Annotated in this window: 44 protein-coding genes, 2 rRNA genes and 1 riboswitch (2 of these 47 running past the window's edge); of the genes, 22 read left to right on the top strand and 24 right to left on the bottom strand. The window is 68.7% G+C overall.

Going from position 1 to position 57,321, the window contains the following annotated elements; all coding sequences use genetic code 11:
* Positions 1 to 211: the 3' portion of a DUF779 domain-containing protein gene (locus U5N23_RS07530; protein WP_322592182.1), read on the top strand. Its footprint begins 197 nt before the window's first position; the window shows 211 of its 408 coding nt (coding positions 198–408); its start codon lies off the left edge, out of view; it ends in the stop codon at positions 209 to 211.
* A 68-nt stretch (positions 212 to 279) separates the two neighbouring features.
* Entirely contained in the window at positions 280 to 1,077 is a 798-nt protein-coding gene (locus U5N23_RS07525; RefSeq protein WP_322592181.1) for an isocitrate lyase/phosphoenolpyruvate mutase family protein, read from the top strand.
* A 12-nt stretch (positions 1,078 to 1,089) separates the two neighbouring features.
* On the opposite strand, the gene U5N23_RS07520 is transcribed toward U5N23_RS07525, so the two are convergent.
* The 3 genes from U5N23_RS07520 to sbcB form a co-directional block, all read right to left on the bottom strand.
* Positions 1,090 to 3,024 (bottom strand): sigma-54-dependent Fis family transcriptional regulator, encoded by a 1,935-nt coding sequence (locus tag U5N23_RS07520; RefSeq protein WP_322592180.1) that lies wholly within the window; start codon positions 3,022 to 3,024, stop codon positions 1,090 to 1,092.
* A gap of 108 nt (positions 3,025 to 3,132) precedes the next feature.
* Positions 3,133 to 4,386: a cystathionine gamma-synthase family protein gene (locus U5N23_RS07515; protein WP_322592179.1), complete on the bottom strand. Its 1,254-nt coding sequence runs from the start codon at positions 4,384 to 4,386 to the stop codon at positions 3,133 to 3,135.
* Positions 4,387 to 4,429: 43 nt separating this feature from the next.
* Entirely contained in the window at positions 4,430 to 5,869 is a 1,440-nt protein-coding gene (sbcB, locus tag U5N23_RS07510; protein WP_322592178.1) for an exodeoxyribonuclease I, read from the bottom strand.
* A 66-nt stretch (positions 5,870 to 5,935) separates the two neighbouring features.
* Between sbcB and U5N23_RS07505 the strand changes: the two genes are divergently transcribed.
* The 3 genes from U5N23_RS07505 to U5N23_RS07495 all read left to right on the top strand — a co-directional run bounded on the left by U5N23_RS07505 (position 5,936) and on the right by U5N23_RS07495 (position 11,230).
* A complete protein-coding gene (locus U5N23_RS07505) occupies positions 5,936 to 7,279 on the top strand; it encodes a lytic murein transglycosylase (RefSeq protein WP_322592177.1) in 1,344 nt (447 codons plus the stop codon).
* A gap of 23 nt (positions 7,280 to 7,302) precedes the next feature.
* Positions 7,303 to 7,530: riboswitch (cobalamin riboswitch) on the top strand.
* Positions 7,531 to 7,600: 70 nt separating this feature from the next.
* A complete protein-coding gene (locus tag U5N23_RS07500; protein ID WP_322592176.1) occupies positions 7,601 to 9,757 on the top strand; it encodes a TonB-dependent receptor in 2,157 nt (718 codons plus the stop codon).
* 9 nt (positions 9,758 to 9,766) lie between these two features.
* Entirely contained in the window at positions 9,767 to 11,230 is a 1,464-nt protein-coding gene (locus U5N23_RS07495) for a PepSY domain-containing protein (RefSeq protein ID WP_322592175.1), read from the top strand.
* Here U5N23_RS07495 and U5N23_RS07490 read toward each other — a convergent pair.
* Positions 11,165 to 11,587 (bottom strand): hypothetical protein, encoded by a 423-nt coding sequence (locus tag U5N23_RS07490; protein WP_322592174.1) that lies wholly within the window; start codon positions 11,585 to 11,587, stop codon positions 11,165 to 11,167. The genes U5N23_RS07495 and U5N23_RS07490 overlap by 66 nt on opposite strands.
* 394 nt (positions 11,588 to 11,981) lie before the next feature.
* Here U5N23_RS07490 and U5N23_RS07485 point away from each other — a divergent pair, with 394 nt between their 5' ends.
* On the top strand, positions 11,982 to 12,335 hold the full coding sequence (locus U5N23_RS07485; protein ID WP_322592173.1) for a DOPA 4,5-dioxygenase family protein: 354 nt from the start codon (positions 11,982 to 11,984) through the stop codon (positions 12,333 to 12,335).
* A gap of 59 nt (positions 12,336 to 12,394) precedes the next feature.
* Here U5N23_RS07485 and U5N23_RS07480 read toward each other — a convergent pair whose 3' ends face one another.
* Both U5N23_RS07480 and U5N23_RS07475 read right to left on the bottom strand, forming a co-directional pair.
* Positions 12,395 to 13,573: an acetyl-CoA C-acetyltransferase gene (locus U5N23_RS07480; RefSeq protein WP_322592172.1), complete on the bottom strand. Its 1,179-nt coding sequence runs from the start codon at positions 13,571 to 13,573 to the stop codon at positions 12,395 to 12,397.
* A 59-nt stretch (positions 13,574 to 13,632) separates the two neighbouring features.
* The gene (locus U5N23_RS07475) at positions 13,633 to 15,336 is read right to left on the bottom strand and encodes a class I poly(R)-hydroxyalkanoic acid synthase (protein WP_322592171.1); all 1,704 of its coding nucleotides are present in this window, start codon (positions 15,334 to 15,336) and stop codon (positions 13,633 to 13,635) included.
* Between the two features lie 123 nt (positions 15,337 to 15,459).
* On the opposite strand from U5N23_RS07475, the gene U5N23_RS07470 reads away from it, so the two are divergent.
* Entirely contained in the window at positions 15,460 to 15,786 is a 327-nt protein-coding gene (locus tag U5N23_RS07470; RefSeq protein ID WP_322592170.1) for a hypothetical protein, read from the top strand.
* Here U5N23_RS07470 and pgeF read toward each other — a convergent pair.
* Together pgeF and U5N23_RS07460 are read right to left on the bottom strand one after the other, a co-directional pair.
* On the bottom strand, positions 15,706 to 16,509 hold the full coding sequence (pgeF, locus tag U5N23_RS07465) for a peptidoglycan editing factor PgeF (RefSeq protein WP_322592169.1): 804 nt from the start codon (positions 16,507 to 16,509) through the stop codon (positions 15,706 to 15,708). The two genes, U5N23_RS07470 and pgeF, sit on opposite strands and share 81 nt — an antisense overlap.
* A gap of 9 nt (positions 16,510 to 16,518) precedes the next feature.
* The gene (locus tag U5N23_RS07460; protein ID WP_322592168.1) at positions 16,519 to 16,974 is read right to left on the bottom strand and encodes a MarR family transcriptional regulator; all 456 of its coding nucleotides are present in this window, start codon (positions 16,972 to 16,974) and stop codon (positions 16,519 to 16,521) included.
* 135 nt (positions 16,975 to 17,109) lie between these two features.
* Between U5N23_RS07460 and U5N23_RS07455 the strand changes: the two genes are divergently transcribed.
* The 4 genes from U5N23_RS07455 to U5N23_RS07440 all read left to right on the top strand — a co-directional run bounded on the left by U5N23_RS07455 (position 17,110) and on the right by U5N23_RS07440 (position 19,934).
* Positions 17,110 to 17,805, top strand: a complete 696-nt coding sequence (locus tag U5N23_RS07455) for a fumarylacetoacetate hydrolase family protein (RefSeq protein ID WP_322592167.1) — start codon at positions 17,110 to 17,112, stop codon at positions 17,803 to 17,805.
* Positions 17,806 to 17,952: 147 nt separating this feature from the next.
* Positions 17,953 to 18,720: a VacJ family lipoprotein gene (locus U5N23_RS07450; protein WP_322592166.1), complete on the top strand. Its 768-nt coding sequence runs from the start codon at positions 17,953 to 17,955 to the stop codon at positions 18,718 to 18,720.
* A gap of 102 nt (positions 18,721 to 18,822) precedes the next feature.
* On the top strand, positions 18,823 to 19,515 hold the full coding sequence (locus U5N23_RS07445) for a phosphatase PAP2 family protein (RefSeq protein WP_322592165.1): 693 nt from the start codon (positions 18,823 to 18,825) through the stop codon (positions 19,513 to 19,515).
* A gap of 17 nt (positions 19,516 to 19,532) precedes the next feature.
* Positions 19,533 to 19,934, top strand: a complete 402-nt coding sequence (locus U5N23_RS07440; protein WP_322592164.1) for a GtrA family protein — start codon at positions 19,533 to 19,535, stop codon at positions 19,932 to 19,934.
* On the opposite strand, the gene U5N23_RS07435 is transcribed toward U5N23_RS07440, so the two are convergent.
* From U5N23_RS07435 to U5N23_RS07425, 3 genes are read right to left on the bottom strand one after another with little or no spacing between them, the layout of a single operon-like run.
* Positions 19,919 to 21,322, bottom strand: coding sequence for a sensor histidine kinase (locus U5N23_RS07435; RefSeq protein WP_322592163.1), 1,404 nt, complete (start codon positions 21,320 to 21,322; stop codon positions 19,919 to 19,921). The two genes, U5N23_RS07440 and U5N23_RS07435, sit on opposite strands and share 16 nt — an antisense overlap.
* Positions 21,285 to 21,977 (bottom strand): response regulator transcription factor, encoded by a 693-nt coding sequence (locus U5N23_RS07430; protein WP_322592162.1) that lies wholly within the window; start codon positions 21,975 to 21,977, stop codon positions 21,285 to 21,287. Before U5N23_RS07430 ends, U5N23_RS07435 begins: the two co-directional genes overlap by 38 nt.
* Positions 21,974 to 22,804 (bottom strand): MipA/OmpV family protein, encoded by an 831-nt coding sequence (locus tag U5N23_RS07425; protein ID WP_322592161.1) that lies wholly within the window; start codon positions 22,802 to 22,804, stop codon positions 21,974 to 21,976. The genes U5N23_RS07430 and U5N23_RS07425 overlap by 4 nt, the downstream gene beginning before the upstream one ends.
* Before the next feature lie 186 nt (positions 22,805 to 22,990).
* On the opposite strand from U5N23_RS07425, the gene U5N23_RS07420 reads away from it, so the two are divergent.
* The 5 genes from U5N23_RS07420 to U5N23_RS07400 all read left to right on the top strand — a co-directional run bounded on the left by U5N23_RS07420 (position 22,991) and on the right by U5N23_RS07400 (position 29,685).
* Positions 22,991 to 24,469 (top strand): efflux transporter outer membrane subunit, encoded by a 1,479-nt coding sequence (locus tag U5N23_RS07420; RefSeq protein WP_322592160.1) that lies wholly within the window; start codon positions 22,991 to 22,993, stop codon positions 24,467 to 24,469.
* Positions 24,470 to 24,471: 2 nt separating this feature from the next.
* A complete protein-coding gene (locus tag U5N23_RS07415; protein WP_322592159.1) occupies positions 24,472 to 25,659 on the top strand; it encodes an efflux RND transporter periplasmic adaptor subunit in 1,188 nt (395 codons plus the stop codon).
* Positions 25,660 to 25,674: 15 nt separating this feature from the next.
* Entirely contained in the window at positions 25,675 to 28,779 is a 3,105-nt protein-coding gene (locus U5N23_RS07410; protein ID WP_322592158.1) for an efflux RND transporter permease subunit, read from the top strand.
* 134 nt (positions 28,780 to 28,913) lie between these two features.
* A complete protein-coding gene (locus tag U5N23_RS07405) occupies positions 28,914 to 29,471 on the top strand; it encodes an NUDIX hydrolase (RefSeq protein WP_322592157.1) in 558 nt (185 codons plus the stop codon).
* Positions 29,472 to 29,490: 19 nt separating this feature from the next.
* Positions 29,491 to 29,685: a DUF1737 domain-containing protein gene (locus tag U5N23_RS07400; protein ID WP_322592156.1), complete on the top strand. Its 195-nt coding sequence runs from the start codon at positions 29,491 to 29,493 to the stop codon at positions 29,683 to 29,685.
* Positions 29,686 to 29,861: 176 nt separating this feature from the next.
* On the opposite strand, the gene U5N23_RS07395 is transcribed toward U5N23_RS07400, so the two are convergent.
* From U5N23_RS07395 to U5N23_RS07360, 8 genes are all read right to left on the bottom strand, one after another.
* On the bottom strand, positions 29,862 to 32,261 hold the full coding sequence (locus U5N23_RS07395) for a penicillin-binding protein 1A (RefSeq protein ID WP_322592155.1): 2,400 nt from the start codon (positions 32,259 to 32,261) through the stop codon (positions 29,862 to 29,864).
* Entirely contained in the window at positions 32,261 to 34,369 is a 2,109-nt protein-coding gene (ligA, locus tag U5N23_RS07390; protein WP_322592154.1) for an NAD-dependent DNA ligase LigA, read from the bottom strand. Before ligA ends, U5N23_RS07395 begins: the two co-directional genes overlap by 1 nt.
* Complete coding sequence (locus U5N23_RS07385; protein ID WP_322592153.1) at positions 34,353 to 34,883, bottom strand: hypothetical protein; 531 nt, start codon at positions 34,881 to 34,883, stop codon at positions 34,353 to 34,355. The genes ligA and U5N23_RS07385 overlap by 17 nt, the downstream gene beginning before the upstream one ends.
* A 19-nt stretch (positions 34,884 to 34,902) precedes the next feature.
* Complete coding sequence (locus tag U5N23_RS07380) at positions 34,903 to 36,015, bottom strand: cell division protein FtsZ (protein ID WP_322592152.1); 1,113 nt, start codon at positions 36,013 to 36,015, stop codon at positions 34,903 to 34,905.
* Between the two features lie 55 nt (positions 36,016 to 36,070).
* The gene (gene smc / locus U5N23_RS07375; protein WP_322592151.1) at positions 36,071 to 39,595 is read right to left on the bottom strand and encodes a chromosome segregation protein SMC; all 3,525 of its coding nucleotides are present in this window, start codon (positions 39,593 to 39,595) and stop codon (positions 36,071 to 36,073) included.
* Between the two features lie 230 nt (positions 39,596 to 39,825).
* Complete coding sequence (locus U5N23_RS07370; protein WP_322592150.1) at positions 39,826 to 40,893, bottom strand: GGDEF domain-containing protein; 1,068 nt, start codon at positions 40,891 to 40,893, stop codon at positions 39,826 to 39,828.
* Positions 40,894 to 40,942: 49 nt separating this feature from the next.
* Positions 40,943 to 44,104 carry an EAL domain-containing protein gene (locus U5N23_RS07365; RefSeq protein ID WP_322592149.1) on the bottom strand — a complete coding sequence of 1,054 codons (3,162 nt, stop codon included), beginning with the start codon at positions 44,102 to 44,104 and terminating at the stop codon, positions 40,943 to 40,945.
* Positions 44,105 to 44,256: 152 nt separating this feature from the next.
* The gene (locus U5N23_RS07360) at positions 44,257 to 45,765 is read right to left on the bottom strand and encodes a short-chain fatty acyl-CoA regulator family protein (RefSeq protein WP_322592148.1); all 1,509 of its coding nucleotides are present in this window, start codon (positions 45,763 to 45,765) and stop codon (positions 44,257 to 44,259) included.
* Positions 45,766 to 45,883: 118 nt separating this feature from the next.
* On the opposite strand from U5N23_RS07360, the gene U5N23_RS07355 reads away from it, so the two are divergent.
* Genes U5N23_RS07355 through U5N23_RS07335 form a run of 5 tightly spaced genes read left to right on the top strand, consistent with a single transcriptional unit; the run spans position 45,884 to position 52,212 of the window.
* Positions 45,884 to 46,261, top strand: coding sequence for an acyl-CoA thioesterase (locus U5N23_RS07355; protein ID WP_322592147.1), 378 nt, complete (start codon positions 45,884 to 45,886; stop codon positions 46,259 to 46,261).
* A 52-nt stretch (positions 46,262 to 46,313) separates the two neighbouring features.
* Entirely contained in the window at positions 46,314 to 47,468 is a 1,155-nt protein-coding gene (prpC, locus tag U5N23_RS07350; protein WP_322592146.1) for a 2-methylcitrate synthase, read from the top strand.
* Positions 47,469 to 47,503: 35 nt separating this feature from the next.
* Positions 47,504 to 50,110 carry a Fe/S-dependent 2-methylisocitrate dehydratase AcnD gene (acnD, locus tag U5N23_RS07345; RefSeq protein ID WP_322592145.1) on the top strand — a complete coding sequence of 869 codons (2,607 nt, stop codon included), beginning with the start codon at positions 47,504 to 47,506 and terminating at the stop codon, positions 50,108 to 50,110.
* A 1-nt stretch (position 50,111) separates the two neighbouring features.
* A complete protein-coding gene (prpF, locus tag U5N23_RS07340) occupies positions 50,112 to 51,305 on the top strand; it encodes a 2-methylaconitate cis-trans isomerase PrpF (RefSeq protein WP_322592144.1) in 1,194 nt (397 codons plus the stop codon).
* Positions 51,306 to 51,348: 43 nt separating this feature from the next.
* Positions 51,349 to 52,212, top strand: coding sequence for an isocitrate lyase/PEP mutase family protein (locus U5N23_RS07335; protein ID WP_322592143.1), 864 nt, complete (start codon positions 51,349 to 51,351; stop codon positions 52,210 to 52,212).
* 45 nt (positions 52,213 to 52,257) lie between these two features.
* Here U5N23_RS07335 and U5N23_RS07330 read toward each other — a convergent pair whose 3' ends face one another.
* From U5N23_RS07330 to U5N23_RS07320, 3 genes are read right to left on the bottom strand one after another with little or no spacing between them, the layout of a single operon-like run.
* Complete coding sequence (locus U5N23_RS07330; RefSeq protein WP_322592142.1) at positions 52,258 to 52,665, bottom strand: SgcJ/EcaC family oxidoreductase; 408 nt, start codon at positions 52,663 to 52,665, stop codon at positions 52,258 to 52,260.
* Between the two features lie 38 nt (positions 52,666 to 52,703).
* Positions 52,704 to 53,204, bottom strand: coding sequence for a GNAT family N-acetyltransferase (locus U5N23_RS07325; RefSeq protein ID WP_322592141.1), 501 nt, complete (start codon positions 53,202 to 53,204; stop codon positions 52,704 to 52,706).
* Between the two features lie 47 nt (positions 53,205 to 53,251).
* Entirely contained in the window at positions 53,252 to 53,731 is a 480-nt protein-coding gene (locus tag U5N23_RS07320; protein ID WP_322592140.1) for a helix-turn-helix domain-containing protein, read from the bottom strand.
* A 90-nt stretch (positions 53,732 to 53,821) separates the two neighbouring features.
* On the opposite strand from U5N23_RS07320, the gene U5N23_RS07315 reads away from it, so the two are divergent.
* Entirely contained in the window at positions 53,822 to 54,676 is an 855-nt protein-coding gene (locus U5N23_RS07315; RefSeq protein WP_322592139.1) for an SDR family oxidoreductase, read from the top strand.
* A gap of 123 nt (positions 54,677 to 54,799) precedes the next feature.
* Here the strand turns inward: U5N23_RS07315 and rrf are convergent.
* Together rrf and U5N23_RS07305 are read right to left on the bottom strand one after the other, a co-directional pair.
* Positions 54,800 to 54,912, bottom strand: a 5S ribosomal RNA gene (gene rrf / locus U5N23_RS07310).
* Positions 54,913 to 55,050: 138 nt separating this feature from the next.
* Positions 55,051 to 57,321, bottom strand: a 23S ribosomal RNA gene (locus U5N23_RS07305); it runs 608 nt beyond the window's last position.

Genomic DNA, 57,321 nt, shown 5'->3' with positions numbered 1-57,321 from the left:
CGTGCTGCTCGGGCATGTGGGTGGCGAACCCTTCTACATGAGCCGGCCGCAGTTCGCGGTGTGGGAACACACGCAGCTGACCATCGACGTGGTGCCCGGCGGGGGCGGCATGTTCTCGCTGGAGCGGCCCACGGGCCTGCGCTTTCTGATCCGCTCGCGGCTGTTCAGCGATGAAGGGACGGCGCTGCTGAAGCCAAACCCGGTGGCCTGAACCCTGGCCATGCCTTCGAGGCCTTCCGGCGGTATGCTCGCGCAAAGACCTTACCGAAGGAGACCCCCGTGACCGCACATGCCACCACGTTCCGCGGCCTGCACGCCAGCGCCACCCTGCTGCGCCTGCCCAACGCCTGGGATGCCGCCAGCGCCAGGCTCTTCGAGAGCCTGGGGGCCACGGCCATCGCCACGACCAGTGCGGGCGTGGCATGGTCGCAAGGGTACCCTGACGGCTACGCCATGCCCGTCGAGGTGGTGCTGGCGTTCGCTAAGAACCTGGTGCGGGTGCTGCAGGTGCCCTTGTCCGTGGACATGGAAGACGGCTATTCGGACGACCCGGCACAGGTGGCAGACCTGGCAGCGCGGCTGGCCGAAGTGGGCGTTGCCGGCATCAACCTGGAAGACGGGCGCAAACCTGCGGCGCTGCTCGCCCGCAAGGCCGAGGCGATCCGGGAGCGGCTGGCCAAGGACGGGCTGGACCTGTTCGTCAACGCGCGCACGGACGTTGTCCTCGCGCGTCTGGTCGATGAAGGCAGCCAGGTCGGCGAAGCGATCGCGCGCGGCAACCTGTACCGCAGCGCGGGCGTGGATGGCCTGTTCGTCCCCGGGCTGGCCGATGCCGCGCAGATCCAGGCCGTCGTGGCCGGAGTCGACCTGCCGCTGAACCTGATGGCCTGGGGCGGCCTGGCCAACGCCACGCAGCTGCAGGCCCTGGGGGTGAAGCGGCTCAGCGCGGGCTCCGGCATCCCGCAGGTACTGTGGGGCCATGCGGCGAAGCTGGCGACGGATTTCCTGCAAGGCGGTGAGTCCGACAAGCTGCAGGGGCAGATCCCCTATGGGCAGATGCAGGGCCTGTTCAGCTGAGCTTGGCGGTGATCACGCGGCCTGCGCGCGCAGGTAGCGGTACACGGTATTGCGCGACACGCCCAGCGCACGCGCCACGGCCGACACATTGCCGCCCTGCGCGGCCAGGGCCTGCATGATCGCGGCGGCGGTGATGGCCTGCAGAGGCTGTGCGGCGGGTGCGGGCGCGGCCGACACCGCTGGTGAAACAGCCTCCTCGCATTCCTCCAGAAAATCCTCGGGCAGGTGCTCGCGCCGGATGGCGGTATCGCCCTCGGCCATCAGCGCCGCCGTGCGCAGCACATTGGTCAGCTGGCGCAGGTTGCCGGGCCAGGCGCAGCGTGCGAACAGGTCCATGACCTCGGGGCACACCGGCAGCGGCGGCGCGGCGGACTCGGTGCCCGATTGCACAATGCGCTGCACGATGACGGCCAGGTCGCTGCGCTCGCGCAGTGCGGGCAGGCGTACCACCAGGCCGTTCAAGCGGTAGTACAGGTCCTGGCGAAAACTGCCCTCGGACATCATGGCGCGCAGGTTGCGGTGGGTGGCGCAGACCACCTGGATGTCCACCTCGACCTGGCGCGTGCCGCCCAGGGGCGCCACGCTGCGCTCCTGCAGCACGCGCAGCAGGCGGGCCTGCAGCGCCAGCGGCATATCGCCGATCTCGTCGAGGAACAGCGTGCCGCCATGGGCCTGCACGATCTTGCCGGGGCTGCCCTTGCGCCGTGCGCCGGTGAAGGCGCCTTCCTCGTAGCCGAACAGCTCCGACTCGATCAGCGATTCGGGGATGGACGCGCAGTTGACTGCCACGAACGGCGCCTGTCGGCGCGGCCCGTCGTGGTGGATGGCGCGCGCCAGCAGCTCCTTGCCGGTGCCGGTCTCGCCCAGGATCAAGGTGGCGATGTCGCGGCCCAGCAGCTTGGTGACCCGGTCAATGGCCAGGGCCAGCGCGGGGTCGCCGGTGTTGAGGTAGCGCAGGCCCGAGAGCCCTGTCGAACGGGCAGGCCGCACCTGGATGGGAGCCCTGGCCGGCTCGGTTGCACCGCCGGACCACAGGCGCTCGGCCTGCGGCCGGACCTCGGGCCGGGCCATCACCGCCACGCCGCCGGGCAGGCGCAGTGTGAGTAGCGCGCCAGGTGCCCTGCGGCCATGGTCGAGCACGCCCGCCATGTCCATCCCGAACAGCGAGGCAAAGGTATGGGCCTGCAGCGCGCTGTGCGACAGGCCCAACTGGAACTGCCCGCTGCGGTTGGCCGAGAGAAAGCGCCCGTCGGTGCTGAAGGCTGCGAGCCCCTCCATCAGCGTGCCCAGAAACTCGGGCCGCGCATGGAAGTGCAGGCGCACCGCGTCCGCGTGCACCTGGTTCCAGAGGTGGTTTTCCACCATCTGGGCGGACATGCGCACCAGCGCCATGGTGTGCTTGCTCTGGCTGCGGTGGTCGCCGCTCACGTCGAGTGCGCCCAGCGCCCTGCCCTGCGGGTCCAGGATGGGCACGCACGAGCAGGTGAGGAACTGGTTGGCCCGCAGGTAGTGCTGGCCGGCATGCACCTGCACCCCCTGCCCCAGCGCCAGCGCGGTGCCAATGGCATTGGTGCCCTTGCGCTCCTCGGTCCACACGCCGCCGGGGCGCAGGGCCACGCGGTCGGCCCGGGCCACGAAATCGTCGTCGCCCAGCGCGTGCAGGATCACGCCTTCGGGGTCGGTGAGCAGCACCATGCTGTGGGTGCCGGCGATCTGGTGGTAGAGCGTCTCCATCACCGGCAGCGCATGGTCGGTCAGCACCTTATTGCGCTGCAGCGCGCATTGCAGGTCCGCTCCAGCCAGGGGCATAACGTCCATCACGTCCTGCTCGCGCAGCCCGTAGGCGGCCGAGCGGGCATGGGCGTGCGGTATCAGGTCCTGCGGTGGAATCGCCAGCAAGGGGCTGGCGAGCACTCCTGCAGACGCGGCAGCATGCTCCAGATGCATAGGTTTGTCTCCTTGCGGCCGTGGCAGTTGGCACCGCCCGGCAATTCGGAGAACCTTAGCACGCCTACCTTGGCGCCAGCTTGCACGCGCCAGCCGGCACCAGGGTTTTCAGGCCAATGCCTGTTCGAAGTCCGCCAGCAGGTCTTCGATCTCCTCCAACCCCACGGACAGGCGGACCATGCCGTCGCCAATGCCCATGTTGGCGCGCACGGCAGGGCCCGCCTCCCAGAAGATGGTGTGCGCCACGGGGATGATCAGCGTGCGCGTGTCGGCCAGGCCCGTGGCCTTGATCGGCAGTTGCAAGCGGTTGCAAAAAGACAGGCATTGGTCGGCATCGCGCAGCTCGAAGGCCAGCAGCCAAGAGCCAGCCTTGAAGTGCTTGCGCGCGATCGCATGCTGCGGGTGCGATTCGAGCATCGGGTAATGCACGCGGGCGATGGCGGGGTGCTGCTCCAACCACTGGGCCAGGGCCAGGGCGGTGGCGCTGGTGCGGTCCATGCGCAGGGCCAGGGTCTCGGCGCCCAGCGCCAGTTGGTGCGCGGCCTGGGACGAGAGCATGCCGCCCATGTCGCGCAGGCCCTTCTTGCGGATCTGCTGCAGGCCCCAGCCCTTGGCGTCGCCCTTGCGGTAGGGGGCAAAGATGTTGGGGTAGCTGCTCCAGTCGAACAACCCGGTGTCGGTGACCGCGCCGCCCAGGGCATCACCCAGGCCGCCGATGCTCTTGGTCAGCGAGTTGATCACCAGGCCTGCGCCCACGGTGACGGGGCGAAACAGGTAGGGCGAGGCGACGGTGTTGTCCACCACGTAGAGCAGGCCGCGCTCCTTGCACAAGGTGCCGATGGCTTCGAGGTCGGGGATCTGCGTGCCGGGGTTGGCGATGGTCTCCACGAACACCATGCGCGTGTTGGGGCGCACGGCCGCTGCCACCTGGGCGGCGTCGGTCACGTCCACGGTGGTCACTTCGATGCCCAGGTCGGCCAGGGTGCCGAACACGCTGTTGGTGTTGCCGAAGACGAACTTGCTGGCCAGCAGGTGGTCGCCCGCCTTGAGCAAGGTGAGGAACACCGCGCACACGGCCGCCATGCCGGTCGAGAACACGATGGAGCCCTGCCCGCGCTCCATCTGCGTGACCTTGGCTTCGAGCGCCGCCGTGGTGGGCGTGCCCTGGCGGGCGTAGTTGAAGCCGCCCTTGATCGTGCCCTGGAACACGCCTATCAGGTCCTCCACCTTCTCGTAGCCGTATTGCACCGAGGTGTGGATGGGTTGGTGCACCGCACCGTACTCGGCGCCGGCCAGGCGGTCGGCATGCACGATCTCGGTGGTGAACTGGCGGGTGGGCTTGTCGTTGCTGCTGCTGCTCATGGGAATGCGGGCCTGCTCGGCAGGCCTGAAAAAAGGAAGGTTCTCAGCGCTCAGGCGCGATGTGTTCGGCGTAATCGTACAAGGCGCCCAGGATGTCCTGGGTGCGGTCGTCGTCGGCAGTCTCCGACAGCTTGTCGATCTCGGTGAACAGCTGCTCCACCGTGCGGGCGCCGCCGGCACCGTCGAACAGGCAGGCCGCGCGGTGCGCCTCCCAGCGCTCCTGCTCCTCGGGCGACAGCGTGGCGGGGAAGTTGCGCGCACGGTAGCGCCACAGCAGTTCCTTCAAACGCGGGTCGTCGAACGAGGGGCGCGTGCGCGCCAGCTTCTCGCCGCTCATGGCGCGCATGTCGTTGAGCTGGCGCCGGTCGCCATTGCCCACGAAGCCGCCATACAGGTCCTGGTCCACGTCGGGCGTGGGCTCTTCGGGCCGGGCGAACACCTGGGGCCAGATGCCGCTCATGTCGGGCAGCACGCGCGCGATCTCGGCGTGCTGGGCGGCCTGGGCCAGGTCCATGTTCCAGTGCCGGGCGCGCTCGGCCGTGAGGGTGTTCACGTTGCCCACCACCATGGGCGACTTGTTCAGGTGGATGGTCTTGATGGGCAGGCGCGTAACGCCCTCGGGCAGGTCGGCCGCGCGCGAGAACATGCGCAGGCGGATCTCCTCCACGCCCATGCTGGCCAGCGGCTTGGGGTCGTGTGCCAGGTCCCAGGCGATCAGCTCGTTCTTGTTGGTCGGGTGGCTGGCCAGCGGCCACATCACGGCCAGGCAGCCGCGCTCCACCGGGAACATGCCCGACACATGCAAAAACGGCTTGGCCGTGATGGCCGTGGCCGGCAGGCGCAGCTCGGCCGCCACGCGGTCCTTCTTGTGCAGGCTGAGCGCGAAGTCGAACAGCTTGGTGTTGTGCTGGCGGATGAGCCGCGCCAGGGCGATGGTGGCGCGCACGTCCGACAGGGCATCGTGCGCGGCCTCGTGCAGCAGGCCGTTGGCCTTGGACAGGTGCTCGAGCTTGAAGCTCGGCGCGCCGTCTTCCTTCTTGGGCCAGGTGATGCCGTCGGGGCGCAGGGCGTAGGTCATGCGCACCACGTCCAGCAGGTCCCAGCGGCCGCACTGGTTCTGCCACTCGCGCGCATAGGGGTCGATCAGGTTGCGCCAGAACATGAAGCGCGTGATCTCGTCGTCGAAGCGGATGGTGTTGTAGCCCACGCCGATGGTGCCGGGGCGGGCCAGTTCGGCCTCGATGCGGGCGGCGAAGGCGTGCTCGGGCATGCCCTGCTCCAGGCACTGCTGGGGCGTGATGCCGGTGATGAGGCACGACACCGGGTCGGGCAGGTAGTCGTTGGCCGGCTGGCAGAAGATGTTCAGCGGCTCGCCGATCTCGTTGAGGTCGGCATCGGTGCGGATGGCGGCGAACTGCGCGGGCCGGTCGCGCCGCGTGTTGGCGCCGAAGGTTTCGTAGTCGTGCCAGAGGAAGGTATGCATGGAATGAAATTGCTACGGTCAGAAACACCGGAACCCGCAAGTATGCCGGGCACGGGACAATGGGGCATGCCCATTTCGCTTGCCCCCCATTTTGCCCGCCGCTTCCTGCATGTTGCACCCCACTCCGCCCTGACTGCCTTGGCCCTGGCCTGCGCCCTGTCAGGCTGCGCCACACCACCCGCGCCCACCGCGCCCACCGCGCCAGTCGCGGCGCCGGCACCGCGCCCCACGGCACCACCCGTTGCAGCCCCCGCCCCGGTCACCAGCCCTGCACCCCAGGACGCCGAGCAGGCCGGCTTTGCCGCCTGGATCGCCGGCTTCTCGCGCGAGGCCCTGGCCGCGGGCATTCGGCCGGCCACCGTGCAGCAGGTGCTGGCCCATGCCACGCTGCAGCCGCGCGTGATCGAGCTCGACCGCGCCCAGCCCGAATTCAACCGCACGCCCTGGGCCTACCTGGACAGCGCCGTGTCGGCCCAGCGCATCGCCCAGGGGCAGGCCAAGCGGGCCGAGCACCAGGCGGCCATCGACGCCGCGGCCACGCGCTATGGCGTGCCCTCTTCCATCATCACCGCCATCTGGGGCATGGAGAGCAACTACGGCAGCAACTTCGGCACGTTCCGTGCCGTCGATGCGCTGGCCACGCTCGCTTTCGAGGGCCGCCGCGCCGCCTGGGCGCGCAGCGAGCTGCTGGCGGCCCTGCGCATCCTGGACCAGGGCGACATCAGCGACGAGCGCATGGTGGGCTCCTGGGCCGGCGCCATGGGCAACACACAGTTCCTGCCCTCGGTCTTTCTGGCCTATGCGGTCGATGCCGATGGCGACGGCCACCGCGATATCTGGGGCAGCATCCCGGACGTGGCGGCCTCCACCGCCAACTTCCTCGCGCGCATGGGATGGCAGGCCGGCCAGCCCTGGGGCGTGGAGGTGCGGCTGCCGCCGGGCTTCGACTACGCGCGCGCCGAGCAGACCGTGCGCCAGGCGTCCACGCAGTGGGCGGCCGAGGGCGTACAGACCGTGGATGGGCAACCGCTGCCCGCGCTGGACGCGGCCTCCATCGCCACGCCGGCCGGCGCGCGCGGCCCGGCCTTCCTGGTGGGGCAGAACTTCCGCACCATATTGCGTTACAACAACTCGGTGAGCTATGCGCTCGGCGTGGGTCTGCTGGCACGCCAGATCGACGGCGGCAGCGGCGTGGCCGCCGCCTGGCCGCGCGAGCTCGCGCCGCTGTCGCGCAGCCAGATGCAGCAGATGCAGACCCTGCTCAACCAGCGCGGCTTCAACGCCGGCACGCCCGACGGCGTGATGGGCCCGGCCACGCGCGCCGGGCTGCGCCAGTACCAGCAGAGCCTGGGTGCGGTGGCCGATGGCTACCCGACCACCGAGTTGCTGCAGCGGCTTGCCGCGCCCTGACCGCAGCGATGTTTAACAAACACATACAATCGCGCCCTGTTGGTGCTCGCAGTCCTTTTCTGGAGTGCAGTTCAACGGGAAGCAGGAGGGCTTGGCAACAAGCCTGACCTGCGCTGCCCCCGCAACGGTCGGTGGAAGAGCCTTACGGCTCGGCATCCTTCATCAAGCCACTGGGCGCCAACGGCGCCTGGGAAGGCAAGGGACGCTTTTTCCACCCAGCCCGGATACCGGCCAACGAAGTGGCTTGCAGGCCTGCCTGCAAACCGTTCAGTCCAGACCCGGCGGGGATGCCGGGGAGGACGCCCCTGTATCCGTTGCCCCATGAATCCCCACTTTTGCCGCCCCTCGGCCGGGCATGCGCCCGCGCGCTTCCATGTCTCGTGCCTGTATGGCGCCGTTCTCACGTTGGCAGCCGCCACGGGCGCACAGGCCCAGACGGCCACCCTGGCACCGGTCACCGTGCAGTCCGGCGCCTTCATCGACACACCCCAGGCGCTGACCACGCCCACCAGCACCGGCAGCCGCCTGGGCCTCACGGCGCTGGAGACCCCGGCCTCGATCGAGGTGCTCGAGGGCGAGACCATCCGCCAGCGCGGTGACCAGTCGATTGCCGACGCCGCCTCGCGCGCCACCGGCATCACGCAGACGGCCTCGGCCGCCGGTGGTGCCCTGGTGGCGCGCGGCTTTGCCGGCAATACCTCGGTCATGCGCCTGTACGACGGCACGCGCCAGTACGTCTCGGGCGGCACCGTCACCTTCCCCTTCGACCCCTGGCAGGCCGAACGCGTGGAGGTGCTGCGCGGCCCCGCGTCCATCATGTTTGGCGAAGGTGCCATCGGCGGCGCCATCAACACCGTGCCCAAGAAGCCCACGCGCGGCCCTATCTCCAACGAAGTGCACCTGGCCTACGGCTCGCAGGACACGGTGCGCACGGCTTTCGGCAGCGGCGGCGCCATCAACGAGCAGTGGTCGTACCGCGTGGACCTGTCGCACAACCGCTCGGACGGCCATGTGGAGCGCGGCGGCTCCAGGTCGCTGGTGGCCGCCGGCGCCCTGCGCTTCGATGTCACGCCCGACCTGCGCTTGACGCTGTCGCACGACTACGGCCACCAGGAGCCGGCGCCCTACTTCGGCATCCCCCTCGTCAACGGCCGCATCGACCCGGCATTGCGCAAGGCCAACTTCAACGTGGCCGATGCGTACCTGAAATTCCGCGACCAGTGGACGCGCCTGGACACGGAGTGGAGGCCATCGTCTGCACTCACCCTGCGCAACTCGCTGTACCGCATCGCTTCGGACCGCCACTGGAACAATGCCGAGGGCTATGCCTACGTGCCCGCCACGCGGCGCATCACGCGCTCGGGCTTCATCGGCATCGACTACACGCTGGACCAGGTGGGCAACCGCTTCGACGCCACGCTCAAGCAGCCCATTGCCGGCCTGCCCAACACGCTGACCGTGGGCTTCGACGTGAACCGGCTGGAGTACGCCAAGACGCGGGGCGACGGCGCGGCCGCGCAGTCGCTCGACCCCTACCAGTTCGTGCCCGGTAACTTCCCGACCACGGGCGTGACCGTGGGCGAGCTGTTCAAGGCGCAGACCGACACGCGCTCGCTGTTCGTGGAAGACCAGTTGCAGCTCACGCAGCAGCTCTCGCTGGTCACGGGCCTGCGCTGGGATTCGATCTCCTACGGCAAGCAGGACTCCAAACGCATCGACCCCGATGTGAACAAGGGCTTCAACCACCTGTCGGGCCGCATTGGCGCGGTCTATGCCGTCACGCCGGTCACGTCCGTCTACGCGCAGTATTCGACGGCGGCCGACCCGCTGGGCGGCGTGGTCAACACCTCGGCGCAGCAGAGCCAGTTCGACCTGGCCACCGGCAAGCAGGCGGAGGTGGGCTGGAAACAGCTGTTCGACGAGCGCAAGGGCGAGTTCACGCTGGCCGCCTACTGGATCGAAAAGAAGAAGCTCCTGATCCGCGACGCGGTGGATCCCAACCTCTTCCAGCAGGTGGGGGCCCAGTCCTCGCGCGGCATCGAGGCATCGGTGAGCTATGCGCCGGTGTCCACCGTGCGGCTGGACCTCAATGCCGCGGTGCTGGATGCGAAGTTCGACGACTTCAACGAGGTCGTCAGCGGCCGCGTGGTCTCGCGCAACGGCAACACCCCGCCGGGCGTGCCCGAGCGCACGGCCAATGCCTGGGTGACCTGGGCCTTCCAGCCCGCCTGGGAAGCCGGCCTGGGCCTGCGCTACGTGGGCGCACGCAAGGTGGACAACGCCAACAGCAGCAGCGCGGCCTCGTTCACCGTGGCCGACGCCAGCCTGCGCTGGGCCGTGCGCCCGGGCACGGTGCTGGCGCTGCATGTCTACAACCTCACGGACCGCATCTACGCGCAGACGCTGTACAGCGGCAACAACCAGTGGATCCTGGGCCGCCCGCGCTCGGCAGAGCTGTCGGCCCATGTGCGCTTCTGATTGCGCAGCGTGAGCCCCGCGCTGCACGCCCTGTGGCGCCGGCTGCGGCGGGCGCTGTACTTCACCCACCGCTGGCTGGGCATTGCCGGCTGCATCCTGTTCGTGCTGTGGTTTGTGTCGGGGCTGGTGATGCTGCATGTGCGCTTTCCGGCGCTCACGCCGCAGGAGCGGATTGATGGTCTCTCGCCCCTGGAATTGGCGCAGGTGCAGGTGGCACCGGCTGAGGCCCTGGCCAAGATCGGGGTGAACGCTCCCCGCAAGCTGGTGCTGGAGCAGAGCCTGGATGTGCCGGTCTGGCGCGCCATCGACGCCAAGGGCAACCACCATGTGGTGTCTGCATCGGCCACGCGGCAGGGCGCAATCACGCCCGAGCGCGCCGAGGCCATCGCACGCGGATTCGCCCATGCGGCGACTGCGCGTTATCTGGAAACCGGCATGGACGACCAGTGGACCCTGCCCAACGCCAACAGCTTCGACAAGGCGCGGCCGCTGCACCGCGTCGCCATCGATGACGACGCCGGCACCGAGCTCTACGTGTCGCAGAAAACCGGCGAAGTGGTGCGCGACACCAGCGCCTTCGAGCGCCGCTGGACATTGTTCGGTACGCTGCTGCACTACTACACCTATGCGCCCATCCGCCGGCATGCAGGCTTCTGGCGGCAACTGGTGCTCTGGACCTCGGGCCTGGCCATGGTGTCGGCCGGCACCGGGCTCATCGTGGGCGTGCTTCGCGTGCGCCTGCGCCGCCGCTACCGCGGCGACTCGCCCACGCCCTACCGCGGCTTTCTGGCCTGGCACCACGTGCTGGGCCTCATCGGCGGCATCGCCATCCTGACCTGGGTTTTCAGCGGCTGGTTCTCGATGGGTCCCAACCGCTGGCTGTCGCACAGTACGCCGGGCAACGCGGCGGCGAAGTTCGGACAGGCCGGGTCGGAGTTCACGCACGGGCTGCCAAGCCTGCGCACGCTGGCCAGCAGCCCATCGCCCGCCAAGGCGGTAGAGGCCGCCTGGTATGCCGGCCGCCCGGTGTGGGTGGTGTCGGACGCCACCGGCGCACGCCGCAGCGTGGATGCAGCCACCGGCCTGGCCGTGGCGGTCCTGTCCGAGGACCTGGCGAGGGCCTCTGCGGCGAACCACCCCGGTATCGCCGCGGATGCCCCGGTGCTGCTCACCGAGCCCGACCGCTACTGGTATGCGCGCCATGTGCCGCCCGTGCTGCCGGTGTGGCGCATCGTGCTGCACGACGAGGCTGCCACCTGGCTGCATGTGGACGCTGCCACGGGGCAGTTGCTGTCCACCAGCACTTCGGACAGCCGGTTGCGCCGCTGGCTCTTCAACGGGCTGCACAGCCTCGATTTTCCGCTGTTCCTCAAGACGCCGGCGTGGTACCTGGCGATCTGGGTGCTGTCACTGGTGGGCTTGGCCGTGTCGGTTACTGGCGTGGTGATCGGCTGGCGCCGGCTGGCGAAATGACCGCCCGCCGGGTGTTCTGCGCGCCTTGGCCTGTGTGGCCTGTATGAGCCCCACTTCGCGGGCCACATAGGCGTACTGGCGGCCGTGGATGTCGGCCACGTCCCAGGCGCTGGCCTTCACCTGCCTGGCGGCGGTGCATTTGGAGACCCGAGGATCTGGGCCGGAGCTTGCCGTCACGGCCTGCATGAGTGTGGACACATGCGGCTGCTTGGACTTCTCAAGCTCCCAGTAGCCCTCGGAGCTGTAGGCCTTGCGCAGCATCTCGGCCTGCTGCTCCTGCGACCAGCCGCGCGTGGCCCCGCTGGCCTTGAGCTGGGATTCGAGGCGTGCCCGGTTGCGCAGGGGCCCGTCGCCCACGGTCTTGAGCGCGCATCGATCTCGGCCTGTGCGGCGGTGAACCGGACACCCGAAGTGCATTCGGTCGGGCTCGCCTGCGCGGCCCATGCCAGGGTGGATCCCAGCAGCAGCAACGATGCGGTGAATCGGGTCAGTGCCATGGTATCGGTGCCTCGGCGAAAGCAGGGGCCGCGCGGGAGCGGCCGAATCGCCCAATGCAGCGCGCACTTCACGCCGCGCCAAGGCCCAGCAGGCCTCAGGGGTCGCATGCCGCGCTGGGGTGATGCGCAAACCAGACACTCCCGCCGGCCAGCCCGGTCAGAACGGTCAGACCGGTAGTGGGGCTTGCGCTGGCCCGCCCTGCGAGGTAGCCCGCCAGGCCGTAACATGCCGCCTTTGCCCTGCGCTGCTACCCATGCCCTTGCTCGACCCCGCCCTCATCCGCGACTGGCACGCCCATGTCTATTTCGACGCAGAGAGCCGCGACACCGCCTGGGCGCTGCGCGAAACCATCGCCCGCGAATTGGCTGGGCGTGTGGAGGTGGGCCGCTTCCACGAGCGGCCCGTGGGCCCGCACCCGATGTGGAGCTACCAGCTCGCCTTCGGCAACGCCGATTTTTCGCACGTGCTCGCCTGGCTGGCGCTCAATCATGGCACGCTGGACGTGTTCGCCCACCCCAACACCGGTGACGGCCTGCGCGACCACCGCGACTGCGCCCTCTGGCTCGGGCACTCGCACACGCTGAACCTGGCGGGCTTCACGGGCTGAGCGCAGGGCCATGAAAAAAGCCCACCGGATGGTGGGCTTCGTCGCAATGGGCCCGGTGCTCAGCGTTCCAGCGCCAGGGACACGCCCATGCCGCCGCCGATGCACAGCGCAGCCACGCCCTTCTTGGCGTCGCGGCGCTGCATTTCGTGCAGCAGGGTCACCAGGATGCGGCAGCCCGATGCACCGATGGGGTGGCCGATGGCGATGGCGCCACCGTTGACGTTGACCTTGGCGGGGTCGATCTCCAGCTCCTTGTTCACGGCGCAGGCCTGGGCAGCGAAAGCTTCGTTGAGCTCGAACAGGTCCACGTCGGCGGCGTTCCAGCCGGCGCGCTGCAGGGCCTTGCGCGTGGCCGACACGGGGCCCATGCCCATAGTGGCGGGGTCCAGGCCGGTGGTGCCGAACGAGGCGATGCGTGCCAGGGGCTTGAGGCCCAGGGCGGCGGCCTTCTTGGCGCTCATGACCACCACGGCGGCGGCGCCGTCGTTCAGGCCCGAGGCATTGCCTGCCGTCACGCTGCCGGCCTTGTCGAAGGCGGGGCGCAGGCCGGCCAGGGCCTCGGCATTGGTCTTACGGTTGAGGTACTCGTCGGTGTTGAAGAAGATCGGATCGCCCTTCTTCTGCGCCAGCGCCACATCCACGATCTCATAGGCGAACTTGCCGGCGTCCTGCGCGGCGGCGGCTTTCAGCTGGCTGTTCAGGGCCAGGGCGTCCTGCTGCTCGCGCGTGATGCCGTACTGCTTGGCCACGTTCTCGGCCGTGATGCCCATGTGGTACTGGTTGTACACGTCCCACAGGCCGTCGACGATCATGGTGTCCACGAGCTTCCAGTCGCCCATGCGCTGGCCATCGCGCGAACCGGGCAGCACATGGGGTGCCAGGCTCATGCTTTCCTGGCCGCCGGCCACCACGATCTCGCTGTCGCCCCAGGCCACGGCCTGGGCGGCCAGCATCACGGCCTTGAGGCCGGAGCCGCAAACGGCGTTGATAGTCAGCGCAGGCGTCTCCTGTGCCACGCCGGCCTTCATGGAGGCCTGGCGCGCGGGGTTCTGGCCCACGCCGGCCGCCAGCACCTGGCCCATGATGACTTCACCCACCTGGCCGGCAGCAAGCCCTGCGCGCGTGAGGGCTTCGCGGATGACGATGGAGCCCAGCTCGGTCGCCGGCACCTTTGCCAGTGCGCCGCCAAACTTGCCCACCGCAGTGCGGGTGGCCGAAACGATGACGATGTCTTCCATGGAATGTCCTTCTTTTCTGGAGGTGGATGTCTTGGGTTGGATTGTCTCAGGTCAGCCGCTCAGGCCTTTTGCCGAACGTAACGGCCGGGGGCAGGCTCGATGGCCTTGAACTTCGTGCCCTTGCCATAGGCCTTGGGCGCAGCGATCTGCTTGCCCGCATGGCCCTTGAGCCAGCCGGACCAGTCGGTCCACCAGCTGCCAGGGTGTTCGGTGGCGCCGCCCAGCCATTCGTCGAGCGTGCCGGGGAATTTGCCGTCGGCGCGGATCCAGTGGCTGCGCTTGCCCTTGGCGGGCGGGTTGATCACGCCGGCGATGTGGCCCGAGGCCCCCATCACGAAGCGTTTCTTGCCGGGCAGTACCTGGGTCGAGGCATAGGCCGCCGTGGCGGGCACGATATGGTCCTCACGCGAGCCGTAGATGTAGGTGGGCAGCGTGAGCTGGCCCAGGTCCATCTTCTCGCCGCAGACGGTGAGCTTGCCCGGCTTGACGAGGTTGTTCTCGAGGTAGAAGTTGCGCAGGTACCAGGCGTAGAACGGCCCGGGCAGGTTGGTGCTGTCGCTGTTCCAGTAGAGCAGGTCGAACGGCGGCGGCGTTTCGCCCTTGAGGTAGTTGCCCACCACGTAGTTCCACACCAGGTCGTTGGGGCGCAGAAAGCTGAAGGTCGAGGCCAGGTCCTGGCCCTTCATCATGCCGCCGCTGCCCATCTCCATCTCGCGGTACTTGACGAAGGCCTCGTCGATGAAGACATCGAGGATGCCGGTGTCGCTGAAGTCGATCAGCGTGGTCAGGAAGGTGGCGCTGGCCACGGGCTCGTCGCCGCGCGCGGCCAGCACGGCCAGCGCATTGCTGAGGATGGTGCCGCCCACGCAGAAGCCCAGGGCGTTGATCTGCTCGGCGCCGGTGATGTTCTGCACCACGTCGATGGCCGCCATGGCACCGTCTTCGACGTAGTTGTCCCAGGTCTTCCTGGCCAGGGCGTCGTCGGGGTTGCGCCAGCTCACCACGAAGGTGCGGTGGCCCTCGCTCACCGCGTAGCGGATCAGCGAGTTCTCGGGCTGCAGGTCGAGGATGTAGAACTTGTTGATGCACGGCGGCACCAGCAGGAAGGGGCGCTCGTAGACCTTGGCGGTCAGCGGCTTGTACTCGAGCAGCTGGAACAGCTCGTTCTCGAACACCACGGCGCCTTCGGTGGTGGCCACGTTGCGGCCCACCTCGAACAGACTCTCGTCGGTCATCGAGACATGGCCCTGCTTCAGGTCGTGCAGCAGGTTCTGCATGCCCTTGGCAATGCTTTCGCCCTTGGTTTCGATGGCCTTCTTCTGCGCCTCGGCGTTGAAGGCCAGGAAGTTGCTGGGCGCCATGGCCGCCATCCACTGCTCCACGCCGAAGCGGATGCGCGCGCGGGTCTTTTCGTCGGCCTCGACCGCGTCGGCCAGACCCATCAGGGTGCGGGCGTTGAGCAGGTAGGCGGCGGCAGAAAAGGCAGCCACGGGGTTGGCGGCCCAGCCTTCGCCGGCAAAGCGCTTGTCCTTGACTTCGGGCGTGCCCTGCAGGCCCTGGGCCCACAAGGCCTTGGCCTCTTCGAGGTATTGCTGCTGCAGGGCCTGCAGCTTGGCAGGCGACAATTGCACAGGCGCGGGGGTGGCTGCACCTGGCGTGCCCAGGTCCATTTTCTGGAAGGATTGGACGGCCTGTGCCCAACCTTGACCGAAAATCTGCTGGAACTGCTGGGCGCTTTGGTCCCAGATTGATTCTGAACTCATCCCGTCTCCTATCCCTGTCATGGTGTTCCGGCATCTCGGTGACCTGATTGTTGCCCACCCCGCAAGGGCTGGCAACCCGCAATCCTGTGAAGAGCTGTCAACAACTCAGATCGCGCAAAGACAATGTACCTGATCGTCATCGCCTGGCTCTACGTCACCCTCATGATGGCCGTGGCCGAAGCCACCAACACCACTGGCACGGTGCTCGGTGCCATCGTCACCTTCGTGCTGTACGGGCTGCTGCCCATGGGCATCGTGGTCTACATCATGGGCACGCCCTCGCGCAAACGGGCCATCAAGCAGCGCGAGCAGGCAGAGCAGGCTGCCTGGGATGCCGAGCAGGCGGCATTGCGGGCCGCGCAGACTGAATCAGCCGCGCCAGATGCAGGCGGCGAAGCGCCCGCTGCCGCCGAGAACAGCGGTGTCGCGCCGGTGCGAAAAGAACCGTGAGGCATTGCCTACGGTGCACCAGGGTGCCGTGCCATCGTTGCCGTAGACCGCAGTGAGCCCCAGGGCCGCCAGGCGCAGCCGCGCCAGGCCTGCCAGATCGGCGAGGAACTTGCCCCCGGGCTGGGGCACGAAACAGGCCTCGGCGCACGGGTCATGGCCGCAGAACGCCGCGCGCACCTCGGCGCCCACCTCAAAGGCCGTGGGCCCGATGCAGGGCCCGAGCCAGGCAATGACCTCGTTCGCAGGCGCGCCCTCGCCCGCCAGTCGCTGCACCGTGGATTCGAGCACGCCCTGCCCTTGCTCCCCCGCCAGACCGCGCCAACCGGCATGGGCAGCGGCCACCACGCTGCCCGCGCGGTCGGTGAACAGCACGGGCAGGCAGTCGGCCACCATGATGGTGCACACGGCACCGGGCGCTGTGGCCAGGCAGGCATCGGCCGCCGTGGCATCGGGCGCGGTGCGGTCGATCACGGCGACATCGGTGCCATGCACCTGGTTCAGGAAGACGGCACGTGCGCCGGCGGTGCGGGCCTGCAACACCGACTCCAGCACCTGGCGATTAGCCTGCACAGCGGCCACATCGTCCCCGACATGGGCGCCCAGGTTCAGGTGGTTATACGGGGCGGCGCTCACGCCGCCAGCGCGTGTGGTGCACAAGGCATGCACGCCGGGCGGCGCAGGCCAATCGGGTACCAGCCAGTCGGCCGGCAGGGAAGCATCCATGGGGAGCAATCAGGCGCCGGAGGTGCCTGCAGGGTCCTGGTGCTGGTAGACCACCTTGGTCAGCAGGGTCATCAGGACGGCGCGCTCCTCGGCATTGAGGGGGCCCATCAGGCGCTCCTGCACGCGCTGCGCGGCGTCGCGCATCTGCAGCGCAGCGGTCTCGCCCTCGGGGGTGATCCACAGCAGCTTGCGGCGTCGGTCGCGGGTATCGGCCTCGCGGCGCACCCAGCCGCGTTTTTCGAGCCGGCCGATGACCGAGCCCGAGGTGGCGGCATCGAAGGCCACGCGCGAAGCCAGGGTCACCTGGTCCTCGCCCGGCTGGGCCAGCAGCTCGTGCAGAATGGCAAACTGCACCGGGGTCACGTCGAACCCGGCCGTCTCTTCCATGAAAAGCGCCACGGTCCGCTGGTGCGCGCGGCGCACCAGGTGGCCCGGCGTGTTGTGGAAATCGAAGCTCTTTGCCATGGGCGCGAGTGTAGCGCCCCACCCCCGGCAACGGCGGCGCGGGCGTGGCACACTGGCAACAGGCTCGCCTTGCACAGCCATCGCCCATGGGCGCACATGCAGGCGCAGACTCCCCAACATCCTTGAAAGGCAGACATGAGTTATGTGTTTTCCCCCGCGCCGGTGGCCAGCGTGCCCGTGGTGGGCAGCAGCGAGCGCTTTCCCGTGCACCGCATCTACTGCGTGGGCCGCAACTACGAAGAGCATGCCAAGGAAATGGGCTTCACCGGCCGCGAGCCGCCCTTCTTCTTCATGAAGCCGGCCGACGCCATCGTCGTCGTCGATGCCGGCCAGACCGGCGAGTTGCCCTACCCCAGCCTCACCGCCAACCTGCACCACGAGATCGAACTGGTGGTGGCCATCGGCAAGGGCGGCAAGGACATCCAGGCCGCCGACGCCTTCTCGCACATCTACGGCTACGCCACGGGCCTGGACATGACGCGCCGCGACCTGCAGAACGACATGAAGAAGCAGGGCCGCCCCTGGTGCATCGGCAAGGGCTTCGACGCCAGCGCCCCCATCGGCCCGATCACACCCGCGGCCCAGGCCGGCGACGTGGCCCAGGCCGGCATCTGGCTGCAGGTCAATGGCACCGACAAGCAGCGCAGCACGGTGGCCCAGCTGATCTGGAACATCGCCGAGACCATCGAGCATCTGTCGGCCGCCTGGGAGCTGCAGCCCGGCGACCTGATCTACACGGGCACGCCCGCAGGCGTGGGCGCCGTGGTGCGCGGCGACACGCTCGAAGGCGGTGTGGACGGCCTCACCGGACTGAAGCTCAAGGTGGTGTGAGCACCCGCCGGAAAGCCGCAATGGCTGGCCGAACGAAAGATCGCGCGCCGCTAAGTGTCCAGTAAGAGAGGCGAAATTAGGATCGCGTCCCGTGGCAGCCGATGGGCCCGCCACGGAACTTCCGATCCACGCCTCCTGGAGCACGCGATGCCGCACCTGTTGTCCCGCCCCCTGCCGTCGAGCCGCACGTTGCTCGCCCTGCTTGCGCTGACCACCGCAGCCCTCTCGACGGGGTGCGCGAGCACGGCGCACAGCCAGGACCCGATCGAACCCGTCAACCGCGCGGTCTTTTCCCTCAACGATGGTCTGGACCGGGCCGTCTTCCAGCCCACCGCCACGGCCTACCAGAAGGTGGTGCCGCCCGTGGTGCAGACGGGGGTATCGAACTTCTTTTCCAACCTGCAGACCCCGTGGTCGTCGGCCAACCTGCTGATGCAGGGCCGGGCGCGCGAGGGCGCGTCCACCATCGCGCGCTTCGGCATCAATACCACCGTCGGGGTGCTGGGGGTGGTGGACGTGGCCACCGGCTGGGGCATGCCGCCGCGCTCCGAAGACTTCGGCTTCACCCTGGACACCTGGGGCCTGGGCACGGGGCCGTATGTGGTGCTGCCGATCCTCGGCCCCTCCAATGCGCGCGACGCGCTCTCGCTGCCCGTCGACAGCCTGGGCAGCCTGCAGGCCAGCGACGTCGCCGTGCGCAACAGCCTGACCGCCCTGAAGATGGTGAGCAAGCGCGCCGATCTGCTGGAGATGACCCGCCTGCTCGACCAGGCCGCGCTGGACAAGTACGCGATGGTGCGTGACGCCCACCTCAAGCGGCGCAACCGCGCTGCCCCACCGCCCGGCACGCAGGCCGAGACACAAGGCGCGATCCCTACCGAAGGCCCGGCAGAAGGCGAACGCCCAACGCACTGACGCGGCATGGATCGCCGGTCGCCGATTGGCGGCGCACCGGTAACCCAACCCCAACCCCTTCCTCGGAACCCGGAGCGTTGCCGCACCGGGCCCGGCCGCCGCATGCCCACCCATCTGCTCCCATCCACCATGGCGCCCATCCGCAGCCTCCCGACCGCCGGTGCGGCGATGGCTTTCCTGCTGGCCATACGGATCGACGCACCCCTGGTGCGCCTGGTCCACGCCCACAGCACGCCCGCGCTGGACCAGGCCTTCGATGCCCTGAGCCAGTTGGCCAGCGCCGAGCTGGCGGTTGCTGCGGGCCTGGGGCTCTACCTGCATGGGCACCTGTCCCTGGCCCGCAGGCCGGTGCCGTCGGCCAGCGCTGAACGCAGGGTTCGCAGCGCCGTGCTGCTGCTGCTCACACTGCTGAGCGGCGCTACCCTCACCTGGCTGCTCAAGCACCTGGCGGCACGTGCGCGCCCGCAGATGCTGATCGACCACGGGTTCAATGGCTTCGGCCTGCCCTTCGCAGGCCACCCCTTCACCTCATTTCCCTCCAGCCATGCGTTCACGGCGTTTGCCGCCGCAGCCGTGCTGGCAAAGGTCCAGCCCGCCTGGCGCTGGCCTGCGCTGGCGCTCGCTCTGGCCGCCGCAGCCTGCCGGGTGCTCACGCTGGAGCACTACCCCTCGGACGTGCTGTTCTCGGCGTTGATCGCCTGCGGCTGTGCGCAGTTCTGGGCCACCCGTGTCCTGGCCCCCCAGGCGGCCTGGCCGCTGCACCGCCCGTGGCACCGCCGCCCCAGCCGCGCATGACCCCCTTGGAGACCCGCATGCCATTGGCCACGCTGAATACCCCACGCCCGAGCATTCCCGCCCCCGTGCTGGCCCGCGGGCTGGCCGCCGCCGCGCTGCACGGGCTGGCCATGGCGGCCCTGCTGCAGGCCGGCACGCCCCCCTGGCTGGCCAGCGGCCTGGGCTTTGCCGGCGGGCTGGCCGCCAACTATGGGCTGCAAAGGGACTACATCCAGCGCCACCGAGAGCCGCAGGGCCGTGCACTCAGCCGCTACATCGCCGACACCAGCGTGCTCTGGGCCCTGCACCTGTTCCTGTTTGGCCTGCTGAACGGCGTTGTCGGCACGCCGGTTCTCACGGCCCAGGTGGTCAGCAGCGCGCTGGCGGCCGGCCTGGGCCTGTGTTTCGCCTTGCGGCCCTGCCGCTATGCGCCGGTCTGACCCAGCGCAATGCACAGCCGCAGCCCCGGCGTGGCCGGCTCGGCGGTGAGGGACCAGCCGTGGGCGAGCGCAATCTCCTGGCAGATGGCCAGGCCCAGCCCTGCGCCCAGGTCGCGCCGGTGCGGGCCGCGCCAAAAGCGCTCGAACATCAACGGCAGTTGCTCCGCAGCGACCCCGGGGCCCTGGTCGCGCACCGCGATGGAGCGGCCGGTGATCTCCACGTCCACCGTGCTGCCGGCGGGCGCATGCTCGATGGCGTTCTCCAGCAGGTTCTTGAGCAGGGTGAACAGGGCGCCGTGGTCGGCCGTCCAGCGCACATCGGCATCGGCGGCAGACACGGCCAGGTGCACCCCGGCCCCCTCGGCCCGGCGCTGCAGGTAGACCACGGCCTCCTGGGCCACGTCGCCCACCCGCGTCTCGCCGAACTGGTAGTTGTGCGCCTCGCTGGCCTCGGCCAGCAGCAGCAGTTGCTGCACCTGGCGCGACATGTAGGCCACGTCGCCCAGCAGCGCATCGCGGCTGCCGCCCTCGCCAGGCTCCAGCTCGATCTGGGCGCGTATCAGCGCCAGCGGCGTCTTGAGTTCGTGCGCGGCATTCGCCAGAAACTCCTGCTGCACGCGGTAGCCCTGCTCCACGCGCTCGAGCACGCGGTTGAAGCTCTCCACCAGCGGCCCGATCTCCATGGGCACGGACCCGGTGGCCAGGCGCGCATGCAGCGAGCGCGGCGAGATCGCCGCCGCCGACTCCGACACCACGCGCAGTGGCCGCAGGGTGTAGCGCAGCGTGACGAAAGCGCACAGCCCGAACGCGGCCAGCAGCACCAGGCCGAAGGCCAGCATGCCCATGGCCACCAGCGGCAGGGCCACGCGGTGCATCAATTCCATGAGCCGCGTGCTGGCCGCGGTCTGCACGTACCAGACCCGCCCCTGGCGCTCCAGGCGCTCGGTGGCCACGTGCATGGTGATGCCATTGGCGTCGACGAAGTCGAACAGCCCCTGCTGCTGCGGCCGTACGTTGGCAGCGGCAGACCAGAACTGCGGGCCGGCGGGCGACAGCAGCATCGCCTGGCCCCCACTGTCCAGCACGCGGTAGGCAGTTTCGTGCTGCAACGCATCGAAGACCCAGGCCAGGCCGTCCTCTTCGTCATCATCGTCGTCCTCCTCGCGCTGGAGACCGACGGGCAGGCCTGCGGCGTCAAAGCGGATGCGCTTGGACATCTCCTCGGCCAGCTCGGCCAGGTCCAGCCTGGCCAGCAGGCCGCTGTGCCACACCACACCCACTGCGGCAAACAGCAGCAGCATGCTCAGTCCCATGCCCGCCAGGTAGGCCAGCAGCAGCTTGAAGCCCAGGCTATTGAGCCGCTGCTTCATCGTCTTCGCGAAGCGCATACCCGAGTCCCCTTACGTTCACGATGCGCTGCGCAGAGCCGATGGCCAGCAGCTTGCGGCGAATGCGGTGCAGCGCCACGTCCAGCGCATTCGGCGTCACGGCCTCGCTCACGCCCCAGCCGGCCGCCTCCAGCGCGCCGCGGCGCACGGTGTCGCCGTGGCGGCGCACCAGCAGCACCATCATCTGCATCTCGGCTGGCGCCAGGGTCACGGACTCGCCGGCGCAACCCATCGTGCCCTCGGCGGGGCGCAGGTACAGGTCGCCGGCCTGCGGGTCCAGCGTGCGGTGCTGCACCGGGCGGCGCAGCAGGGCGCGCACCCGGGCCACCACTTCGTCCATGGCAAAGGGCTTGGGCAGGTAGTCATCGGCGCCGGCCTCCAGGCCCTCGACCCGGTCGCGCAGTGCATCGCGCGCGGTGAGCACCAGGCAGGGCACGCCCAGGCCGGCCTTGCGCATGCGCTGCAGCAGGGCCAGGCCATCGCCATCGGGCAGGCCCCGGTCGAGCACCATGGCCTGGTAGGGCACCTGCGCCAGGGCCGCCCAGGCGGCATCGCTGCGGCCCACCACGTCCACAGCCACGCCGCTGGCGGCCAGGCCCTTGCTGATCAGCCCGGCCAGGCGCTCATGGTCTTCCACCAGAAGGATGCGGTTCATCGAAATCGGTACATATAGCCCACAAAGACATTGCTCTCGCTGGAACGGTCGACCAGCGGGCTGTTCTTGATGCCCGCGTGCAGGCGCGTCACGCCCACGTCCACGAACAGCGAGTGCTGGCGATCGAACAGGTACATGCCGCGCAGCGCGAGTTCGGTGTTCACACCCGATTCCCCCTGGTAGGCCGCGCGGCCCGCCCGGGCCTCGCCGGCACGCACGCCATAGTAATAGTCCACGGTCTTGCGGTCCTGCCAGGTGGCCACCAGGCGTGGGCTCAGCATGAACTGCTGGCCCAGGCGAAAGGAGCGCTCCAGCCCCAGGCTGAACTGCTGGCCCTTGCTGTTGCCCGAGGCATCGGCCGTCCAGCGTGCCGACAGGTTGGCCAGGTCATTCTCCCACTTCACCTGGCCGCCGGCCCACAAGCCGCCCTTGCGCTCCTCCATGCCGGCCAGGAACGGGGAGTCCTCGGCCTCGTAGCCCGAGCCATCGTATTTGCCGATGAGCCCGAAGGAGAGGCGCTGGGTATCGCTGATGCGCAGGCCGGGCAGCTTGAGCTCCAGCCCCGGCCCGAAGACCTTGACGTACTGGTTCTCGAACTGGAGCAGCGGCAGCGCCTTGGTGTCCCGGTCCATGCCCCGGTAGGCCTGCTGCTTGACCCCCGCCCCCAGGCCCAGCCCCCATGACGAGCCCTCGGGCTCCCCTGGCTTGCCCTGGGCCAGGGCCTGGATCGGGAAGGCCAGCGCGGCCGCAGCGATGGCGGCGGCGAGGCACGCCGAGTGAGCGGCACCGGCCTGGAAGCGGGAGGCGAAGGTGGGGAATGCATGCATGAACGGGTCCTTGGTGGAAGTTGGAAGGCCGCCATGCTCCCGTGGGTCGTCTTACCGAGGACTTACCGGGCGCCAGCGCCAGCACCGGGGTGGCCGGTAAGTGTGCGGAAAGCCGGGGGGAAACACAGTGCCCCTCCATTGCAGCAATCCCTGGCGGCGTTCACCTTGCCCGCCGCCCACCGACCGATGAACCTCCTGCCTCCCTCACGGCGACCCCTGGTGGCCGCCATCGCCCTGCCCTGGCTGCTGGCCGGCTGCGCCGCCACGGCACCGGCCCCGCCCACTACCCCGCAACCCCTGGCCGCGCAGTGGCATGCCCCCCTGCCCCATGGGGGGCGGCTGCAGGACCTGCAGCAGTGGTGGTCGCACTGGGGCGACCCGCTGCTGCCGCGCCTCATCGAGGCCGCGCAGCACGCCAGCCCCACCCTGGCCCAGGCACGCGCCCGCCTGGCCGATGCCCGGGCCGCACGCACGGCCGGCGGCGCGGCGCTGCTGCCGTCGCTGGACCTCACGGCCAGCGCAAGCCGCGGGCGCTTGGACCTGGGGACGCCAGCGGGTACGGTGTCCTCCGCCAGCCTGCAGGCCGGTTGGGAGCTGGACCTCTTCGGTGCCCTGCGCGCCGGCGCCGACGCGGCCCAGGCGCGGCTCGAATCGAGCCAGGCCGGCTGGCACGACGCCCGCGTCTCCGTTGCAGCCGAGGTGGCCCGCACCTATGCGGAGCTTCGGGCCTGCGAGGCCATTGAGCAGCAGGCCGAGGTGGATGCGCGCTCGCGTGCAGAGACGGCCCGCGTGACCGGCGTGGCGGCCACCGCCGGCCTGCGCGCGCCCGCCACGGCCGAGCTGGCGCGGGCCAGTGCGGCCCAGGGCATGGCCGCCGTGGTGCTGCAGCGGGCGCAGTGCGCGCTGCTCGCCAAGTCGCTGGTGGCCATGACGGCGCTGGACGAGCCCACCCTGCGCACCGAACTGGCCGCAGGCAGCGCCACCCTGCCCGAGCCGCCCGCGCTGGGCCTGGACACCGTGCCGGCCCAGGTGCTCGCCCAGCGCCCCGACATCCATGCCGCCGCGCGCGACGTGGCGGCCGCCAGCGCCGATGCCGCCCAGGCCAGCGCCCAGCGCTGGCCGCGCGTCACCCTGGCCGGCAGCCTGGGCCGCACACGCTCGGCCGGCGCGGGCGCCAGCGCCGACGGCGCCGTGTGGACCGTGGGCCCCGTGGCCGTCAGCTTCCCGCTGTTCGATGGCGGCACGCGCCGTGCCAACGCTCAGGCGGCCCGGGTGCGCTACGAGGCCGCGACCGCCACCTATGCAGGCCGCCTGCGCGAAGCGGTGCGTGAGGTGGAGGCCGCCCTGGTCACGCTGGGCAGCACCGCACAGCGCAGCGACAGCGCCCGGATTGCCGCCGAGGGTTTCGAGCGCTCCCACCGCGCCACGCTGGCGAACTACCAGGCCGGCGGCGCCAGCCTGTTCGAGCTGGAAGACACGCGCCGCAGCCTGGCCACGGCCCGCACCGCCCTGATCGAGCTGCGCCGCGAGCGCCTGCTGGCCTGGATCGGCCTGTACCGCGCACTGGGCGGCGGCTGGTCGGCACCGGACAACGACACCGCCCCCGACGCCCTCCCCCCTGCCTTCGCCAGCGCCACCGTGGCGCCCACCCCTCCAAGGAACTGAGCATGCTGAAAATACCCCGCCACCCCCTCGCCCGCGCCGCACTGTGGCTGGCCGCTGCCGGCCTGGCCGTCACGGTCGCGCTGGCGGCGACCTCTGCACGGCCAACACCTGCGTCGCCACCGGCGCCATCGGCGGGCCAGGCCGCGCTGGCGGTGTCCACCACCGGCCTGCAGCCCGCGACCTTTGCGGTGCGCATCGCGGCCAATGGCAGCATCTCGGCCTGGCAGGAGGCCAGCGTGGGCACCGAGGCCAACGGCCTGCGCCTGACGCAGGTGCTGGTCAACGTGGGCGACACGGTGCGCCGCGGCCAGCCGCTGGCCCGCTTTGCGGCCGAGACCATCGAGGCCGAGCTGGCACAAAGCCGCGCCGCCGTGGCCGAGGCCGAGGCTGCCTTGGCCGAGGCCGGCGCCAACGCGCGGCGCGCACAGGTGCTGCAGGAGAGCGGCGCCCTCTCGGGCCAGCAGATCGAGCAGTACCTGACGGCCGAGCGCACCCTGCAGGCGCGCGTGGACGCCGCCCGTGCCGTGGAGCGCACGCAGCAGTTGCGCCTGGCGCACACCCACATCAGCGCGCCGGACGACGGCGTGATCTCGGCGCGCACGGCCACCGTGGGCGCCGTGCTGCCCGCCGGGCAGGAGCTGTTCCGCCTGATTCGCGGCGGCCGGCTGGAGTGGCGCGCCGAAGTGGCCGCCGCCGACCTGGCGCGCCTGGCGCCCGGCCAGAAGGCCCGCATCACGCTGGCCGGGGCCGACGCCATCGAGGGCCGGCTGCGCATGCTCTCGCCCGTGGTCGATGTGCAGACGCGCAACGGCCTGGCCTATGTCGACCTGCCGCCCGGCGGCAGTGCCCGCGCCGGCATGTTCGCGCGCGGCGAGATCACCCTGGGCACGGCCCCGGTGCAGACCCTGCCGCACGGCGCGGTGCAGCTGCGCGACGGTTTCAACTACGTGATGCGCGTGGAGCCCGACTCGCGCGTCACGCAGGTCCGCGTGGAGGCGGGGCGCCGCCTGGGCAACCAGGTGGAGATCACCGGCGGACTGCAGCCGGCCGACCGCGTGGTGGCTTCGGGCGTGGATTTTCTGGGTGACGGCGATCTGGTGCGCATTGTCGACCACGCGGCCGGGCCCACGCCGGCGCCGCTGGCGCAGGGGATCCGCACCCCTGCTGCCCCCGCCACCCGCATCCAGTAACGAGGCAGCATGCCCATGAACATTTCCACCTGGTCCATCCGCAACCCCCTGCCCGTCCTCATGCTGTTCGTGCTCATGGCCATCGGCGGGCTCATGGCCTTCTCGGCCATGAAGGTGCAGAATTTCCCCGACATCGACCTGCCCAGGGTGACCGTGAGCGCCGCGCTGCCCGGCGCCTCGCCCGCGCAGATGGAAACCGAGGTCGCGCGCCGCATCGAGAATGCGCTCGCGTCCATCCAGGGCATCGCGCACATCGAAACCACGCTGACCGACGGCCAGGCCCAGATCGCCGTGGAGTTTCGCCTCGAAAAGCCCAGCCAGGAGGCGCTGGACGAGGTGCGCGACGCCGTCTCGCGCGTGCGCAGCGACCTGCCCGCTGCGCTGCGCGATCCGGTGATCCAGAAAGCCGAGCTGGCGGGCTCGCCCATCCTCACCTACACCATCGCCTCCGACCGCAGGGATGGCGAGGCCCTGTCCTGGTTCGTGGACAACGAGGTCAGCCGCGCGCTGCTGGCCGTGCCCGGCGTGGGCGCCGTGGCCCGCGTGGGCGGCGCCAGCCGCGAGGTGCGCGTGGACCTGGACCCCGACCGCCTGCTCGCCATGGGTGCCACGGCGGGCGACATCTCGCGCCAGTTGCGCCAGGTGCAACAGGAGGCATCGGGTGGCCGCGTGGCCTGGGGCGGCGCCGAGCGCGCGGTGCGCACCCTGGCTACCGTGCAATCGGCCCGGGAACTGGCCGGCGTGGAGCTGGCGCTGGGCGATGGCCGGCGCATCCGGCTCGACCAGGTGGCGCAGGTGAGCGACACCGTGGCCGAGCCCCGCTCGGCCGCCTTCCTCGATGGCCGGCCGGTGGTGGGCTTCGAGATCGTGCGCGCCAAGGGCCATGGCGAGATCGAAGTGGCCGATGGGGTGCACAAGGCGCTGGCACAGCTCAAGGCGAAACACCCTGACGTGCAGCTCACCGAGGCCTTCAACTTCGTCGACCCGGTGGCCGAGAACTACAGCGGCTCCATGCGGTTGCTCTACGAGGGCGCGGCGCTCGCGGTGCTAGTGGTGTTCCTGTTCCTGCGCGATGCGCGCGCCACCTTCGTCGCGGCCGTGGCGCTGCCGCTGTCGGCCCTGCCGACCTTCGCCGTCATGCACTGGATGGGGTTCACGCTCAACATCGTCACCCTGCTGTCGCTGTCGCTGGTGGTGGGGGTGCTGGTGGACGATGCCATCGTCGAGATCGAGAACATCGAGCGCCACCTGCTCATGGGCAAGACGCCCCTGCAGGCCTCGATGGACGCCGCCACCGAGATCGGCCTGGCCGTGGTGGCCACCACCTTCACGCTGATCGCGGTGTTCCTGCCCACGGCCTTCATGAGCGGCACGGTGGGCAGATTCTTCGTGCAGTTCGGCTGGACGGCGGCCTGCGCGGTGTTCTTCTCGCTGGTGGTGGCGCGCATGCTCACCCCCATGATGGCGGCCTACCTGCTGCACGCGCCCAGGCACGGCCGGGTGCGCGAACCCGCCTGGCTGCGCCACTACCTGGTCTGGGCCGGCTGGTGCCTGCGCCACCGCGCGGCCACTGCCACGGCGGCTGTGGCCCTGTTCATCGGCGGGCTGGGGCTGGCGCTGCTGCTGCCCAGCACCTTCATCCCGCCCGACGACGATGCGCAGACGCAGGTCACGCTCACCCTGCCGCCGGGCAGCGAGCTGCGCGATACGGTGGCCCTGGCCGAACGCGCCCGCGCGGCGCTGGCCCGGCACCCGCATGTGAAGAGGGTCTACACGGCCATCGGCGGCGGCAGCACCGGCGGCGACGCGACCGGGGGCGACGCGTCGCCGGCATCGAACGTGCGCACCGCCGTGCTCACCCTGGGCCTCACCCAGCGCCAGGAGCGCAGCGGCCTGCGCAAGCAGGTGATCGAGGACGAACTGCGCCAGGCGCTGGCCACGCTGCCTGGCGCGCGCGTGAAGGTGGGCATGGGGGGATCGAGCGAGAGCTACGAGCTCGTGCTCTCGGGCCAGGACAGCCGGGTGCTGGAACGCCACGCCCAGCGCGTGGAGCGCGAGCTGCGCGGCATCGCCGGCATAGGCACCGTCATCTCCGGCGCCAGCCTGGTGCGGCCCGAGCTGGTGGTGCAGACCGACTTCGCACGCGCTGCGGACCTGGGCGTGACCTCGGCCGCCATCGCCGAGGCACTGCGCGTGGCCACCGTGGGCGACTATGAGCAGGACCTGGCGAAGCTGAACCTGAGCGAGCGGCAGGTGCCCATCATGGTGCGGCTCTCCGACGCCGCGCGCATGGACATCGAGACCTTGAAGCGCCTGCCCGTGCAGGGCGCGCGCGGCCCCGTGGCGCTGGAGAACGTGGCCACCCTCGGCGTGGGCAGCGGCCCCGCCGAAATCACGCGCCTGGACCGCCTGCGCAACGTGCGCTTCGAGGTCCAGCTGGGCAGCCTGCCCCTGGGCGATGCCGAGCGTGCCATCCAGTCCCTGCCCAGCCTGCAGCAGTTGCCCCCCGGCGTCACGCAGGGCGCCCTGGGCGACGCCGAGGAACTGGGCTCGCTGGCCACCGGCTTCGGCACGGCCATGCTGACCGGCATCGTCTGCATCTACCTGGTGCTGGTGCTGCTGCTCAAGGGCTTCGCCCAGCCCGCGACGGTGCTGGCCGCGCTGGTGCTGTCGGTGCCGGGGGCCTTTCTCGCGCTGTATGTCACGGGCTCGGCCCTGTCCATGCCGTCGATGATCGGGCTCATCATGCTGATGGGCATCGCAACCAAGAACTCCATCCTGCTGGTGGACTACGTCATCATCGCCCAGCGCGACCATGGCCTCGCGCGCACCCAGGCCATCATCGACGCCTGCCGCAAGCGCGCCCGGCCCATCGTCATGACCACCATCGCCATGGGTGCCGGCATGCTGCCCATCGCCCTCGGCTTCGGCAACGACCCGAGCTTTCGCGCACCCATGGCCATCGTGGTGATCGGCGGGCTCATCACCTCCACCGTGCTCAGCCTGCTGGTGATACCGGTGGTTTACAGCGGTGTGGACGACGCCGTGCAGTGGGTGCGGCAGCGCTGGTCAGGCGCGCGGGTGGCGCCCCTTGCTGCGGACCGGGTGGAAGGCACCTGATTCGGGCCACGGAAACCAGGACGCGGGCACGGCCTGCGCCTGCCGCCCGGCCATCAGCCGGGGACGCTACACTCTTCTTTTCATAGCTGAGGATGGCCGCCGGGGCCGCCTGCTCCACGACCCGATCCCACCGCATGACGACCACCTTCCGCAGCCCGATCCGACACTGCCGCGCCTGCGGCACCGCCGTGGTGTACCGCCTGCCCGACGATGGCGACACCAAGCTGCGCGCCGTGTGCCCGGCCTGCCACACGGTGCACTACGAAAACCCGCTCAACGTGGTCGGCACGGTGCCTGTGCTGGCCGATGGGCGGGTGCTACTGTGCAAGCGCAACATCGAGCCGCGATGGGGCAAATGGACCCTGCCTGCCGGCTTCATGGAACTCGACGAGACCACCGCGCAGGGCGCCGCGCGCGAGACCGACGAAGAGGCCGGCGCGCAGATCGAGATGGGCCCGCTGTTCAGCCTGCTCAACGTGCGCCGCGTCGGCCAGGTGCACTTGTTCTACCGCGCCACGCTGCTCAGCGAGGTGTTCGACCCCGGCCACGAGACCATCGAAGCACGCCTGTTCACCGAGGCCGAAATCCCGTGGGAAGAGATCGCCTTCCGCACGGTCAAGGAAACGCTGGAGTGCTATTTCGCCGACCGCAAGGCCGGGGCCTTCGGCCTGCACTGCATCGATATCGAGTGAGCCTTAAGAGATGTCTGCCATGAACAGCACCCCACCCGACAACCTGCCCACCTACCGCCTGCTGACCGGGCCCGATGACGCTGCCTTCTGCCGCCGCGTGAGCGAAGCCCTGGCGCTGGGCTACGAGCTGCATGGCTCGCCTGCCGCGACCTTCAACGGCGAGCGCGTGGTCGTGGCGCAGGCCATCGTCTGGCCCGGCGCCCAGCCCCGATAAGCCCTCTCAGTTATCCATTGCGCTGCGCGCCACCTGCGGCGCATGAAACTGGCGCGGCCAAGGCCAGTGCCCCCGCGCAAGGGCCGCCCCGCCGCGCTGGGGGCGTCCCCCTCCCGACTCGCGCAGCGAGTCGAGAGAGGGGTGAAGGCGCAAAGCGACTCAGGGGGTGTTTCACTTCAGGGCGGCACCTCGGCCCCCGGCACCTGACCGCCAGGTGGCGGCACGCCGACCGGCGGGGGCATGGCAGGCGACAGCGGTGGCAGCACCATCTGCTCGGCCGGCGGCGCAGGTCCGCGCTGCGGCGATGCATCGGGCAGGGGCTGCAGGTCGGGCTCGCGTATCACCGGCGGCAGGGTGCCGGGCGGCAGCGGCGGCGGGTAGCCGCCAGGCTGACCGGGCTGACCCGGCGCATCGCGGCCGAACAGGTCCATCACCCAGTTGCGCATGCCGGCCATGGCGTTGCCCACGGCGCTGGGGTCTTGCTCGTCGATGAAGCGGTCCTTGCCGTCCAGCACCTGCGAGCGGAACGATTGCTGCAGGAAGTCACCTACCATCGGCAGCGCGCTGTGGGCGCCCTGCCCCCAGTAGTCGCTGCGCAGGGTCACGCGCCCGTCGTTGAAGCCCACCCAGGCACCGGCGACCACGCGCGGGTGCATGAGGATGAACCAGCCATCGGTGTTGTCCTGCGTGGTGCCGGTCTTGCCCGCCACGTCGCCCTGGATGCCATAGCGCGTGCGGATGGCGCGACCCGTGCCCTTGTCGATCACGCCGCGCATGGTGGCGCGCAGCGTCTGCGCCACGCCCACGGGCAGCACCTTCTCGGCCGCGGGCGGGGTGAAGGTCTGCAGCACCTTGCCATGGCGGTCCTCGATGCGCGTGATGAGCACTGGCGACACATAGCGCCCGGCATTGGCGATGGTGCCGTAGGCCGAGACCATCTCGCGCAGCGTGACCGGGCTGGTACCCAAGGCCAGCGAGGGCACGAGTTCGAGCTTGCTCTCGCGCACGCCCATGGCGCGCGCCAACTCGGCCACGTGGGCCGGGCCGACCTTGTGCATGAGTTGGGCGGTGATGGTGTTCTTCGACAGCGCCAGGCCATCGGCCAGCGTCATGGGTTCGTCGCTCGGCGGGCCGCCGTCGGTGGGGCGCCAGACCTGCCCGCCGCCCAGGGGGATTTCCACGGCCTCGTCCATCAGCGTGTCGCTGGGCAGCGCGCCCTGCTCGAAGGCCGCACCATAGACGAAGGGTTTGAAGGTGGAGCCCGGCTGGCGCCGCGCCTGCGCCACATGGTCGAACGGGTCCTGCCCGAAATCGCGGCTGCCGACCCAGGCCAGCACCTGGCCGGTGACCGGGTCCATGGCCATGAAGCCGGCCTGCACGCGGGTCTTGTTCTGGCGCAGCGTGCGCATGAAGGCGGTGTCGGCCACCAGGGTCTTGAGCGCCTCGTCGGGCGTGGCGCCCTGCTCCAGCGCCGTGCGGTACTCGCTCGTGTCGCGCACGAAGTCCTGCACCAGGTCGGACTGCGGGTTCCAGGCGCTGCGCTGGGCCCACGCGGTGTCGGCAATGCCCTGCAGCTGCTTGCCCTGGCGCGCCACGGCCTGGTTGGCGAAGGCCTGCAGGCGCGAGTCGATGGTGGTGTGCACCAGCAGGCCATCAGCGTGCAGGCTGTAGCCGTTGGCGTCGGCCCAGGCGATCAGGGTCTTGCGCAGTTGCTGGGCAAAGTGCGGTGCCAGGCCCGTGGCCTCGCTCTGGCGCTCGAAATCCACGCGCAGCGGGCGCTTTCGCAGGGTGTCGAACTGGGCCTTGTCGAGCTTGTCGCGCTTGACCATCTGCGCCAGCACGGTGTTGCGCCGCGCCTGGGCGCGCTCGGGGTTCATCACCGGGTTGTAGTAGGCCGTGCCCTTGAGCATGCCGATCAGCGTGGCGCTCTCCAGCAGGTTGAGCTTGTCGGCCGACTTGTCGAAGTAGGTGCGCGCCGCCATCTCGATGCCGTAGGCGTTGTACAGAAACGGCACGGTGTTGAGGTAGGTCTCCAGGATTTCGTCCTTGGAGTAGGACATCTCGATCTTGATCGCGGTGATGGCCTCCTTGAGCTTGCGCGTCAAGGTGCGCGAGCGCCCGATCTCCTCGGGGAACAGGTTGCGCGCCAGCTGCTGGGTGATGGTCGAGCCGCCCTGCGGGTCCCCCCGCAGCGTGTGCACCACCGACGAGGCGGTGCGCCGCCAGTCCATGCCCCAGTGCTCGTAGAAGCGGTGGTCTTCGGTGGCGATGAGCGCATTGACTGCGTACGGTGCGATGCGGTTCAGGGCCACCCACTCGCGGTTGGCCCAGCGGTATTCGGACAGCACCTTGCCGTCGGCCGAGATCAGCTGCGCGGGCCGCTCGGTCTTGGCCTTGGTGATGTCGCTGATGGACGGTGTGAACGGGATCAGCGCCAGGGTGTAGAGCACCAGGACCGCCGGCAGCGCCAGGATGGCCAGCAGCCATTTGCGGCGCGAAGAGCCCTTTGCATAGGCCGCCACGCGCCGCAGGCCCGCGGCCAGGCGCGTGCCCAGGTTGGTGAGAAGGGGTGGCATCACGCTGCGGGCCCGCCGGCCAGCAGCGCCAGCATGCCTGCCTCGTCGAGCACGGGCACGCCCAGTTCCTCGGCCTTGGCCAGCTTGCTGCCGGCCTCTTCGCCGGCCACCACGTAGCTGGTCTTCTTGCTCACCGAGCCCGAGACCTTGGCACCTGCGGCTTCGAGCATGTCCTTGGCGGCATCGCGGCTCAGGGTGGGCAAGGTGCCGGTGAGCACGATGGTCTTGCCGGCCAGTACCTGGGCACCCTTTTCTGCCGGCGCGCCTTCCGGCCAGGTCACGCCGCAGGCGCGCAGTTGCTCCACGACTTCGCGGTTGTGCGGCTGCTGGAAGAAGGTGTGGAAACTCTGCGCGACGATGGGGCCCACGTCGGGCACTTCGAGCAGTTGCTCCACCGTGGCGGCGGTCTCGGCCGTGGCGCCGATCATGGCGTCCAGCGTGCCGAAGTGCTTGGCCAGGTCTTTGGCGGTGGATTCGCCGACATGGCGGATACCGAGGCCGAACAGGAAGCGCGCCAGCGTGGTCTGCTTGGATTTTTCGAGCGCGGCCAGCACGTTCTGCGCCGATTTTTCGGCCATGCGCTCAAGCGCCACCAGCGAGGTGAGCCCCAGGCGGTACAGGTCGGGTAGCGTGCGGATCACGTTGGCCTCGACCAGTTGGTCCACCAGCTTGTCGCCCAGGCCCTCGATGTCCATGGCGCGGCGCGCGGCGAAGTGCAGGATGGCCTCCTTGCGCTGGGCAGCGCAGAACAGGCCGCCCGTGCAGCGGTGATTCGCCTCACCGGGCTCGCGCACCACGTCGCTGCCGCACACGGGGCACTGGCGTGGCATGCGGAAATTGGGCACATAGGCCGGGCGCTGGCCGGGCATGACGCCCACGACCTCGGGGATCACATCGCCCGCGCGGCGCACGATCACCGTGTCGCCCACGCGCACCTGCTTCTTGCGGATCTCGAACAGGTTGTGCAGCGTGGCATTGGTCACCGTGACGCCGCCGACGAACACCGGCGCCAGGCGCGCCACAGGCGTGAGCTTGCCGGTGCGGCCGACCTGGATGTCGATGCCCTCCACGCGCGTGGCCATCTCCTGCGCAGGGTACTTGTGGGCCACGGCCCAGCGCGGCTCGCGCGTCTTGAAGCCCAGGTCGCGCTGCAGGTCCAGGCGGTTGACCTTGTAGACCACGCCGTCGATGTCGTAGGGCAACTGGTCGCGCGAGGCGCCCACTTGCTGGTGGAAGGCCACGAGCTCAGGCGCGCCCCTGGCGATCTGCACCTGCGCCGCCACCGGAAAGCCCCACTCCTTGAGCGTCTGCAGCATCTCGTAGTGCGTGGTGAAGGCCCGGCCGCCCCCGTTCACGGGCGTGGTGGCGCCCAGGCCGTAGGCAAAGAAGCTCAGCGGCCGCTGGGCCGAGATGCCCGAATCGAGCTGGCGCACCGCGCCCGCAGCGGCGTTGCGCGGGTTCACGAAGGTCTTGCCGCCCTGCTCGCGCTGGCGCTCGTTCAGGGCATCGAAGTCGGCGCGGCGCATGTAGACCTCGCCGCGCACTTCGAGCAAGGGTGGCACACCGGCGGGCAAAGTCAGCGGGATCTGGCGGATGCGGCGGATGTTGTGCGTCACGTCCTCGCCCACCTCGCCATCGCCGCGCGTGGCGGCTTGCACCAGGCGGCCGCCCTCGTAGCGCAGGCTCATGGCCAGGCCGTCGAACTTGGGCTCGGCCACGTATTCGATGGCCGGGTCGGACTCGGCCAGGCCCAGCTCGCGGCGCACGCGCGCATCGAAGGCCTGGGCGCCCGTGGCCTCGGTGTCGGTCTCGGTGTGGATGCTGAGCATGGGCACGGCATGGCGCACCGGCGCCAGGCCATCCGCCACGCCACCGATCACGCGCTGCGTGGGCGAGTCGGGCGTGATGAGGTCGGGGTGGGCCTCCTCCAGCGCCTGCAGTTCGCGGAACACCCGGTCGTACTCGGCATCGGGCACCGTGGGCTCGTCGAGCACGTAGTACTGGTGGGCCCAGCGGTTGAGCTGGTCGCGCAAGGCTTCTATCTGGGTGGCTGGCAACACGTTGGAATCCTGCGCTGGAGCAGAGAAAAGATCAAGATTGTCGGTCATGGCCGGACGGGCCCAAGGCTGCGGACGGCTCCGTCAGGACCAGCCGCACCTTGGGAGGCATCTGCTGGCGCAGGAATGCAACCACCCGCTCGTCATGCACGCCATAGGCGGTGGTGAAGCGCGTGGCCTCGCCATGGCGCCGCTCGAAGACGAAGACGCGCCGGAAGGCATCGCCCTGCAGGGTCAGCGCCTTGACCTCCTGCAGCACCACCTCCACCTGCCGGGGTACGAGGCGCGACGGCAGCGAGAAGAAGGCCACGCCATCGCGCACCCGCACGAGCGGACGGCCGAGCGGACCGAAGCTGCGCCGGTCCTGCCACTGGCGCCAGCCCAGAAAGGCGGCCAGCGCCAGGTACACGGCGCCCATCAGGTACCACTGCCCGAAGGCGATCACCCCGATGCCGGCGGCCACGAGCACGCCGGCCTTGGCCACACCCAGCGCCAGTTGCCCCTGGCGGTACAGCCCCTGGTCGCGCTCGACCAGCGGGGGAAAGAAAAGTGCGCGCCAGTCCAAACCGTTTCGCTCCATGGGTTCAGCTGAACAGGCGCCGCGCCAGCACCGAGCCGGCCGACAGCTCGCGCCCGTCGAGCTGGTCGTACAGCAGCTCCAGGTCGGCCGCGATCGGTTCCATGGCCATGGCGGGCAGCGGGTGGCCGTTCTGGTCGCAGAGCACGCCGTCCATCGCCTCGCACAGCGCAGTGGCCACTTCGCGCAGGCGCATGAACGGCCGCTCGCCGCGGTGCACCTGCGAGACATCCAGGCTCAGCGTCACGTCGCGGATGGCGGACTGGTCCGGGTCATCGGCCAGGGCCGCCTGCGTGTCGTAGCCCAGCGTGAGCAACGGCGGCAGGCCCGGGTTGCCCGTGGGCAGCACCAGGCGGCCCGGCATGGCGCCGGAGACGAAGCCCATGCGCGCGGCATTCTGGTGGATGTAGCCGGGGCTCCAGGCGGCCTGGCGCGCGCGCAGCATGAAGGCCAGTTGCGCATCGTGGTCGCTGGCGAACTGGTCGAGCTCGCGGGCGCGGGCCACTTCCTGCAGCATGTCGGGAAAATCGGGGGCCGCGTTCACCGCATCGGCAAAGGCCTGGGCCTTCATGACGAACTCCGAGAACTCGATCTCGTTGAGCGCGCCCATGCGGTTGGCCAGCTGCACCCCCGCCTGGAAGCTCTGGTAGCGCTGGCCGGGGGATGGCGTCTCCCATTGCTGGGTGGCTTCGTTGTAGCCTTCGATGGCAAAAGGCTTGCTGCCCGCGCGGCGGGTGGGCGGCATGGCGGCCAGCGCGGCATCGCCCGAAACGATGACTTCGGGCTGCAGGGTGGCGATCACGTCGATCAGCGGGTCCAGCCCCGGGCGGCGCTCCAGCGACATCGGTGGCACCGGCATCTGCAGCGCATCGCGCACATCCACCGTGTGCACCGAGGGGTCGGGGCCGCGGTCCAGGCTGGCCAGTTGCTCCGCCGTGAACTGGTGGGCACCGGCGTCAAAGCCGGGCTCCTGGCGCAGCGCCGGGTCGGCCAGGGGCTCGTGCTCCTCGGGCGAGGCACGCCGCGGGGCGTTGCGGTGCGACGTCCAGGCGTTGTAGGCCACGATGAGGGCCAGCACCAGGCCGCCGATGATGGCCAGACTCAGTTGCAATGTGCTCATAGATCTCGGTCCGCTTCGTTCCCGGGGATAAGGCAACGGAAGGTTTTCATCTTCATCATGCGTCCGCCATCGAAAGGGCGGACTCCATGTCGACGGCCACGATGCGCGAGACGCCCTGCTCCTGCATGGTCACGCCGATCAGTTGCTCGGCCATTTCCATGGCGATCTTGTTGTGGCTGATGAACAGGAACTGGGTGCCTTTGCTCATGCTGGAGACCAGCTTGGCATAGCGTTCGGTGTTGGCGTCGTCCAGCGGCGCGTCCACCTCATCGAGCAGACAGAACGGCGCGGGGTTGAGCTGGAAGATGGCGAACACCAGCGCAATCGCCGTGAGCGCCTTCTCGCCACCCGACAGCAGGTGGATGGTCTGGTTCTTCTTGCCCGGGGGCTGGGCCATCACCTGCACGCCAGAATCGAGGATCTCGTCGCCGGTGATGATGAGCTTGGCCTGGCCGCCGCCGAACAATTCGGGGAACATGCGCCCGAAATGGCCGTTGACGGTGTCGAAGGTGCCCGAGAGCAGTTGGCGCGTTTCGCCGTCGATCTTGCGGATCGCGTCTTCCAGCGTGTTCATGGCCTCGGTCAGGTCGGCGGTCTGCGCGTCGAGAAAGATCTTGCGCTCGCTGGCGAGCTTGAGCTCGTCCAGCGCCGCCAGGTTCACCGCGCCCAGGGCGGCGATCTCGCGGTGCAGGCGGTCGATCTCGCCCTGCAGGCCACCTACGCGCACGTTGCCGTCGGCAATCGACTGGGCCACGGCCTCCAGGTCGGCCTGGGCATCGGCCAGCAGGGTGGTGTACTGCTCCAGGCCCAGGCGCGCTGCCTGCTCCTTGAGCTGGAATTCGGTGATGCGCGCACGCAGCGGGTCGAGCGCGCGCTCGAGCTGCATGCGCCGCTCGTCGCTGGCGCGCAGCTTGGCGGTCAGGTCGTCGTACTCGCTGCGCTGGGCGCCCAAGGCCTTCTCGCGCTCCATCTTCACTTCCAGGGCGGCCTGCAGCCCCCCCTGGGCGGCCGCGTCGGACAGGCGGGCCAGCTCGTCGCGCGCGCGCTGCTGCTCGTCGGTGAGCGAGGCGGCCTGCTGGTTGGCCGTTTCGATGGAGCGGTTAAGCTCGCCGCGGCGCGCCTCCAGGCTGCGCTGCGAGAAGGTGGCTTCCTGCGCCTGGCGCTCGAGCGTGCGCTGCTGCTCGCGGCAAGCGGCCAGCTTGCGCTCGGCCTCGATCACGCGGTCGCCCAACTGCGCCTCGCGCTCCTGGCTGTCGGCCAGCTGCATGTCGAGCTCTTCGAAGCGGGCCTCGGCCGCCACGCGGCGCTCCTGCAGGTCAGCCAATTGCGCTTCGATTTCGGCAATGTCGGCATCGATCTGTGCGCTGCGTGCACGCGTCTGCTCGGCCAGCTGGGTCAGGCGCAGAGTCTCCACCTGCAGCTCGTGGGCCCGGCCCTGGGCCTCGGTGGCCTCGCGGCGGGCGCCCACCAGGCGCTGCGAGGCGTCGGCATAGGCGGCTTCGGCGCGAACCAGGGCGGTGCGCGATTCCTCGGCGATCAGGGCCTGGGCACGCAGCTCCTTTTCAAGGTGCTCGATCTCCTGTGCACGGGCCAGCATGCCCGACTGTTCGGAGTCCTGCGCGTAGAAGCTTATGCTGTGCGCACTGACGGCATGGCCCGAGGGCACGAACACCACCTCGCCCGGCTGCAGGGCGCTGCGGCGGTTCAGCGCTTCGTCGAGCGTGGGGGCGGTGTAGCAGCCCTGCAGCCAGTCGACCAGCACGGCACGCAGGCCGGCATCGTTCAGGCGCAGCAGGTCGGACAGGCGCGCATGCGGCGAAGCCGCCTCGGGCGTGCCGGCGGAAGGCAGGCTGTAGAACGCCAGGCGCGCGGGCGGCGCATCGGTGCCGCCCGAGCCCAGGAAGCCGCGCACCATGTCCAGGCGCCCCACTTCGAGCGCCGCCAGGCGCTCGCGCAGCGCGGCTTCGAGCGCGTTTTCCCAGCCCGGTTCGATGTGGATGCGGCTCCACAGGCCTTGCAGGCTATCGAGGCCGTGCTTGGCCAGCCAGGGGCGCAGCTTGCCATCGGTCTTGACCTTTTCCTGCAGGGCTTTGAGGGCCTCCATGCGCGCCGAGAGGTCGGCCTGGCGCGCGCTTTCGCTGTTCACGGCCTGCTGGCGCGCGCGCCGGTCGTCGTCCAGCTGGGGCACGGCCTCCTGCAGCTCGGCCAGGCGGGCCTCGGTGGTCTCGGCCAGTTCCTGGGCCTCGTCCAACTGCTCCTGCAGATTGGCAAGACGTGCCTCGTCGGGGGCGGCCAGGGCATTGCGGTCGGCGCGCAGGCGTTCGTAGCGGCCGTCGAACTGGCGGCTCTGCTCGTCGATGCTGCGCTGCTCGGCGGCCAGCACGCCGATCTGCTGCTGCACCTGCACCACGCTGGCGCGCTGCTCGGAGGTGCGGCTTTGCGCCTGGCGCAAGGCGTCCTCCAGGTCGGGCAACTGCATGGCCTGCTCTTCGACCTGGGCGGCCAGCAGTTCGGCGCGCTCCTCGGCGTCCACGCCGGCACCGGCGAGGTTTTCGAGCTCGATGTCGGCCTCTTCCTTGCGGCCGGACCACTGGGCGATCTGCTCGGCCAGGGTCACCAGGCGCTGCTCCACGCGCAGGCGGCCTTCCACCACGTAGCGGATCTCGGCCTCCAGGCGGCCCACTTCGGCGGTGGCCTCGTAGAGACGGCCCTGGGCCTGGTTGACCTGGTCACCGGCGGCATAGTGCGCCTGGCGGATGGTTTCGAGATCGGACTCGATGGCCCGCAGGTCGGCCATGCGCGACTCGAGGTCGTTCACGGCCTGCAGGCCATCCAGGCGCACCTTGGCCTGGTCGGCCTCGGCATCGGCACGCTTCAAGAACCACAGCTGGTGCTGCTTGAGGGTGGCGTCGGAATTGAGAGCGTTGTACTTGGCGGCGACCTCGGCCTGCTTTTCGAGCTTTTCGAGGTTGGCGTTGAGCTCGCGCAGGATGTCCTCGACCCGCGTGAGGTTCTCGCGCGTGTCGGACAGGCGGTTTTCCGTCTCGCGGCGGCGCTCCTTGTACTTGGAGACACCGGCGGCCTCTTCGAGGAACAGGCGCAGCTCTTCGGGGCGCGACTCGATGATGCGGCTGATGGTGCCCTGGCCGATGATGGCGTAGGCGCGCGGCCCCAGGCCCGTGCCCAGAAACACGTCCTGCACGTCGCGCCGGCGCACGGGCTGGTTGTTCAGGTAGTAGCTGCTGGTGCCGTCGCGCGTGAGCACGCGGCGCACCGCCACCTCGCCGTACTGGCCCCACTGGCCGCCGGCGCGGTGGTCGGAATTGTCGAACACCAGTTCCACGCTGGCGCGGCTGGCCTGCTTGCGCGTGGTGGTGCCGCTGAAGATCACATCCTGCATGGACTCGCCGCGCAGCTCGCTGGCCTTGCTCTCGCCCAGCACCCAGCGCACCGCATCCATGATGTTGGACTTGCCGCAGCCGTTCGGCCCCACCACGCCGACGAGTTGCCCCGGCAGCATGAAGTTGGTGGGCTCAGCGAAGGACTTGAAGCCGGAAAGCTTGATCGAGGTAAGACGCACGTGTCAGGGGCTGGCAGGAAATGGGTGGGCGAACGAACGGGCGCCAGGCGAAAAAACACCGGCAAATGCAAGGCGGGATGATACCGCGCCGCCTGCCGGCTCCCGCAGCGTGGAGCCCCCTGCCGGACGATCCCATCGTATCCGCCGGCAATTTTTAACAGATATTGCCCTTACCGCTTGTCTGGCATGCCCTCGCAGCTATCAATTTTGCACTTGCGCCCGGATGGGCCTCACTGCACCACCCGCACCTGGTTGCGCCCCTGCGACTTGGCCTCGAAAAGTGCCTGGTCGGCGCGCGCCACGGCCTGCGCCAGGTGCTGCAGCGCCAACACCTCGCAGGCACCGATGGACACGCTCAGCGCCTCGGGCTGGACCAGGCCTTCGACCCCGAGGCGCAGCTTCTCGGCCACCTTGAGCGCATCGGCCAGCGGGGTCTGGGGCAGGCAGACCAGGAACTCCTCGCCGCCCCAGCGGATGATCTCGTCGCCCCGGCGCAAGGCGCCCCGCAGCACCCGGGCCACGGCCTGCAGTGCCGCGTCGCCCGCATCGTGGCCGTAGCGGTCGTTGATGCTCTTGAAGTGGTCCAGGTCCAGCATCAGGATGGACGAGGCTGGCTCGAACAGCGAGGTGCGGTACAGCCGCCGGTCGATCAGGTCCAGGGCGTGCCGGTTGAGCAGGCCGGTGAGCGCGTCGTGGTAGGCCGCGCGTTCGAGCTCCACGCGCTCGGCGGCCACCGTCATGAGCGAGCCGAACAGCTCGGCCAGCCCCGAGAAAAGTCCCACCCCGAGGTCATCGAAGTAGCCATCGCGGTCTGCGTACAACACGAACATACCGCTGTAGCCGTTGAAGGTGGAGCGGATCGGCAGGGCCAGTACGTGGCGGATGCCGTGCTCGCGCGCGGCTTCGCGCCAGGGGCCGTACAGGGAGTGCTGCGACACCGAGAAGGCCTGCGCGGGCTTGCCGTCCAGGGTGGAGAAGGCCGGGCCGATCTGCGTGAGCAGGTTGCGCTCGATGTGCAGGGCCTGCGCATACGCGGCGGCCGGGCCGGCGAACACCTGGGGGCGGATGGACTGGGTGTCGGAGGGGCCGAACCAGGTCCAGGCCAGGCGGATGTGGGGCGTGGCCTCGACGATGGACCGGCAGATGCCGTGGATGATCTCCAGCTCGCTGCGTCCGAGGATGAGCTTGGCGGAGCTCTTGAGCAGCACCTCGGCGATGGCCGATTTCTCGCGCTGGGCGTCAAACCCCTCGGACGGCACCTGCGGGGTGCGCGGTGATCGCTGCTTGTTGAAGAACATGGCGCGGGTCAGGCAGTGCGGCTGGGACCGGAAACCGCTTGCAGAGCGCTCATGCGGCGGGCACGCCCGGGGCATTGTGCCGGCGCACCAGCTCTTCGAACTCGGCCACCTGCAGGGGTGGGCTGAGCAGGTAGCCCTGCCAGGCATGGCAGTTGTTGCGCGCCAGGAACTCGCGCTGGGCCTCGGTCTCCACGCCCTCGGCGATCACGCGCAGGCCCAGGCTGGTGCCCAGCGCCACCACGGTGCGGGCGATGGCCGCGTCGTTGGGGTCGGTGAGCACGTCGCGCACGAAGCTCTGGTCGATCTTGAGCTGGTCCAGGGGCAGCCGCTTGAGGTAAGACAGCGAGGAATACCCGGTGCCGAAGTCGTCCAGCGAGAAGCCCACGCCATAGGCCTTGAGTTGGCCCATCTTGGCGATGGTGTCTTCCACGTCCGAGAGCAGCAGGCCTTCGGTCATCTCCAGCTTGAGGCGGCTGCCGTCGGCGCCCGAGCCGGCCAGCGCGGCCAGCACCTGGGCCACGAAGCCGCTCTGGTGGAACTGCCGCGGGCTCACGTTCACCGCCAGGCCCAGGCCGGCCAGGGCTGGCTGCTGCGCCCAGCGCGCCAGGCGCTGGCAGGCCACCTGCAGCACCCATTCGCCCAGCGGCAGGATCAGGCCGTTCTCTTCGGCCAGCGGAATGAACTGCGCTGGCGAGACGAAACCGTCGCGCGGATGGCGCCAGCGCAGCAATGCCTCGGCACCGGTGATGCGGCCCTGGTCGATCTGCGCCTGGTAGTACAGCTCGAACTGGCCCTGGGCCATTCCCACGCGCATGTCCAGTTCCATGGCCGCACGGGCGCTCACTGCGGCCTGCATCTGGGGGTCGTAGAAGCGCAGCGTGTCACGGCCTGCGGACTTGGCCTGGTACATGGCCAGGTCGGCGCGGCGCAGCAGTTCGTCCACCGTCTCGCGCACGCCGCTGAACAGGGTCACGCCCATGCTCAGCGAGCTGTGGTGCGCCTCGGCGCCGATGGCGTAGGGTTCGCGCAGCACGGCCAGGATGCGCTGGCCGGCTTCCTCGCAGCGCGCAGCGGCTTCCTCGGGCGTGGCGCCCAGGTCCTCGAGCAGCACCACGAACTCGTCGCCGCCCTGGCGCGCCACGGTGTCGTCCTCGTGCACACAGGCGCGCAGGCGGTTGGCCACCTGCAGCAGCAGGGTGTCGCCCTTGTCGTGGCCCTGGGTCTCGTTCAAGGTCTTGAAATTGTCGAGGTCGAGCAGCAGCAGCGCTCCATGGCTCTGGTGGCGCGCGCTGGTGGCCAGCGCCTGCTGCAGCCGGTCGATCAGCAGGCGGCGGTTGGGCAGCTGGGTCAGCGGGTCGTAGTAGGCCAGGTTCTTGATTTCATGCTCGGCCGCCTTGCGCTGGCTCAGGTCCTGCAGCGTGACGAGGTGGTCGTCCCCGATGCGCACGCCGGCCACCTCCACCGGGCGCACCACGCCGTCGCGGCACAGGAAGTGGTATTCGGCCGCAGCGATGATGCCGTCGCTGTCGTCCGCGCGCTGGCGTTCCTCGCGCCAGGCATTGCGCATCACCTCGCGTTCCTCGGGGTCGGGGTAGCTCTTTTCCCACCACACGTCCACAGTGGGCACGTCCTGCGCGGTATAGCCGCAGATCTGCAGGAAGCGTTCGTTGCGAAACGAGATGGTGCCGTCCTTTTGCACCAGGCACAGGCCCATGGGCAGGCGCTGCAGGATGCCACGCAGGTGCGCCTCGTTGCCGCGCAAGGTGTTCTCCATGCGCTTGCGCTCGCTGATGTCCTGCGCCACCGCGATGTGGAAGTCGGGCGAAGCACCGGGCGCCCACATGGGCGAGACGGTCAGGTCCACCCATATCTCGGTGCCGTTCTTGTGGAGGTACCGCTTTTCCATGCGGTACTCGCTGATCTCTCCGGCCTTGAGCCGCTCCAGCTGGGCCAGGTCGCGGGCCAGGTCTTCGGGCGGGCTGATGGCCTGTATGTCCAGCAGGCGCATCTCGGCGACGCTGTAGCCCAGGATGTCGCAGTACTTCTGGTTGATGCGCACGAAGCGGCCCGTGGCGGTCTCGGTCTGCGCCACCCCCACGGCAGCCTGGTTGAACAGGGCGCGAAAGCGGTCTTCGCTCTCGCGCCGGGCCTCGTCGGACACCTGTGCGCGCGCCAGGGCCAGGGTGCGCTGGCGCGCCAGCAGGGTCACCAGCGCGGCCAGCAGCAGCGACACGACCGCGCCCGCCCCGCCCGCCGCCCAGGGCAGGCTGCGCTCGGACAGCGACAGCAGCGACTGCGTGGGCATGAAGCTCAGGCGCCAGCGGCGGTCGTGCACCAGGATGTCCCGTTCGTACGGCACGGCGTCCGGCAGGGCCTGCGCGGTGGGCGGCAGCAGCACGCGCACCGTGGTGTCGGTGGCGCCCGCGCGGGCGGAGCCCTGGTCGGTGATGGAGACCGCGATGCCATTGAGCAGGCCCTCGCCGCGCATGAAGCGCACCAGGTCGTAGACGCGGATGGTGGCGGCCACGGCCCCGATGAACACCTGCGGCTTGAGGTCGACCACCCCGGATCGGTCATACACCGGCACGCGGATCACGAACGCCGTGCGGTGCGTCTGCTCCTGCACCAGGTCGAACGGGGCCGAGGCCACGGTGTTCCCGCTGTCGCGGCTGTACTGCATGGCCGCCAGGTTGGTGGGCTGGGCACTGATGTCGAGGCCCAGCACCGCCTCGTTGCCGCGCATGGGCCACAGATACTCGGCCACGAAGTATTCGGGGCGCTCGCCGGGCGGGCGGATCGAAAACTCGGGATAGCCGGCGGGGTCGATGGACGTGTCGGCCCGCACGCGGGCTTCGTAGTCGGCCTTCTCGGCCAGGGTCACCCGGCGCGTGAACGACAGGTTGCGCACGCCGGGGTAGCGCTCGGAGATGTCGAGCTCGCTGGCCACCCGTTCGAACTCGGCCCGCGTGAGCCCCGGGTTGGCCGAAAACAGCCCGCGCAGGCCATGCACGATCTCGGTGTGTGTGGCGATGCGCTGGACCAGCGCGTCGGTGAACAGCCGCGTCTCCTGGGTCAGGCGGGCCTTGGCCACGGCCTGGACCGCATCGGCCTGTTGCCGTGCCAGGCCGAAGCTGAGCAACAAGCCGGCCGCAGCCACACCCAGGCCAGGCAACCAATGCCGGTAAAAGCCGTTGAGGGGTAGCAAAGCCATTAGAACAGGGAGTCAGCGAAAGCCAGACAGGGTTGTACACGGCGTGCCAGGGCACTGCCGCAACAGCCCATGAGGATAGCGGGATTCGGCCCCGCGATCCGGCATGCAAGGGCCCACATCTTGTAACAAGGCCGCTGTTTTTGCCGTACCGTTTATGCAACACCGGGGGGTGTTTTGGGCAGTCCCCGCTGCGGGCCCCCTGCCGCCACAGGGTAGGGAGCAAACCGGCTTCGATTCTCATCCACGTCCAGCACCCGGCCGATGGGCGGAAACGCCCTCTGCGGGCAGGCCTCGCGCTCGCAGACCTTGCAGCCCATGCCGATGGGCACGGCCGCCTCGGGGTCGGACAGGTTCAGGCCGCGCGAGTACACGAGCTGCGCGGCATGGCGCAGGTCGCAGCCCAGCGCCACCGAGAACTCCTTGCCGGGCGCGCCCCAGCCTCCGCCCCCACCACCACCGCCGCCGCGCGAGACGGTGCGCGCCACCCAGAGGTAGGCCCGGCCATCGGGCATGCGCGCCAGCTGCGGCACGATGCGCCCGGGCTGGGCAAAGGCCTCGTACACGTTCCACAGCGGGCAGGTGCCGCCGATCTTGCTGAAGTGGAAATGCGTGGCCGACTGGCGCTTGGAGATGTTGCCCGCCCGGTCCACGCGGATGAAGAAAAAGGGCACACCGCGCGCGCTGGGCCGCTGCAGCGTGGACAGGCGGTGGCACACCGTCTCGAAGCCGACGCCGAACTGGTGGCCCAGCCGGTCGATGTCGTAGCGCACCGCCTCGGCCGCCTGCAGGAAGGCGGTGTAGGGCAGCAGCAAGGCGCCCGCGAAGTAGTTGGCCAGACCGATGCGCGCCAGCGCCCGCGCCTGGTCGCCCGACAGGCCGGCCCCATCGGCCAGGCGGCGCAGTTCGGGCCCCATCTCCAGAAAGGCCAGTTGCGTCGCCATCTGGAAGGCGCGCTGCCCCGCCTCGAGCCCCTGGGCCAGCTGCAAGACGCCGCTGGCCGGGTCGTAGTGGCGTTGCGCGCCGCCCGGCAGTTCGGCCACCGTGGCCACATGCACGCCGTGGGCGGACTGCAGGCGCCGCGCCAACCCTTCGTCGGCCCGGCCCGGCTGCAGCGTCCACTCACCCGCCAGCCGCTCGGCCGCATCGTCAAGCTCGGTGATGTGGTTGTGGCGGGCAAAGAAGAAATCGCGCACCTCCTCGTAAGCCATGGGCTGGTGGCTGGAAGGGGCCCGTTCACCGCTGCGGTCGTCGCCCCACTGGGCGCCCAGGGCATCGAGCCGCTCCAGCGCCTGGCGGTGGCGCTGGTGCAGGGCCAGCAGGGTGCGCGCCACGGCGGGCATGCCCGAGGCCAGCTCGCGGATCTCGGCCAGCGACACGGCCTGCTGCACCCCATCGGCACCGGGCTCGGCGGGTGTGTCGGCCAGCACCTCGCGCAGTCCGGTGATCAGGCGCGCCTCGTCGTCGTCGGAAAAGCGCTGCACGTCCACGCCGAACACGGCGTTGATCTTGAGCAGCACCGGCACGGTGAGCGGCCGCTGGTTCTGTTCGAGCTGGTTGAGGTAGCTGGCCGACAGGTCGAGCGCGCGCGCCAGAGCGATCTGCGTCATGCCGCGCTCCTCGCGCAGGCGGCGCAGGCGCACGCCCATGAAGGTCTTCTTCATGGTACTGACACCACTGCACCATTCATTCGCAAGATTCGCAAATTATCCATTTTCTCTTCGCAATCATTCGCCATTTCAGCCCTGTACCTGGGGTAGGGGCTTGCGTACATTGCGAATCATGCAACAAACCAGCGCCCTGCACCAGCCCATGCATTTCACGGAGATGGTGTTCCCCGAGCGCAGCAACCACTACGGCACGCTGTTCGGCGGCCAGGCCCTGCTGCTGATGGGCCAGGCCGCCTTCGTCACGGCCAGCCGCCATGCGCGCTGCGCGGTGGTGATTGCGCGCTGCAGTGATGTGCAGTTCATGGCGCCCGTGCCCCAGGGGCAGGCGCTGCGGCTGACCGCGCAAGTCTTGCGCACCGGCAACAGCTCGATGACCGTGGAGGTCAGCGGCAGCGCCGAGAACCTGCACACCGGCCACCAGCAGCCCGCGCTGCGCGGCGCCTTCGAGATGGTGGCCGTGGACTGCGCCGGCCGACCCCGGCGCATCTGATTTCTTTCTTCTTCCCTTTTTCCCCACCGTTTCGCAACAGGAGACCGCCCCCATGAGCGACCCCCTCGCCACCGGCTTCAAGCCCAAGAAATCCGTCGCCCTCTCGGGCGTGACCGCCGGCAACACGGCGCTGTGCACCGTGGGCCGCACGGGCAACGACCTGCACTACCGCGGCTACGACATCCTGGACATCGCCGAGGTCTGCGAGTTCGAGGAGATCGCCCACCTGCTGGTGCACGGCAAGCTGCCGACCACGGCCGAGCTGCGCGCCTACAAGGGACGCCTCAAGTCGCTGCGCGGCCTGCCCGCCAATGTGAAGGAGGCGCTGGAGCAGTTGCCCGCCAGCAGCCACCCCATGGACGTGATGCGCACGGGCGTGTCCGCCCTGGGCTGCGTGCTGCCCGAGAAGGACGGGCACCACACGCCCGGCGCACGCGACATCGCCGACCGGCTGATGGCATCGCTCGGCTCCATGCTGCTGTACTGGTACCACTGGTCCACCCAGGGCAAGCGCATCGAGGTGGAGACGGACGACGAGTCCATCGGCGCGCACTTTCTGCACCTGCTGCATGGCAAGAAGCCATCGGCCGCTTGGGAGCGCGCCATGCACACCTCGCTGAACCTGTATGCCGAGCATGAGTTCAACGCCTCCACCTTCACCGCGCGCGTGGTCGCCGGCACGGGCAGCGATGTGTACTCGTGCATCACCGGCGCCATCGGCGCGCTGCGCGGGCCCAGGCATGGCGGTGCCAATGAAGTGGCCTTCGAGATCCAGAAACGCTACGACAGCGCCGACGAGGCCGAGGCCGACATCCGCCGCCGCGTGGACGCCAAGGAGGTGGTGATCGGCTTCGGCCACCCGGTGTACACCGTGAGCGACCCGCGCAACGAGGTCATCAAGCGCGTGGCGCGCCAGCTCTCGGAGCAAGCCGGCACCACCAGGATGTTCGACATCGCCGAGCGGCTGGAGACGGTGATGTGGGAGGCCAAGCAGATGTTCCCCAACCTCGACTGGTTCAGCGCCGTGAGCTACCACATGATGGGCGTGCCCACGGCCATGTTCACGCCACTGTTCGTCATTGCGCGCACCAGCGGCTGGGCGGCGCACATCATCGAGCAGCGCATCGACAACAAGATCATCCGCCCCAGTGCCCACTACACCGGCCCCGAAGACCTGGCCTTCGTGCCCATCAACGAACGCAAGTAGATTCGACAGGAAGCGACCCGCCCTGCCCCACGTCCATGAACACAAGATACCGCAAGAACCTGCCCGGCACTGCGCTGGACTATTTCGACGCCCGTGAAGCCGTCGATGCCCTGGAGCCCGGCGCCTGGGCCAGGCTGCCCTACACCTCGCGCGTGCATGCCGAGAACCTGGTGCGCCGCTGCGACCCGGCCACGCTGGATGCGTCTCTGCGCCAACTGATCGAGCGCCGGCGCGACCTGGACTTTCCGTGGTTTCCGGCGCGTGTGGTGTGCCATGACATCCTGGGCCAGACGGCGCTGGTGGACCTGGCCGGTCTGCGCGATGCAATTGCGGATATGGGTGGCGACCCGGCCCAGGTGAACCCGGTGGTGCCCACCCAGCTCATCGTGGACCATTCGCTGGCCGTGGAGCACGGCGGCGACGACCCCGAGGCCTTCGCCAAGAACCGCGCCATCGAGGACCGGCGCAACGCGGACCGCTTTCACTTCATCGAGTGGACGAAGAAGGCGTTCAAGAACGTCGAGGTGATCCCACCGGGCAACGGCATCATGCACCAGATCAACCTGGAGCGCATGTCGCCCGTGGTGCATGCCCAGGGCGGCGTGGCCTTCCCCGACACGCTGGTGGGCACCGACAGCCACACCCCGCACGTGGATGCGCTCGGCGTCATCGCCATCGGCGTGGGCGGGCTGGAGGCCGAGAGCGTGATGCTGGGCCGCGCCTCGTGGATGCGCCTGCCCGACATCATCGGTGTGGAACTGAGCGGCCGGCCGCAGCCCGGCATCACCGCCACCGACATCGTGCTGGCCCTCACCGAGTTCCTGCGCCAGCAGAAGGTGGTGGGCGCCTACCTGGAGTTCTTCGGCGCCGGCGCCTCGGCGCTGACCCTGGGCGACCGGGCCACCATCTCCAACATGACGCCCGAGTTCGGCGCCACGGCGGCGATGTTCTACATCGACGAGCAGACCATCGCCTACCTGCGCCTCACGGGCCGGGAGGCGGAGCAGGTGCGGCTGGTGGAGACCTACGCCAGGGAGACCGGCCTGTGGGCCGACGCCCTGGCCACGGCCGAATACGAGCGCGTGCTGTCGTTCGACCTGTCCCGCGTGGTGCGCAGCATGGCCGGCCCCTCCAACCCGCACAAGCGCCTGCCCACCCGCGACCTGGCGGCACGCGGCATTGCCGGGCCGTGGGCCGAGGTGCCAGGGCAGATGCCCGATGGCGCGGTCATCATCGCCGCCATCACCAGCTGCACCAACACCAGCAACCCGCGCAACGTGATCGCCGCCGGCCTGCTGGCGCGCAATGCCAATGCCCGGGGCCTCGTGCGCAAGCCCTGGGTCAAGTCGTCGCTGGCGCCCGGCTCCAAGGCCGTGCAGCTGTACCTGGAGGATGCCGGACTGCTGGCCGAGCTGGAACAGCTCGGCTTTGGCATCGTGGCCTTTGCCTGTACCACCTGCAACGGCATGTCGGGGGCGCTGGCCCCGGCCATCCAGCAGGAGATCATCGACCGCGACCTGTACGCCACGGCCGTGCTCTCGGGCAACCGCAATTTCGACGGGCGCATCCACCCCTATGCGAAACAGGCCTTCCTCGCATCGCCGCCGCTGGTGGTGGCGTACGCGATCGCCGGCACGGTGCGCTTCGATATCGAAAAAGACGTGCTCGGCACGGACGCCCAGGGCTGCCCCGTCACGCTCCAGGACATCTGGCCCAGCGACGAAGAGATCGACGCCATCGTGGCGCAAAGCGTCAAGCCCGGGCATTTCCGCCGCGTGTACGAGCCCATGTTCCGGCTGCAGGCGGCCAGCGGCGAGGCGGCCGTGAGCCCGCTCTACGGCTGGCGGCCACAGAGCACCTACATTCGCCGCCCGCCCTACTGGGAAGGTGCCCTGGCCGGCGAGCGCACCCTTACCGGCCTGCGCCCCCTGGCCGTGCTGCCCGACAACATCACCACCGACCACCTCTCGCCCTCCAACGCCATCCTGATGGACAGCGCGGCCGGCGAGTACCTGCACCGCATGGGCCTGCCCGAGGAGGATTTCAACTCCTACGCCACGCACCGCGGCGATCACCTCACGGCGCAGCGCGCGACCTTTGCCAACCCGCAACTGGTCAACGAGATGGCCGTGGTCGATGGGCGGGTGAAGAAGGGATCCTTCACCCGCATCGAGCCCGAAGGCCAGGTGGTGCGCATGTGGGAGGGCATCGAGACCTACATGCAGCGCGGCCAGCCGCTGATCATCATCGCCGGCGCCGACTATGGCCAGGGCTCGTCGCGCGACTGGGCGGCCAAGGGCGTGCGCCTGGCGGGGGTGGAGGCGATCGCGGCCGAGGGGTTCGAGCGCATCCACCGCACCAACCTGATCGGCATGGGCGTGCTGCCGCTGGAGTTCAAGCCCGGGACGAACCGCCTCACGCTCGGCCTCGACGGCACCGAGACGTACGATGTGGTGGGCGAGCGCCGCCCGCGCGCCGACCTCGTGCTGGTGGTGCGGCGCAAGGGCGGCGAGCGCATCGATGTGCCGATGACCTGCCGCCTGGACACCGCCGAGGAAGCCTCGATCTACGAGGCCGGCGGCGTTCTGCAGCGCTTCGCACAAGATTTTCTTGCCTCCACCTCCCCGCCACCGGTTGCCTGACATGCCCCACCCACCTCAGACCAAGATCCCCGCCACCTACATGCGCGGCGGCACCAGCAAGGGCGTGTTCTTCCGACTGCAGGACCTGCCCGTCGCCGCCCAGGTGCCGGGCGCTGCGCGCGATGCACTCCTGCTGCGCGTGGCCGGCAGCCCCGACCCCTATGGCAAGCAGACCGACGGCATGGGCGGAGCCACGTCGAGCACCAGCAAGGTGGTGATCCTCGCGCCCGCCACCCGGCCCGGCCACGATGTGGACTACCTCTTCGGCCAGGTGGCCATCGACTCGGCCTTTGTGGACTGGAGCGGCAACTGCGGCAACCTGTCGGCCGCCGTGGGGCCGTTCGCCATCGCCAACGGCCTGGTGGATGCCGCCCGTGTGCCGCACGATGGCATCGCCACGGTACGCATCTGGCAGGCCAACATCGGCAAGACCATCATCGCCCATGTGCCCATCACCGGCGGGGCGGTGCAGGAGACCGGCGATTTCGAGCTCGATGGCGTGGCCTTTCCCGCAGCCGAGGTGCAGCTCGCATTCATGGACCCGGCGGCCGACGAGGACGGTGCCGGCGGCGCCATGTTCCCCACCGGCAACGTCGTGGACGAGCTCGCTGTGCCGGGCGTGGGCACGCTGCGTGCCACCCTGATCAACGCCGGCATTCCCACCATCTTCGTCCATGCCGCCGACATTGGCTACACCGGCACCGAGCTGCAGGATGCCGTCAATGGCGACCCCGCCGCGCTCGCGCGCTTCGAGGCCATCCGCGCCCATGGCGCCGTGCGCATGGGGCTGATCGCCACGGTGCAAGACGCCGCCCGGCGCCAGCACACACCCAAGGTGGCCTTCGTCGCGCCGCCGGCCGGCTACACCGCATCGAGCGGCAAGGCCGTGGCCGCCGCCGATGTGGACCTGCTGGTGCGCGCCCTGTCCATGGGCAAACTGCACCACGCCATGATGGGCACGGCGGCCGTGGCCATCGCCACCGCTGCGGCCATCCCCGGCACGCTGGTGAACTTGGCCGCCGGGGGCGGGCAGCGCAGCGCCGTGCGCTTTGGCCACCCCTCGGGCACGCTGCGCGTGGGCGCGGAGGCCACGCAGCAACCCAACGGCGAATGGACGGTGACCAAGGCACTGATGGGCCGCAGCGCCCGCGTGCTCATGAGCGGCTGGGTACATGTGCCTGGTGACGCCTTCTGACGCCCTTCGCAAAACAACCCCGACTCCCATCCCCCATCCATCCATGTCCACCCGCAAGACCCTCAAAGCCCTGGCCGAATCGCGCCGCGGCGTCCTCGTTCCCGGCGCCTTCAACGCCCTGTCGGCCCGCGTGGTGGCCGACCTGGGCTTCGAAGCCCTCTACGTCACCGGCGCCGGGGTGACGAATATGTGGTTCGGCCTGCCGGACCAGGCCTTCATGGGCCTGACCGACATGGCCGACCACACGGCGCGCATCCGCGACGCAGTAGAACTGCCGCTGATCGTGGACGCCGACACCGGCTTCGGCAACGCGCTCAACACCTACCACGCGGTGCGCACGCTGGAGCGCGCTGGCGCCGACTGCATCCAGCTCGAAGACCAGGTCAGCCCCAAGCGCTGCGGACACTTCAACGGCAAGGAGGTGATCAGCACCGACGAGATGCTGGGCAAGATCCGGGCCGCCGTGGACGCCCGCCGCGACCCCGACACCCTCATCCTGGCACGCACCGATGCCTGCGCCACCCAGGGCTTCGAGGCCGCCGTGGAACGCGCCCAGCGCTTCGGCGAGGCCGGCGCCGACATTCTGTTCGTGGAGGCCGTGACCACGGCCGAGGAGATCCGCGCCCTGCCCCGGCGCCTGGCCGGCAAACCCCAGCTCATGAACATGGTGATCGGCGGCAAGACGCCCATCTTCAGCGCCGAGGAACTGGCCGGCCTGGGCTACGGCATCGTGCTCTATGCCAATGCTGCGCTGCAGGGTGCAGTGGCCGGTATGCAGAAGGCGCTGACCGTGCTGCGCGACACGCAACGCATCGACGAGGACCCCGCGCTGGTGGCCCCGTTTGCGGAGCGCCAGCGGCTGGTGAAGAAGAGCGAGTGGGATGTGCTGGAGCAGAAGTACCGGTGATCGGAGCGGCGCCCAGGCAGGAAGAATCCTCCCCAGGCACGCTTCTCAGGCGGCAGGCGCGGCCTGTGCCGTCAGCATGTTCGCATCGCGCGCCAGCAGCCAGCGTCCCTGCTCCTTGCAGAACACACTGAGCACTGGTCCCGCGCGCAGCCCAGGTGCGCCCCCGCAGGGCGGCGTGATGGTCACCGTGAGGTGCGCACGGGCAAACGCCCAGTCGCCGGCCACCTGCACCTCCTGGACCTCGCTCGCGCCGTCGATCCTGGGGCCGGCATTGCCGGCCTGCAGTTTGGCGGCTGCCTGGAAGTCGGCCCTGGACATGGCTGGCCTGCCGGGCAGGAGGAAGACCACGTCGTCGGTCATCAGGTCCATCACCGTGTCCACGTCGCCGGCCCGGGTCGCAGCCATCCAGGTGGCGATCAGTGCCCGGATCTGGGCTTCATCGTCAGAGTACATGGTCGCTTCCGCAGAGGTGCCTGTCAGGCCAACGCCCGCTACGCGTCGTCTCGCAGCAGTGCCATGGCCAGGCTGTCGTGGTACTCGCCATCCACGCGCACCGAACGGCGGCAAATGCCCTCCAGTTCGAAGCCCATGCGTTCGTACAGCGCCTTGGCATTGGCGTTGTCGGAGCGCACGCTCAGCTCGATGCGGGTCAGCCCCCGGGCCCAGGCGCCTTCGATGGCGGCGCGCATCAGCCGGGCCCCGATGCCCTGGTGCCGCGCAGAGGGGATGAGCCCGATGCCCAGAGTGCCGACATGCGCCCGCGTCTGCCCCGTGCCGGGCAGGACGTCGCACCAGCCCACGACCTGACCGCCGACCACGGCCACCACCTGGCACTGGTCGTTGGCGAGGATGTGCTCATAGAAGCTGCGCGAGGACTCCCAGGGCGGGGCCTCGGTAAAGGCCAGGAAGCGCTTCTCGCGCGCGACCGTGTCGAGCGCATGCCACAGGCCCTCGAAGTGCGCTGGCGCCACCGGTTCGATGGACAGGTTCATCCCACAGATCTCCAGTCAGCGGGGCCCATGCCCCGAGCCACGGCAGTCTACAGGCCCGCAGAAAACACCCAACCCGCCCCCAGGTCGGCGGGCGGCGCGGCAGCGCCAGCGCTTGCCGCATCCGCACGGTGCTTGTCCATGATGCGGTGCAGGTTGCCCTCGATCCAGTCCACCAGCCCTTCGACCTGGCGCGCCACCTCGGCCCCCATGGGCGTGAGGCTGTATTCGACATGGGGCGGCACCACCGGGTGCGACACGCGCAGCACAAAGCCATCGTGCTCCAGCCACTGCAGGGTCTGGGCCAGCATCTTCTCGCTGACGCCGCCGACCTTGCGGCGCAGGTCGCTGAAGCGGTGCGTGCCGGCCAGCAGGGCCACCAGCACCAGCACGCCCCAGCGGCTGGTCACATGCTGCAGCACCGCGCGCGACGGGCAATCGGGCGAGAACAGCTGGCCGCGCTGCAGCCGCTCGGCAATGCCTTCGGGCGGGCCGGCATCAACAGGGCTTGGCAAGGAATGGTCAGGCATGGGGTACTTACCTTTATGTACGTACTTACGAAAAGTGAGTGTGGCCGCTATTCTGCCTTCTCTGTCTTTTTCAACCAAGGGTTTTTCACCATGATCGCCATCACCGGAGCCACCGGCCAACTCGGCCGCCTCGTCATCCAGTCCCTGCTCAAAACCGTCCCCGCCGCCCAGATCATTGCGGCCGTGCGCAGCCCCGAAAAAGCCCAGGACCTTGCGGCCCTGGGCGTGCAGGTGCGCAAGGCCGACTACACACAGCCCGACACGCTCGACGCGGCCCTCCAGGGCGTGAACAAGCTGTTGTTGATTTCATCGAGCGAAGTGGGCCAGCGCACGGCGCAGCACAAGGCGGTGATCGACGCAGCAAAGCGTGCCCAGGTGCAACTGCTGGCCTACACCAGCGTGTTGCGTGCCGACAGCTCCTTGCTGGGCCTGGCGGCAGAGCATGTGGAGACCGAAGCCCTGCTGCGCGCCTCGGGCCTGCCCGTGGTGCTGCTGCGCAATGGCTGGTACACCGAAAACTACACGGCCAGCGTGCCGGCCGCCCTCGCCCATGGCGCCGTGCTGGGCAGCGCGGGCAATGGCCGCATCGCCTCGGCGGCGCGCGTGGACTATGCCGAAGCCGCCGCCGTGGTGCTGGCCACCGATGGCCAGGCCGGCCGCGTGTACGAGCTCGCGGGTGACAGCGCCTACACCCTGGCCAACCTGGCGGCAGAGATCGCGCGCCAGTCGGGCAAGAACGTGGCCTACCAGGACCTGCCCGAGGCCGACTTCCAGGCTACCCTGGTGCAAGTGGGCCTGCCAGCCGGCTTTGCCGCGCTGCTGGCCGATTCGGACGCCGCAGCGGCCAAGGGTGCGTTGTTCGACGATGGCCACCAGCTCAGCCAGCTGATCGGCCGGGCCACGACGCCGCTGGCGACCACGGTGGCGGCGGCGCTGAAGGGCTGATGAACCCAGGGGCGGCGAGAGCGGCCCTTTTCTCTGGACACCGATGGCCTGGCTGCATTTTCGCGCCCCCAAACGCAAAACCCCCCAGTCCTTTGGGGACTGAGGGGGTTTGGGGCTGTAAGAGCCTGACGATGACCTACTTTCACACGGGAACCCGCACTATCATCGGCGCAAAGTCGTTTCACTGTCCTGTTCGGGATGGGAAGGAGTGGTACCAACTTGCTATGGTCATCAGGCATAACTGGGTGTTGTCTTGGTGTTTAGGTCAAGACAACGAATTCATAGAGTATGGAATCAGATTAGATTTTTGTATTTTTGACTGCGTCAACTTGGCATAACAATCATTGAAGCACATTACGCGCTATCAAAGTTATAGGGTCAAGCCGCACGAGCAATTAGTATCAGTTAGCTTAACGCATTACTGCGCTTCCACACCTGACCTATCAACGTCCTGGTCTTGAACGACTCTTCAGGGGGCTCAAGGCCCCGGCAGATCTCATCTTGAAACGAGTTTCCCGCTTAGATGCTTTCAGCGGTTATCTCTTCCACACTTAGCTACTCGGCAATGCCACTGGCGTGACAACCGATACACCAGAGGTGTGTCCACTCCGGTCCTCTCGTACTAGGAGCAGGCTTCCTCAAATCTGCAGCGCCCACGGAAGATAGGGACCAAACTGTCTCACGACGTTTTAAACCCAGCTCACGTACCTCTTTAAATGGCGAACAGCCATACCCTTGGGACCGGCTACAGCCCCAGGATGAGATGAGCCGACATCGAGGTGCCAAACACCGCCGTCGATATGAACTCTTGGGCGGTATCAGCCTGTTATCCCCAGAGTACCTTTTATCCGTTGAGCGATGGCCCTTCCATACAGAACCACCGGATCACTATGTCCTGCTTTCGCATCTGCTCGACTTGTCAGTCTCGCAGTTAAGCACGCTTATGCCATTGCACTATCGTCACGATGTCCGACCGTAACTAGCGTACCTTCGAACTCCTCCGTTACGCTTTGGGAGGAGACCGCCCCAGTCAAACTGCCTACCATGCACTGTCCCCGATCCAGATAATGGACCTAGGTTAGAACCTCAAACACACCAGGGTGGTATTTCAACGTTGGCTCCATGACATCTAGCGACATCACTTCAAAGCCTCCCACCTATCCTACACAGATCTGTTCAAAGTCCAATACAAAGCTACAGTAAAGGTTCATGGGGTCTTTCCGTCTTTCCGCGGGGAGATTGCATCATCACAAACATTTCAACTTCGCTGAGTCTCAGGAGGAGACAGTGTGGCCATCGTTACGCCATTCGTGCAGGTCGGAACTTACCCGACAAGGAATTTCGCTACCTTAGGACCGTTATAGTTACGGCCGCCGTTTACTGGGACTTCAATCAAGAGCTTGCACCCCATCATTTAATCTTCCAGCACCGGGCAGGCGTCACACCCTATACGTCCACTTTCGTGTTTGCAGAGTGCTGTGTTTTTATTAAACAGTCGCAGCCACCGATTTTTTGCAACCCCGTTGGGCTCCCTCTGTTCGAGTTCACCTACTTGGGGCATACCTTCTCCCGAAGTTACGGTATCAATTTGCCGAGTTCCTTCTCCTGAGTTCTCTCAAGCGCCTTAGAATACTCATCTCGCGCACCAGTGTCGGTTTGCGGTACGGTCGTCAATAGCTGAAGCTTAGTGGCTTTTCCTGGAAGCAGGGTATCACTCACTTCGTCTGCAAGCAGACTCGTTATCACCCCTCATCTAAGCCCGGCGGATTTGCCTACCAGGCACGACTACAGGCTTGAACCAACATATCCAACAGTTGGCTGAGCTAACCTTCTCCGTCCCCACATCGCACTATTGATCGGTACAGGAATATTGACCTGTTTCCCATCAGCTACGCATCTCTGCCTCGCCTTAGGGGCCGACTCACTCTACGCCGATGAACGTTGCGTAGAAAACCTTGCGCTTACGGCGAGGGGGCTTTTCACCCCCTTTAACGCTACTCATGTCAGCATTCGCACTTCTGATACCTCCAGCATCCGTTACCAGACACCTTCACAGGCCTACAGAACGCTCTCCTACCACGTGCAATAAATTGCACATCCGCAGCTTCGGTAACTGGCTTAGCCCCGTTACATCTTCCGCGCAGGACGACTCGATCAGTGAGCTATTACGCTTTCTTTAAATGATGGCTGCTTCTAAGCCAACATCCTGACTGTTTTAGCCTTCCCACTTCGTTTCCCACTTAGCCAATTTTAGGGACCTTAGCTGGCGGTCTGGGTTGTTTCCCTCTTGAGTCCGGACGTTAGCACCCGGTGCTCTGTCTCCCAAGCTGTACTCGTCGGTATTCGGAGTTTGCATAGGTTTGGTAAGTCGCCATGACCCCCTAGCCTAAACAGTGCTCTACCCCCGACGGTAATACTTGAGGCACTACCTAAATAGTTTTCGGAGAGAACCAGCTATTTCCAAGTTTGTTTAGCCTTTCACCCCTATCCACAGCTCATCCGCTAGTTTTGCAACACTAGTCGGTTCGGACCTCCAGTACCTGTTACGGCACCTTCATCCTGGCCATGGATAGATCACTTGGTTTCGGGTCTACACCCAGCGACTGATTCGCCCTATTCGGACTCGATTTCTCTACGGCTTCCCT

It is taken from the genome of Acidovorax sp. (assembly GCF_034519795.1).
GTDB lineage: Bacteria > Pseudomonadota > Gammaproteobacteria > Burkholderiales > Burkholderiaceae_C > Acidovorax.
Note: the sequence above shows the minus strand (reverse complement) of the source record. Positions and strands in the feature narration are given on the sequence as shown.

Bases quoted from the DNA above. Each gene is read 5' to 3' on its own strand.
- U5N23_RS07520 (WP_322592180.1), bottom strand. From the start codon at position 3,024: ATGCATCTGGAGCATGCTGCCGCGTCTGCAGGAGTGCTCGCCAGCCCC.
- U5N23_RS07515 (WP_322592179.1), bottom strand. From the start codon at position 4,386: ATGAGCAGCAGCAGCAACGACAAGCCCACCCGCCAGTTCACCACCGAG.
- sbcB (WP_322592178.1), bottom strand. From the start codon at position 5,869: ATGCATACCTTCCTCTGGCACGACTACGAAACCTTCGGCGCCAACACG.
- U5N23_RS07505 (WP_322592177.1), top strand. From the start codon at position 5,936: ATGCCCATTTCGCTTGCCCCCCATTTTGCCCGCCGCTTCCTGCATGTT.
- U5N23_RS07500 (WP_322592176.1), top strand. From the start codon at position 7,601: ATGAATCCCCACTTTTGCCGCCCCTCGGCCGGGCATGCGCCCGCGCGC.
- U5N23_RS07485 (WP_322592173.1), top strand. From the start codon at position 11,982: ATGCCCTTGCTCGACCCCGCCCTCATCCGCGACTGGCACGCCCATGTC.
- U5N23_RS07480 (WP_322592172.1), bottom strand. From the start codon at position 13,573: ATGGAAGACATCGTCATCGTTTCGGCCACCCGCACTGCGGTGGGCAAG.
- U5N23_RS07475 (WP_322592171.1), bottom strand. From the start codon at position 15,336: ATGAGTTCAGAATCAATCTGGGACCAAAGCGCCCAGCAGTTCCAGCAG.
- U5N23_RS07470 (WP_322592170.1), top strand. From the start codon at position 15,460: ATGTACCTGATCGTCATCGCCTGGCTCTACGTCACCCTCATGATGGCC.
- pgeF (WP_322592169.1), bottom strand. From the start codon at position 16,509: ATGGATGCTTCCCTGCCGGCCGACTGGCTGGTACCCGATTGGCCTGCG.
- U5N23_RS07460 (WP_322592168.1), bottom strand. From the start codon at position 16,974: ATGGCAAAGAGCTTCGATTTCCACAACACGCCGGGCCACCTGGTGCGC.
- U5N23_RS07455 (WP_322592167.1), top strand. From the start codon at position 17,110: ATGAGTTATGTGTTTTCCCCCGCGCCGGTGGCCAGCGTGCCCGTGGTG.
- U5N23_RS07450 (WP_322592166.1), top strand. From the start codon at position 17,953: ATGCCGCACCTGTTGTCCCGCCCCCTGCCGTCGAGCCGCACGTTGCTC.
- U5N23_RS07445 (WP_322592165.1), top strand. From the start codon at position 18,823: ATGCCCACCCATCTGCTCCCATCCACCATGGCGCCCATCCGCAGCCTC.
- U5N23_RS07440 (WP_322592164.1), top strand. From the start codon at position 19,533: ATGCCATTGGCCACGCTGAATACCCCACGCCCGAGCATTCCCGCCCCC.
- U5N23_RS07435 (WP_322592163.1), bottom strand. From the start codon at position 21,322: ATGCGCTTCGCGAAGACGATGAAGCAGCGGCTCAATAGCCTGGGCTTC.
- U5N23_RS07430 (WP_322592162.1), bottom strand. From the start codon at position 21,977: ATGAACCGCATCCTTCTGGTGGAAGACCATGAGCGCCTGGCCGGGCTG.
- U5N23_RS07425 (WP_322592161.1), bottom strand. From the start codon at position 22,804: ATGCATGCATTCCCCACCTTCGCCTCCCGCTTCCAGGCCGGTGCCGCT.
- U5N23_RS07420 (WP_322592160.1), top strand. From the start codon at position 22,991: ATGAACCTCCTGCCTCCCTCACGGCGACCCCTGGTGGCCGCCATCGCC.
- U5N23_RS07415 (WP_322592159.1), top strand. From the start codon at position 24,472: ATGCTGAAAATACCCCGCCACCCCCTCGCCCGCGCCGCACTGTGGCTG.
- U5N23_RS07410 (WP_322592158.1), top strand. From the start codon at position 25,675: ATGAACATTTCCACCTGGTCCATCCGCAACCCCCTGCCCGTCCTCATG.
- U5N23_RS07405 (WP_322592157.1), top strand. From the start codon at position 28,914: ATGACGACCACCTTCCGCAGCCCGATCCGACACTGCCGCGCCTGCGGC.
- U5N23_RS07400 (WP_322592156.1), top strand. From the start codon at position 29,491: ATGAACAGCACCCCACCCGACAACCTGCCCACCTACCGCCTGCTGACC.
- U5N23_RS07395 (WP_322592155.1), bottom strand. From the start codon at position 32,261: ATGCCACCCCTTCTCACCAACCTGGGCACGCGCCTGGCCGCGGGCCTG.
- ligA (WP_322592154.1), bottom strand. From the start codon at position 34,369: ATGACCGACAATCTTGATCTTTTCTCTGCTCCAGCGCAGGATTCCAAC.
- U5N23_RS07380 (WP_322592152.1), bottom strand. From the start codon at position 36,015: ATGAGCACATTGCAACTGAGTCTGGCCATCATCGGCGGCCTGGTGCTG.
- U5N23_RS07370 (WP_322592150.1), bottom strand. From the start codon at position 40,893: ATGTTCTTCAACAAGCAGCGATCACCGCGCACCCCGCAGGTGCCGTCC.
- U5N23_RS07365 (WP_322592149.1), bottom strand. From the start codon at position 44,104: ATGGCTTTGCTACCCCTCAACGGCTTTTACCGGCATTGGTTGCCTGGC.
- U5N23_RS07360 (WP_322592148.1), bottom strand. From the start codon at position 45,765: ATGAAGAAGACCTTCATGGGCGTGCGCCTGCGCCGCCTGCGCGAGGAG.
- U5N23_RS07355 (WP_322592147.1), top strand. From the start codon at position 45,884: ATGCAACAAACCAGCGCCCTGCACCAGCCCATGCATTTCACGGAGATG.
- prpC (WP_322592146.1), top strand. From the start codon at position 46,314: ATGAGCGACCCCCTCGCCACCGGCTTCAAGCCCAAGAAATCCGTCGCC.
- acnD (WP_322592145.1), top strand. From the start codon at position 47,504: ATGAACACAAGATACCGCAAGAACCTGCCCGGCACTGCGCTGGACTAT.
- prpF (WP_322592144.1), top strand. From the start codon at position 50,112: ATGCCCCACCCACCTCAGACCAAGATCCCCGCCACCTACATGCGCGGC.
- U5N23_RS07335 (WP_322592143.1), top strand. From the start codon at position 51,349: ATGTCCACCCGCAAGACCCTCAAAGCCCTGGCCGAATCGCGCCGCGGC.
- U5N23_RS07330 (WP_322592142.1), bottom strand. From the start codon at position 52,665: ATGTACTCTGACGATGAAGCCCAGATCCGGGCACTGATCGCCACCTGG.
- U5N23_RS07325 (WP_322592141.1), bottom strand. From the start codon at position 53,204: ATGAACCTGTCCATCGAACCGGTGGCGCCAGCGCACTTCGAGGGCCTG.
- U5N23_RS07320 (WP_322592140.1), bottom strand. From the start codon at position 53,731: ATGCCTGACCATTCCTTGCCAAGCCCTGTTGATGCCGGCCCGCCCGAA.
- U5N23_RS07315 (WP_322592139.1), top strand. From the start codon at position 53,822: ATGATCGCCATCACCGGAGCCACCGGCCAACTCGGCCGCCTCGTCATC.